The following is a 57,671-nucleotide window of genomic DNA, read 5'->3' on the forward strand; positions in this document are numbered from 1 at the left end:
CCACCACCGCTCAAAGGAGTCATACTGGTTGAGGTGGCAGCCTTAACACCGTCGAGGTTACGTATTATCTCGACATCAATCAGGTTCTGCTCATTAGCGACAATAGCGTCATCGAAATTATAGATGGTTAAATCAAACACTTCGGACTCTGCAATCCCAGACTCTCTTGCCATCAGGCCGACACGCTCGGTGATAATAAAACTGGCATTTGCCACAATCGCTACCGATAAAATGATTTGAATAAGCAGCAACAGAGGGCCGCTTTTATTACGCATCAACATGCTTAATATGGGTTTAATTTGAAACATAAATGAAGTCCTTTCTCATTCTGTAGTTTATTGACTCTTGAGGTAGACACTTGGGTTGGTGCTACATATTCGCCATGCAGGGTAGATCCCGGCAATAATGGCAGCGCTGACCGCAATCACGGGGGCAATAACCCACATACTTTGATCCAATTGGGCCAGCGATGCTTCAAGCTCAAACTTAGATGATAAGAAATACAAGTTGATCCATGCCCAGAGTAGCCCTAGTGCGCCGCCACAAAAGCCGATTAAGCCCACCTCGACTAAGTGCTGAGAGAAGATCTGTAAGCGACTGGCACCAATCGCACGCCTAACCCCCACCTCGGGTGCGCGCTTTAAGAATTTAGCCAATAACAAACCGAGCATGTTGACTAAACAAACGATCAAAAATAACGCGCTTAACCCCACCAACACCTTGTTATCTTCTGGGACCACTTTGTTAACGTTCAACCATTGGGCGACATCTTTAATCTCACCACGGGCATCTGGGTGCTTAAAGCGGCCAATCTGCTGTTGCTGCTCAACGTAACGTCCTAACCACTCTTGATATTCTTGCTGCTTGGCAGGCGTATCTAACTCAACCCAATATTGCAGCCAATGCATTTCAGAGTTAATTCTGTCTTGGTAGTTACGAATATCTTCATGACGCCAAGAGTTGTTATTCCCCCAGCTCGAAAACTCCTCGATGGGCGCCATTGAAAAAGGCACATAGATCTGCTCTGAGTCATTGAAAGCGCCGTTGTTTACATCGTAATACTTCGGACTTGGGTTCCACTCAGCAATAACCCCCACCACTTGATAAGGCTTACGGTTTAGCATTAAAGTTTTACCAACACTATTGCCGCCACCAAAGGCTTTTTGGTTGATACTTTCATTAATCACCACCTTGTAGCCACCTTCTGCATCTACCTGCTTATTCCAAGGGGTGCCATAGATAAATGGCACATCAAATAATGCGAAGAAATCACCAGTAGTAACCCTCACCCCCTCTAAAATAGGCGAGAAGTTCACATCTTCGGTCTGCACCGCAAGACCCGTTCGAAACATTGCCGCCTGTCTTACAGGCACATCACTCTGGCTCAAGTTAAATGCATCTTGATAGGTGATCTGCTCGTTAATCATGTCCCAGGTATCATTGTCTTGGCTCATCAGCTGCACAGAAAACAGTTGTGCTGAGCGTTCTCCGGCCGGATTCACCGACGCCATCTTATAGATATTCAAGATGGTGATGGTGATGCCTATGCCGATGGAGATGGCGAGGATCATCAACAAGGATAGAAACGGCGTCTTTTTGATGCTGCGCCAAGCTAAATCCAGATAATAAAAAAACATCATGCTCTCCTTATCAATCGATTAAGCAACTGAAGCTGTCTTGGCTACCGCCTCAGCTTTACCTTGACCGGTGCCTGCTTGATACATGGTGAAATCACACACATGACCATCGACAATCTGAATATTACGCTGAGCACGACGAGCCAACTCCGCATCGTGAGTTACCATGATAATCGTGGTGCCAGCCTTGTTAATATCTTCAAGTAGCTCCATCACTTGGCGCGCCATTAAACTATCGAGATTACCAGTCGGCTCATCGGCGAGTAAAAACCTTGGCTCACCCGCTAACGCTCTAGCTATCGCCACTCGCTGCTGCTGCCCACCTGAGAGCTGCGTGGGAAAATGCTTCATTCTCGAGGCGAGTCCCACCTGCTCTAGCGCACGTTCGACCCGGATTTTTCGCTCCTTAGCATTAAAACCGCGGTAACGCAGCGGGACCTCGACGTTCTCGGCCAAATTTAGATCAGAGATAAGATTGAAGCCTTGAAAGATAAAGCCAATCTTCTCGTTTCGAATCGCTGCACTCTTGTTGTCACTCAGATTTGAAATATTCACACCATCGAGAAAATAGTCACCATGGGTAAAACCTTCGAGTAAGCCAGCAATGTTCAAGAAGGTGGTTTTACCCGAACCAGAAGGCCCGGTAACTGCAACAAACTCGCCTTCCTTGACCTCTAAGTTAAAGTCTCGTAATGCATGAGTTTCCACTAAATCCGTTTTAAATACTTTGCTGATGTTGTTCATCGATAACATGGTCTATATCCCTTTAATTCTGTTTATCAATCTCACTAAAACTATCTGTTTGTTGTAATCGACAGCTTTCTATAATCGACAACCTTATGTATCAACTGTAGCGCCGCCTACTGGCTAATCGAACTCACGATGCACTCGAGTGCGCCGCCGATTAGCTCCCCAATGAGCCCACTCCCACTCAATGTAACGTCAGATATAGTACTAACGCCCGGCTGTGCACCAGTGCCAAACTCAATCAGGTTAAGCCCCAGAAACATCCAGTCTCCCGCCCTATTGGTAGAGACCTGCACCGCGACCACCAAAAGTATTAATACTGCTGCGGTGATGACTTGCTGCTTATTCATTTGCTTAACTCTGCGACTAACTTTGCTATTAACTCTGCTAATAGTTTTATTCATTGTCTGCTTCCTTACTCGGCTAGCGAACGATCACTTGCGCTGCTTTATTAAATGGCTCAATGCTCGAGGTCACCCAGATATCTCCTTCTTGGCCGCCTAGGATCACTTCGATATGGCTCATGCTGCGTGCACCTAACTGAATAGGGGTCTGCTCGGCAATATCGCCATGCATCACATACACCTCCTGTCCGCCACCGCTGTTAACAAAAGATCCACGCTTAACCATCAACACATCGGGCCTGTGCTCCAGTAATACTCGCGCCGCCAAACGCTGGTTTTGGCGTAGCTGCAGACGGTCATTTTGCTCAAATCGCACCCTTGCGCTCACTTCACGGTTACGCACCTCGGGAGAGATAGAAGACAGCTCGCCCATCACTTTCTCCGAGCCGAAGCTCAGCTCAACGACCATACCTATGCCTAACTCATCGGCATAAGACTCTGGCACTGCAAGCTCGGCCTCGAAGGCGCTGAGATCGACAACGGTCAAAATGGGTTGGCTCTGACCAATACGTGCTTTTTGCTCCGTAAGCCAATTACCAATAATACCTGCAACGGGCGCGATGATATTCAGTGCCGCCACTTGGCGTTCGAGCTCTTTGACCACCAGCGCCTGACGGTCAACTTCTAGGGAGGTGTTCTTAAGCTCGAAGGTTAAGGTGTCTTTCATTAGCAGTGCTTCTTGACCCGCATGGGCAAATAGCAATTTGGCCTTATGCAGATCATCTTTACTCTTTTCGAAATCAATTTTGCTAATTAGCTTTGACTCTATCAACTGGTCGCCACGGCGACTCTCTCGATCAGCCGCTTCTAAATCCACCTTGGCCATATCCAAAGTTTGTTGCGCCTTTAGCTGTTGACGACGAGCATCGAGACGAGCACGCTCCAGCGAGCTTTTCATCCCCTCAAGTACTGCTTGCTGCTGCTTTAAACTGTTGGTTAGCTTATGGCTTTCGATGGTGGCCACCACCTCACCCAGCTCAACCTTGTCACCGGGCTTAGCAATCAAGGTAACCGAGCCCTGTTCCGGGCTATATAAGACAGGCGCATTGGCAGCAACAATCTTGCCTGTGGTGGGGATATCGCGAATAAGAGTACCGCGCTCTAAGGTTGCGAAACGCAGTTCAGAGCGTTTAATTGAAGTGGCAATCGAGTCTCTGTCCATGCTCGACCAGACAAGTCCAGAAACAAGTAACGCCGCAAGGCCAAACATCAACGGACGTTTTATTTTGCTCGCCTTACTCTGCTGCTTTATCACATCTTGTGCGCTAGTGTCCTGAATCATCTGCTTTCCCTAAAGTGTCCGTTCTAAGCATTTATCGCTTTCGATAGGTCTATTAATACAAGCCCTATGCCAAAAACAATTAAACGCTAATAAACAGCAAGTTAATTCAACTCAGTTAACATTGACTATTAAAAGTGTCCGCGGACACCCGCTAAAAGTGTCCGATTAATTAACGATTATGTCCGATATGGGGAAAGTGTCCGATTTGAAAGAAGGTCCTAGGTTCTAGGAAGAGCAGGGACTAGGTGCTAGGAAAAGCTAAGAAAGAGCACAGGTGATGCTTTTTGCTTTTCCTAGTAGGGCGCGAAGCGTCCTAGAACCTAGCTCCTTCTTTTAACCTTTTAACAACGACATTTCACTTTCAGCACGATATTTAACGATCCTCTTTAACGATATTTCGTGGTTCAGGGATCTTGCTCCAACTTATTGTCGATCCCCACCTATTTAGCTCCCTTGGCACGTTAGCTGCTCTGTAAGGCGTAATTGGTAAAAACCAATCATTGATTAGCTTTAACAAAATAAAAAATAGGGAAAATGACATGAATAAGAAACTGTTGGCGCTTTTAATCCCGTCGATTTTAATAGCAGGTTCTGCGCAGGCCGTTGAGATCTACAATGATCAAACGAACAGCATAAACATGATGGGTTGGTTAGGCTTTGCTGCCATTAATGACACTCACGACACTGCCGTCGTCGATAACTTCTCTCGTGTAGGCTTTCGCTTCGATCGCCAAGAGAAGAACGGCTGGCGCAGCTTTGCTCATACCGAATGGGGCATTAACATGGTCACCAGCGATGACTCGCTAAGCTACAGCGGCGGTCAACTCGGTGCAGAGAAAAACTCTGACTTCTTATTCAACCGTTTAGGCTATGTGGGTTTAGCAAACGACAAATGGGGAAGCTTAACTTTTGGTAAGCAGTGGGGCGTATACTACGATGTGGCCTACACCACCGACGTACTTAACGTCTATACGGGCTACTCTGTTGGAGCCTACACCTTTGGTGATGGCGGCCTAACCGGTGCTGGTCGCGCAGACTCAGCCTTTGTATACCGTAACTCATTTGGCAACTTGAGCATTGCACTGCAGTATGCCGCTAAGCAAAATGGTGATGTAGCACTGTATGACAAAGATGGCATCGCACTCGACGACGGTTCACACGTTGAATTTGATACCAGTTATGGCGCTAGCTTAACCTACCACTTTACCGATAAATTCAAGGTACTTGCAGGCATTAACCGAGGTGACTTCACTGGTGAACTTGCAGGTGAGCGCGTTGACGATACTAACGAGATCATAGGTGTGGGCGCACAATATGGTTCTTTCTACCAGTATGCACCTAATCGCGAAGCCGATGGCTTCTATGTGGGTTTCAACGCTCATAAGAGTAAGCAAAATGAGCTAGTAGCGGGCGAGCTATATGACTCGACTGGCAGTGAGTTTTTGATTGCCTATCAGTATGAGAATGGCTTTGTACCTAGCTTCCTACTGTCTTACCAAGACTTAGATACCGATGCTTCGACAACGATTCAAGGTGACTGGACCCGCCAATTTGCGGTACTCGGTCTACATTACCGTTATAGCAACGACACAGTGATGTTTGCCGAAGCAAAAATCGATTTCAGCGACATGGACGATAAGAGCTTTGAAAACCTTCAGGACAATAGCTACGCTGTCGGTATTCGCTACTTCTTCTAGTTATAGCGGATTTGTTTTCACAAAGCAGTGAGAACTACCCCTTAGTTCGACTCAATCCAGGATAGATTGAGTCACTACTTTCTCGTTTAATTAGCTCCCTAGATATTCGAGAACCTCTTTAGAAAGTCATAAAAAAACACTTCCTCGGAAGTGTTTTTTTATTGCCTAATTAACTTTGCTGTTAACCCATCATCCCTGGAAGCTGCTTTAGCATAATCCGAGCTTCTTCATCTTGCTCTTGAGAGTGTTAGGGTTAATGTCCAATAGCTCTGCTGCGCCGCCCGGTCCATAGAGTTTTCCGCCGGTTATACGCATTGCATGGCTAATGTATTTACTTATCATGGTCTCGAGTGGCACTAATTTGTCACTGGCGTGGCTGGGATCAACGATAATGGTTTGTCCCGCTTTCGTGGTCACTTCCTCATCTGATTGCGCCTGCAACAAATCAAAGGTTAACGGTCCTCTGGGCTTTTGAATGATGGCTCGCTCAAGTACATTGATCAGCTCGCGCACGTTACCCGGCCAGCTGTAATTATTCAAAATACTCAATTGCTCTGGCATCACTCTAGGTAACTTTTCCAAGTTAAACTTTGCGGCCAACATTTCGATAAAGTGTTGCACTAACAGTGGAATGTCACTGCGACGCTGGCGTAGCGCCGGAATATCAATAGGAAAAACAGCTAATCGATACCAGAGATCTTCTCTAAAGGTTTTCTCATGTACCATGGCTTGTAGGTTTCTATGGGTCGCAGCAATAACCCGAATATCCAGGTCAACATTTTCATAGCCACCCACTCGGGTAATTGAACTGTTTTGCAGAACACGTAATAAGCGCACCTGCGCAGAGAGTGGCAGCTCGCCAATCTCATCTAAGAAGATGGTGCCGCCATTCGCCTGCTCAAAGTAACCAGCTTTACGGGTCTCGGCTCCAGTAAACGCTCCTTTCTCATAACCAAATAGCTCCGAGTCTATGAGTGTTTCAGGAATGGCGCCGCAGTTCACTTTAATAAAAGGCTTCCCTGCACGATTTGATTTTGCGTGAATCGCATTCGCAATGACTTCTTTGCCGCAGCCAGTTTCACCCTGCATTAATACACTGGTATTCAAAGCAGCAATCGCATCGACTTGCACCATTACCTTCTTCAAACCCCCTTCGGCTCCCACAACACCGTCAGGACAAAACATGGCTCGCTTAAGACTATCATTTTCTAGGCTCAATGCTTGGTTAGCTCTAAGCAAGTTACGACCACGTAAATTGAAGGCGGTGATCAGAGATAATGTGTCTTTGTGGGGTTCAATTAGGTCCGCATGCAAAGGTTTAAACTGTGCTTTCTTTTTGGAATAAAATCCGACCACACCGAGATGGGTATCGCTGCTAACCATGCGCAACAAAACAACCGAAGCGATTTCAGGGATCAATTGCGGCGCAACAAACCCCGTCACCTTATCCAGGCTAATATCATTAATAATACGGATCACTGGTCGGTCAGTTTCCTGCAACACAGCTTCCATTTCAGGCGAAATTTTCACCTGTCTATCCAGTGCTACCGCCTGTTGTTCATTAACATGAGACAAGAACTGAATATCACCGTGTTCGGGGCGATAGATATTGAGAAAAATACCATCGATAGGCAGGTACTGCTTAACAAATTCGTAGTAACTTTGTAGAGCGACTTCGAGTGACAAACTGCTGCATAGACAGTGAGTCGCCTGATAATAAAATTGTTCCTTCATTGATATCTCGGGTTAGCCACGAAGTTTCGTGATGGTAAATCATTGTATTTCGTGATTCTGTGTTCCTGTTCATAAATAACCAAAAATAGACAACAATTAAGAAAAACATATATCAAACCGTGGTCAACACCACACTCTAACCTTAGTGGTAAAATAAAATAATATGTTCACAAACATAAAATAAGAGAGCCATTTAAAACTTAACTGGAATATGTGAAGTAATCATAAAAGCGACAAAACATGTGAACCATTTAAAAATAAACACTGTTCTGTGAGCTATTCATGGATAGGATTAAATGTGTGATGAACTTATAACATTCACGTTAGTATGTGATGGTTTAAACATAAGATTAGAGCTAAAGCAATTCTGACTACCAGAACAGCATGCGCCATCCGCCCAATAACAATAAGCAACTGTTTACCCAATGGTTTACCCCAACAAAACTAGAACCACCCTATGTATAATCATTTACTAATTATAACCGTAATCGCCCCATAACTTAACGTCTACGGCTATTTACCGAGCAATAACAGCTAGAGAACTGACTCTGAATTAATCTATAAAAATAGGTGGGACACTATAGTGACAAAAACAATTCAATATATTCTACCACCTTCATATAAGTATTTTATTTATAGGTTCACTCCCCTCTACCACCAATCAAACTAATTAGCTAACATAGTCAATAATAACCACAATCACCCCTACTTATATTGAATGAAGAATTTTCGCTTTATAGTTAACGGCTCACCTTTAGTGAAGGTGATAAGTACCCAACACTATTTTAAATCCTAACAATAAGGCTACTTTATTATTGATATGTCGAGATGTTCACGAAATATCATGACCTCGTACCACGAGATTTCATGATTCCATGTTCTTGTTCATAAATCACTAGCAATCTCGCCATTATTAGCGAGTTGGCACAGTCGCTGCACTTTATCTGCATACATTGGGCTCCAATAGCCTGATAAACAAATTAAAATCGATATAGGGAAACAGATAGATGAACGAAAAAGAACTGGCGAGTCCTAGCAGACGCCAACTACTGAAAGGCGGTGCTGCGATGGCAGTTGCAGGCTTAGGTAGCACTGTTGCCTTGTCGGCAAACGCCGCTTGCGTCTCTATAGAAGAAGCCAAGTTTGACGAAGTTGTCGACGTTATCGTCGTTGGCAGTGGCTTTGCGGGTATGTCTGCAGCGCTACAGGCAAAAGAAGCTGGCGCAAGCGTTATGGTTATCGACAAGATGCCAGTCTTTGGAGGTAACTCTACTATCAACGGCGGCGCAATGGCGGTGGCAGGCTCACCTCTACAGAAGAAAGAAGGCATCGAAGATTCTGTCGACGTCATGGTTGCCGACATGCTGGAGTCAGGTCGCGGCATGAACGATGTCGAGATGCTAAAGCTTGTGTGTAATGGCACAGCCGAGTCTTGTGAATGGCTAATCGATCACGGTGTAGAGTGGAAACCTTTCGTACAACACTTCGGCGGCCACTCAATTCCACGCGTATTACAAACAGTACAGAGTTCGGGCGCAGGCATTATTCGTCCACTAATCAAAGCGGCTAAGAAGAGTGGCATCGAAATGCGCAATCAAGCCAAGCTCGAAGGCTTTATTAAAGATGAAAGCGGCCGTGTTATCGGTCTAGACGTGCGCCAAGGTTATTACTTCCCTAAAGACCGCACCGGAAAAATGGTTAAAATTGGTGCCCGTAAAGGCGTGATCATGGCAACGGGTGGTTTCGGTAACGATATTGAATACCGTCAAATGCAGCAACCTGAATATACCAGTGAGCTGGACTCGACCAACCACGCAGGAGCAACCTCTGAAGCACTTAAGCAGATGATGCTACTGGGTGCCAACCCAATTCACTTAGATCAGATCCAGCTTGGCCCATGGGCATCTCCCGATGAGAAAGGCTTCGGTACTGCATCGCAGTTCAACACGATTGCGACCTACCCTAGTGGCATCGTAGTTGACGTACGCACAGGCGAGCGCTTCTTTAATGAACTCGCCGACCGTAAGGCTCGTGCCGACGCCATCATGACTCGTCGCGACGAACAAGGTAAGCCAGTATACCCAATCGGCTTTACCAATGCCGAAGGCGCCAAAGATGCACAAACTCTAGCTTGGGGCCTTAAATACAATGTTATTAAGAAAGCCGACAACCTAGACGAACTAGCCAAAATCTACAACATGCCAGCCGAAGCGCTAAAAGCACAGGTTGCACGCTGGAACGAAGCCGTCACCAAGGGTGAAGACGGTGAGTTTGGTCGTCCAATGCAAAAAGCTATGTTGCTAGACAAAGGCCCTTGGTATGGCGTACGCATGTGGCCAAAAGTTCACTACTGCATGGGTGGCGTTAAGGTAAACACCGCCTCAGAAGTACTACACCTTGTCAGCAACAAACCAATCCCAGGTCTATACGCAGCGGGTGAAGCCACTGGTGGCATTCACGGTGCCAGTCGTTTAGGTGCCTGCGCGGTAGCTGAAGGAGTAGTAACTGGACGTAATGCTGGTCGTCATTGTTCACAGAGCCAGCCAGTGAAACTGAATCTCGCTTAGCTCAAATAAAAATCAAATTCGCTTAGCTAAGTGCCCTGCACTGAGCAGCAAAAAATTATGGAATTGATCAAGATGAAAACAACTAAAAATGCTGTATTAACATCACTCGCACTTGCATTAACTGCGACTCATGCCATGGCTGCAGACACTGTGGTACTCGACGGTAAACACTTTACCCAAGATCAAGCTTGGGCGATTGCCGATGGCGCTAAAGTAAAAATCGCACCGCAATCAGCGACAACCTTAGTCAAAGCCCATGAGTTATTAATGGAAGCCGCTCGTCTAGGCAAGCCAGTTTATGGACTAACAGTTGGTGTAGGTCTAAACAAAGATCATAAACTATTCGATGCTAACGGTGAGCTAAGCGCTGAAGTATTAAAGGCTTCTGAGTCGTTCAACTACAGCACGCTTCGCGCTCACAGCGCTGGTGTAGGTGAAGCCATGCCAGTGCGTTTAACTCGTGTTGCGCTAGCCGTACGCTTAAACACCATCTTGTCTGGTCACACAGGCGTACAGCCTTATGTTGCCGAGATTTACCAAGCTTACCTAAATAACGATATCTCACCAATTATCCCATCTAAGGGCACGGTAGGCGAAGCGGACATCCTACTGGCTTCTCATGTTGGCCTAGCCATGATTGGTGAATGGGATGTGATCTACAAAGGCAAGCGCATGAACAGCGCCGAAGCGATGAAAAAAGCGGGGATCAAGCCGCTAGCCCCTGTAGGTAAAGATGCGCTGTCGATTCTGTCCAACAACTCTGTTGGCGTGGCTTACGCGATGAAGGGTTACCGCGATGCTAAGCATTTACTAGAGGTCTCACCAACGGTATTTAGCCTAAGCCTTGAAGGCCTAAACGGTAACGTGTCGCCATTCTTGCCACAGACCAATGACATTCGCCCTTTCCCATACCTAAAAGAAGCGACAGCCGATGTGCGTAATACCCTATCTGGAAGCTACTTATGGGATGCCAATAGCGAACGTCCACTGCAAGATCCACTCAGCTACCGCACCACAGCCTATACGTTTGCTAGCGCCTACAAGGCACTAGCAGATCTTGGACAGATGATTGATATCCAGATCAACCATTCAGACGACAACCCAGGTGTGATATTAGGTGCGGGTAAAGACTACGGTAACAACTCTCAGGTCTCTAAGTATTTAGTTGAAGGCAAAGGCGGTGTGTTCCCAACTACCAACTTTGAACCACTCCCTGTCGCACTTGCCGTACAACAACTAAGCATCGCGCTGACTCACGTTTCACATAACAGTGCCATGCGTACTATCCACCTATCGGATGACCACTTTACTCGTCTACCGCGTTTCTTAAGCGCACCGGGTAACAATGGCCACGCATTCGGTGCAATCCAGAAGAGCTTCGTTGATATGCAGGTTCGTAATAAAGCCTTAGCAAACCCTGTTTCATTCGACGGTATCCAAATTGCTGGTAACATCGAAGACACCTTCACTAACTTGAAATTGGCGTCTGACAGACTTATCCAAATCGTTGATAACACAAACGTAATGTACGGCCTAGAGCTGATGCACTCGACTCAAGCTATCGACCTACGCAAACTTGCAGACAAGAACATCAAGCAAGGCGAAGCGACTAAAGCCATGTATGAAGCTTTCCGTAAGCAAGTGCCATTTGTTGAAGTTGACCGTCCATTCACACCAGACATTCAGGCTGCATACGAGTTTGTGACTAAGCTCTAGCTCATAAGTTAGGGGGGCGATACGAGTCCCCCACGCTCTACTGGCTGCGATAGGTACCACTCCCGCCTATTGCAGCAAATCGAGTCACAAGGCTAAGGAAAGCCTGAGTCACTCAAAGAGCAAGGCTTGATTAATAAGTGATGTTTTAACGAATACTGGGCTAATTAGCCCCAAAGAAAGAATAGGATTAACGATGTTAAGAGTACTAACAGCTATCTGTATGATGATGCTGATGTCAATTCCAGCAGCCAACGCGATGAAGCTTAAAGATTACCACCAAGAGATAATGACCGGTGACAACGGCAAAGTAGATTGTAGTTTTTGCCATGGCGAAGCCAAACGCAAAACCATCCCAGAAGCAAGTGTGTGTGAAAGCTGTCACGGCAGCGTGGAGGATGTTGCTGAGCTAACTAAACGCCCTGCTGACGCTGGCCACGACGTTGAACCCAATCCACATGACAGCCTACACTACGGCACAGACCTACCTTGTACTTACTGCCATATTGAGCACAAAGAGAGCAAGGTTTACTGTAACCAGTGCCACGAGTTCGAATACCCAGAAATGAAGCGATAAGTTATCACCGAATAAAGCTAAGACGGTAAAAGAGTCTACTAAACAAAGACGGATAAGAGCGGGTTAAAGCAAAGACGAACGGTCTTCGACCTCACGGAAAAGCTATAACCCTCCACTCTCTTCCGTCTCTGCTTTAAAACAAGGTCCTAGATCCTAGGGCGCTGCGCTTCGAGGACGGGCTTCGCCCTGCTAGGAAAAGCAAAAGCGTGACGGGCTAAAGCCCGACCTACAACAAACACTGCTTTTCTTGCTTTTCCTTGGACCTAGTACCTTTCTTTACCTTTCCGTAAGCGCAGCGTTCCGTAGTGACGCAGTCACGTTCCCTAGGCCGCAGGCCGTTCGGCTCTTACCGTCTTTGCTTTTTCCTAGAACCTTCTTTTAACCCTAGAACCTTCTTTTAAACCGCCTGCCAAAACACGGTAAATGAGGCAAATATTGCCACAAACCAAGACAGAGAACGCAGGCTGCCTCTATCCATTAAATACAGTAGCTGATAGGCAATGCGGGCTATCACATGTACGATTGCCGCAGTTTCTGCAACGGCGTTAACCTTACCGGTCGCAATCACCGCCAATACTGAAAGTCCAAAAATCAACAGTGATTCGAAGGCGTTTTGATGCGCCGCGACCGCTCGAGCGCCAAAGCCTGTGAGTTTCGACTGCTGCTCCCGCGGGTGATTGTTGTCATAGCCGCCTAATTTAGCCATAGCAGCCGCAACCGGGCCTTTAGCAGCATAAGGTAGCAACATGGCAATAAACAGGCAGATCAGTAGCGTAGTCATGTATTCGATTCCTTTCTTGTTATTATTTTTAACTGTTATGTTTTTATAACACTACAGGATAAGAAAAGCAGCTTTTAGGTTTTAGGAAAACAAAGACGGTTAGCGCTAAAACGAGAAAGAGGAGAAAGCCGGAAAAGCAATAAGCTTTTGTAGGTCGGCATTTATGCCGTCACCTGTTACGCAAGAGCAGATCCTAGGGCCGAGGCCCTAGGTAAAATAGCGACAAGCTAATACGAGATAAATAGGGAGTAAGGACTATTTGGGTACTGCTTTTTTCATCTGGGCGCCAATCAAAATAAAGCTTAACCCTTCAAAGATGAAAGAGACACCAATGAAGATCCCTAACAGAGAGAGTGAAAACTCCGGGTCTTTCATCAGGCTGAAAAAGTAAACCGCAATGGCGGTAGATAGGAGTCCACTCAATACAATCCATGGCCACCCATCTAGGTTTTTACGGCTGATAAAGCCAAAGAACATCCGAGTCACACCGTTAAACAGCATAATCATTATCATCATAACCGTAATGGTCAACAAGCCGACATAAGGCTCGGCTAAAATAAAAATACCGCCAATAAGATAGAACAGAGCACTAATGACGTACCAAGACTTGGCTCCCCATTTAGGAATACTCAAGGTGTGATAGACCTGCACCAGCCCAATCACTAGAAAGATCCCACCAATAATGGTGGTGATAGTCACTCCTACCGCAACCGGTAGGCTAATGGCTAAAATCCCGGCAAGGGTCACTACCACACCGACCATCACAAACCATTTCCAGCCTTTCGTTAGCATGTTATTTACTGGATTTTCCATAATGTAACCTCTAGCAATCAGGTGGTGAATCTAATCAGCAATTGAAGCTTGAGTGTTCGAGTCTAGTTGGAACCGCCCGCTCAATAACAAATGCGACGTGCATCTTGTAGATACAAGCTCAAGTATCGGTCATCAATGAAAATATGACTAGTTAGAGGGGCACTTTTCCTAAACTTAATCAAATCTCACTAATATACATAGCAGTTGAATCCCATTGTTAATGGAACATGCTTGGATGGCTGACTACACTCCTTTTACCACACATAATAATGACGACAAAAATGGAGTTAAGATGTCAGATGAAGAGCAAATAATCGCAACGCTAGAAGATTATGCGAAAGCATACTGCGCAAAGGATATTGATGCTTTAATGGCAGTGTTTGACGCAGATGACAGAATATCGGTAATTGGAACAGGTCAAGATGAGCTATGTGTCGGCAGGCAAGCTGTTAAGCAACTATTTCTTAGAAACTTCAATGATGCCACCGCCACACAATTTCAATGGGACTGGTCAACAGTCGCTATCTCCGGGAATCACGCTTTAATAGGCTTGACCTTAATCATTAAATTAACGGCAGAAGGCGAACTCACTTCGCTACCAATTCGGTGGACTGTTGCGCTCAAGAAAACTGATCGATGGGTGTGGATCCATAGGCATGCATCCACAGCATCTAACAGTCAAACGAAAGGAAAAGCTTACCCCAGCTCTATTAAAATGATTGGAAGCTAGGCTTCGCTTTCAGAAATACAGATTAAGCACTAGCTATATTTTCTTAACGCGCCTTATCTAACGCATCACATAGCGCCTCTACGCCAAGCAAGGCTCTAGGGGCCGCGCGGTGGAGTAGGTCGGCGTTAAGCTGATAAATATGCTTATTTTTAACCGCAGGGATCTCAGGCCACGCGCTCCAGTCTACACCTAAGATGTTGCCTTCATCTTGGCTCTGTAAGATCACTTCGGGCTGCTTAAGCACCACAGTTTCTAAGCTGACTTGTGGGTAATCGTTAGCCGCATCAGCAAAGACGTTATCACCGTGACACACTGAAATGATTTGCTGGATCCAGCTATCCTTGGCGACGGTCATAAGCGGGGTCGACCAGAGTTGATAGAAGACATTCACCCCTGACTTGGCAAGATTCTCGCTACGTAATTGCTTAAGTTGCTGACGGTAATCGGCAGCCACTTTTGCAGCCAGGACTTGATGCCCAGTTAGCTCTCCCAGAGACTCAAGCTCATCGGCCACCTCATCGAGCGTGTCAGGGTTACTATCGAACACCCGAAAACCTAGCGCTTTAATACGGGTAATGTCTTCGACTTTATTGCCACTGCCCCATACCACCACGAGATCGGGCTCTAGCTCCAGTATGCGCTCGACTTGCACCCCGTGATATCCGCCAATACGCGGAATGGCGAGAGCTGCCTCGGGGAAATCAGCATGATCTGTGGTCGCCACAATCGCCTCCCCCGCGCCAATGGCATACAGCATCTCAACCGAGTGTGGTGAAAGCGCGATAATACGTTTAGCGGGCGCAGCGATATCAGCATGCGCAAAAGCTGATGGTAAAGCACAAGCCGTCAGTAACATAAATAATCTGGTAACTCTGTTCATTAAAATCCTTGTAAGGTCGGTTAAATCTAAGACGGTAAAAGCTGAGACGGATCCGGATAAGACGGAAAAGACGGAAAAGCCGATAACAGCAAATACGAAAAACTGGTTAAGGAGTGAAACTTCCACCTCATCTGCGATATTTCACAGCACTCGACGTTGTGGCTAAGCCGTCAAATTTTTCCAGAAACAGCCAGCCCCTGAGCATACGACTCTTTCTAAGGGCCAGTTGATGGGGTAGGAAAACGAAGACAATGCAGTCATCATTGCAAACAGTCTGAAAGTAAATGGCGTCATGAAGAAGCGTAGTACAAGGCGCCCCACAGCGAACAACGAAGACATACCTTTAGGTAGGCGAGTTGTGAGCGAGGACGTAACGCAGTAATTCACTTCTGCAATAGTGTCGCTGGAAGCATAAGCTGACATAACCCTTATCCGACTTTCAACCACTTAGCTTAAAGATATAATCATATCCTGACATAAAATATAACCATAAGCTGACAAATTTAGATAAGCATTAGCAACCTACTAGATATAGTATGTACTTTTATTACGACAACAAATACAACTAGTGGCGCTGGTGTCAATTGCACAGACTGCTGTTCACAACTGATCACTTCTACTGGTGAGTAATGCTCAGTGTACTGGTCTAATTGACAATTTACAGGCAACAAAAAGCCCCAATGATATGGGACTAATTAAGAGGGGAAATCACTAGCTATTTAAGTCTGATTGTCATGTCTGTCCATATAAACCGTTGCTAAAACTTAACATTTATGATGGATGGCAGCTTATCATCTAGGGCTATGACCCCTTTATCGATGTTCTTCTGAAGCGATAACTAAAATTTAGTTGGAGCTGTGGAATTTACGCAATTAACTATGCCTGTCCATATATGTCTAGATGCTTATAGGTTGTATTTTTGGTGGCAAGGCTTTACTTAACCTGTTCAAATTTAACCATATCTTTTTCACCAATCAGCTCATAAAACTCATCTTCGCTATTTATATAGGTCTCTATCTCTTTTTTAGACAAAAAAATTACAGCTTTGATAGTATATTCCTTACCTAAGAATCGAAATGAATCTTTTATTGAATGGAATAATTCATAGTACCTAACTCGACTAAAGAAAAGGCCGTATATGTTTTTTCTATTTAAGCTTTCATAACTCGTAGTTACAGCTTTCCCCCATTCAGCCTTAAAATCAGCTTCATTAAGATCCAGAAGGATTGATACTACATCATCAATATCACCATCAGTTAGAGTAGCAAGGAATATATTTCTATCGTTTGCAATAGTAAAAACCAAGTGGGCATCAGAATGAGTTATTGGAAAAGCCAACGCTGTTTCCTTTAATGTACTAGCGTCCTCCCAAACTATAATATTATCAAAATCTATTAAGACGCATTTAGACAAGTGTGTAATAAGTTCTTCGCAAATTTTACTTTCAGTATTCATAGCATTATTTACTCATTATCTTCTACGACGAGAGATCCTTTTCGATTCTTTTTCCTTCTTGGGAAAATCATCAACATTCTTTTTACCTTTTTCTTGGTTGCAACTTCCAGTGCTACCTCCACAGCTGTCAGCAAAATTTTCCGAGCCATTAGCTAGGTCTTCAGCCTCACCTAGAGTAATCGTACCATCTAAAACTGAATCAACATGGTCACTAACAGAAGAAATATGGTCTACTTGACTAGCGATCTTATCACCACAGTAGTCACACATTCCATCTCTATTCTTCAAGTTATTTTTCTCGTCCAATAGCCATTTTCAGTAGTCGAAGCCGGGCTGGGCTTTGATTCCGGCTTCAAATGCATGCTTGACTGGCTGCACCTCACTCACTGTATCGGCCAGATCTACGATCGCTCGGTGACACGCCCTGCCCGTCACTATCACGTGCTGCATAGGCGGACGGTTCTTTAGTGCTTCAATCACGCGCTCCACCTCTAGATAATGGTAACTCACCATATAGGTCAGCTCATCGAGCATGACTAGATCGATCGTTTCATCTTTCAGTAGCTTCTCGGTGGCCTCCCAGGCCTTTACTGCGGCGGCAGTGTCCTTTTCACGATCTTGAGTTTCCCAGGTAAAGCCTGTGCCCATCACATGAAACTCGACCCCAGCACCTTCAAGTAAAGTACGCTCTCCACAGTCCCAGTTACCTTTAATAAACTGCACTACAGCTGCTTTCTTACCATGACCGACGGCGCGAACCACGGTACCAAAACCTGAGGTGGATTTACCTTTACCGTTACCGGTTAACACTAAAAGGATCCCTTTCTCTTCCTGAGCACGAGCGATCTTGGCATCGACGCCCTCTTTGATCCGCTGCTGACGAGCTTTATGACGCTCCGCTTTAATCGCATCCGTTGATTTTTCTTGTGTCATATTACGTCCCTATTTAATTCTACGTTTAGCTGCATCCCAGTACTGGCAAGGATTTCAGCAAATCAATTATGATGACCGCCTATAATAATTTAATTGTTTAGTTAGCGCCCAACTAACGTTCAGCTTTCGTTCGAATCTGTTATTTTTCATTCAAACGTGTTGTTTTTCACTCAGTTCTTTTACCCTGCTAGCTTGCCAGATCTGATTGAGTCGCTCGAGATCTAGATGCTGTTCTAACACATCGGCGAGTCGGTCTAGCTGCTGCTCACGTACTCGATTGACATCCACAGCCTCAGCTTGCTCCATTCCTGCCCACTTCAAAATAAGTTGGCACGCCTCGGGCGAATCAAACAAGCCGTGCAGATAGGTCCCCATGATCTGACTATCGCTAGAAAGCATCCCCTCGGCTTGTCCCGGTTGTTGCTCATTGCTAACTTGCTCGCCACTTTTTTCCCTAAGGTGTAATGGCTTCGCTAGTGGCATTAATGAGCGCGAGCGACCGCAGTGGATCTCATAACCCTGAACAGGTGCAGTTTCACCAAGCAGAGTTAAATGACCTTCGACTTGCTGTAGTATTTTGTTGGCGGTTAACTCTGTTACCAGCGGCAGTAAACCTAAGCCTTCGCTACAGCCTGCAATATCTTCGATCCCACTAGGATCGTCGATCGCCTGCCCTAGCATCTGGTAGCCACCACAGATCCCTAACACCTTACCGCCATAACGCAGGTGTTTGTCTATTGCCGTATCCCAGCCCTGTTCACGGATAAACTCAAGGTCGGCACGGACATTTTTACTGCCTGGAATGATGATTAAATCCGCTGGCGGTAGCGCTTGCTGGTCTTGGGCCTGACTTTTAGCAAGGGTCTGCAACGACACATAATTGAAGTCGATCTGCGGATTAAGCCTTAAAGGATCAAAGTCGGTGTGATTGCTTATACGTGGCAGCACCAACACCAAAACTTTCAGCTTAGTATCAGAAGATTTTTCAGGTGCTGCAATCAAGGCATCTTCGGCGTCTAGATGCAGGTCATGCAGATAAGGTAATACGCCAAGTACAGGTTTGTTAGTGTAGTTTTCTAGCCAATCTAAGCCATCTTGCAGCAGGCTTACGTCACCGCGAAAACGGTTAATCACAAAGCCTTTGACTCGCGCCTGTTCAGATTCACTAAGCAGCGCTAAGGTGCCAACTAGATGGGCAAACACACCTCCTTTATCGATATCGGCAATGATAATCACCGGACAGTCGACCTCTTCGGCGAAACCCATGTTGGCGATATCACCTTCGCGCAGGTTGATCTCGGCAGGACTGCCCGCCCCTTCCACCAGCAGCATGTCGTAATTGGAGGTTAATCTATGATAAGACTCTTTTACTGCCGCCATCGCCTTGACCCGATAACCTTCGGCATTCTTGCCAAAATAGTCTTCGGCTTCCATCTTCATCAAGGCCTTACCATGTACTATCACTTGTGATCCGGTATCTGAGCTCGGCTTTAATAAAATAGGGTTAAAGTCGATTTGCGGCTCGAGATGACAAGCCACTGCCTGCAAAGCTTGGGCGCGGCCTATCTCGCCGCCATCTATGGTTACCGCACTATTAAGCGCCATATTTTGCGGCTTGAAAGGGGCAACTTTAACGCCTTTTCTCACAAACAATCGGCATAGGCCCGCGACCAAGGTGCTCTTGCCCGCATCGGATGTGGTGCCCTGCACCATTAAGACTTTAGTTAGTGGATGGACTTTATTGTTATTCAATGTCGACATGTTCTGTTTCTTTAGCCTTTTAAACTCAGGGGTAAGCCTGCTGTCACTAAAGTGACTCTGTCTGCGATGGCCGCTATATCTTGATGCAACCAGCCTGCCTCATCGACGAAGCGGCGGTTTATCTCGCCCATTGGCACTATGCCGCAACCGACCTCGTTACTCACCAGAACAACTGTCCCTTTGAGCTCACTTAAGCTTTGCAAAAACTCGGCTTTAACCTGTTGCCAGCTGTCTTGTTTTTGTAATAGATGGTTAGTCAGCCACAGGGTTAAGCAATCCACTAAGATGATGCTGTTGTCAGTGTCGTGAGACTTTAATGCAGCCGTTAACGCTAGGGGGCATTCTATTGTATTCCATGGAATGGTATCCGACTGACGCTGAGTTTGATGGTGACGGATGCGCTCGTTCATTTCGGCGTCTAACGCTTGAGCCGTAGCCAGATAAAAACAACTAGCCTCAGAGCCATTATTGACTGTGACGTTAGCTAAGTACGCCTGTACTTGCGCCTCGGCGAAGCGGCTCTTGCCGCTACGAGCACCGCCTAAAACCAGATGGATCACCAGCTCACTCCTAATACAAGCAATAGCAGATAACAGGTCAGCTCAGAGCCTTGCTGGGCCGCGCCGAGCGTATCACCGGTATAACCGCCAATCTGCTTTGTAAACAGTCTGACAAAACCGTAGCGTACTATGGTAAGAGCAAGCGTTAACACTAAGGCTTGCATAACCCCCACTAACAACAGCGCCAATATGCCAGTTGCCAGCAAGATAGATAGCTCATTGATGCCCTGCTCTTGCGCAAGTGGCTTGCTCTTGCTGGTATCAGAGTCACTGACATAGGGCTCGGAGAAGATAAAGCTCGCAGCTACCACTCTACTCAAACAGTGGCCGACAATCAGTGCAAGGCTGACACTGCTTGGGTCAAACAGCGCAAGCTCTGTTAGTAGTTGCCACTTGAGTAGCAGTGCCAGCACCAAAGCCAGCGCACCATAACTGCCAAGGCGAGAGTCTTTCATGATGTTAAGCTTGGCTTCAACCGTCCAGCCGCCACCTAATCCATCGGCGGTATCGGCAAGGCCGTCTTCATGAAAGCCCCCCGTGACTAGCACGCTAGTGATCATCGCCAGCACAATGGCGATAGAGGGAGATACCCAATACAACATTAAGGTGTAAACCAGCGCACTAATGGCACCGACCAATAAGCCAACGAGACCAAAGTAGCGGCTCGCCTTATTCAGTTTATCTGCATCGACCTCAATCCATTTCGGCATAGGGATCCGCGTAAAGAACCCCATAGCGATAAAGAAAAGATTGAGCTGTTGTTGCCAAGCTTGCATGTAAAAATCCTTAAAAAATCGAATAGAGCTAGGACAAAAAATCCGAAAATAGCAGAGACGATTAGAAGCCGAGTAGAGCTAAGACGAACGGTCTTCGATCTACCGGAACAAGGATAACCTTCCACTCTTTTCCGTCTTTTCCAACTCTTTAGTTCTAACCTGCACCGTCTTGCCCCGTAGGTCGGTATTTATGCCGACAAATCCTTTATATAAAACCAAGATTGATGGGCTAAAGCCCAACCTACAGAAGAACAAATAGGCTTTGCTACCTCTTCTTGCATCGTTTCAGCTCGTACCGTCTCAGCTCGTACCGTCTCAGCTCGTACCGTCTTAGCTTGCACCGTCTCAGCCTATACCGTCTTTGTTTATTTCGGTCCTTAAATCTCTATCCCGACATCTTCGAAGCTGGCCATCTCGTTATAAAAATTTGCCGCAGCTTGGATTAGGGGTAACGCTAATGCAGCGCCAGTGCCTTCGCCGAGTTTCATGCCAAGCTTTAATAGTGGCCTAGCCTGCAGAAACTCCAGCATCAGAACATGGCCTTTCTCATCAGACTGGTGGGCGAAAATCATATAATCACGTACATTTGGATTAATCTTTACCGCCGCTAATGCTGCCGCGCTGGCAATAAAGCCATCGACAATCACAAGCATGTTACGCTCAGCTGCGGCTAGCATTGCGCCCGTCATCTGCACTATCTCAAAGCCGCCGACACAGGCAAGTACCTGCATAGGGTCATCAAGCTCGCTATGATGTACAAGCAGCGCTTGCTCAACGAGCATCTTCTTACGCTTATAGGTCGCCGCATCGATACCGGTGCCGCGGCCTACACAATCTTCCACCTTACAGCCTGTTAAGGCCGACATTATCGCGGCTGCCGACGACGTATTGCCAATCCCCATCTCGCCTAAGGCTATTAAGTTACAGCCGTTTTGATGATGCATCTCCACTCGCGTGGTCGCCATCTTAAAGCCTTGCTTCACCGCGCCGAGCGTCATGGCTGCACGCTTATGAATAGGGCCAGTGCCTGAGCCTAAACGTTGGTCGATCACCCCTTCTAAGTTTTCAATTGGCTTTAATATCCCGCAGTCGATCACTTCCAAGTCGAAGCCAACCTGACGGGTAAACACGTTAATGGCCGCACCACCATTGATAAAGTTAACCACCATCTGTGTGGTCACCTCACTCGGGGCTATGGATACCCCCGACTGTGCAATGCCATGGTCGGCTGCAAATACCATCATCTTTGGCTTGCTGATCTGTGGCTTATCTTTGCCCAGCACTTGGGCTATTTGCAGAGCCAACGGTTCTAGCTCACCCAGCGCGCCTAGGGGCTTAGTTTTAGTGTCTATTTTTTGCTGAATTTCATCATCAAATTCAGTATTTACAGCTTTAATATCAAACATCATTGTTTCCCCTCAACCACTCAATAAGGATGTTATAAATGTGGCTCGCTAAATACGTTTACCGCTGCGACTGCCTAAAATAAATAGAAAGAAAATACTGCCCATCACCGAGGTAATGATCCCCACAGGCAATTCTTGATAACTCAATAATGTTCGGGCTAATACATCGACCCAAACCATAAATAGCCCTCCCACCAGCGCCGTTAATAACAGGGGGTAGCGTCCCGGAAACAGTAAACGCACCGTATGGGGCACCATTAAGCCGATAAAGCCGATACCGCCACAATTTGCGACCAGTATCGCGGTGATAAGCGAGCACAGAAGCAACATATTGAGACGCAAGTGGCCGACATTAATCCCTAGGGTATGGGCGGTTTCATCGCCCGCACGCATGGCCACAATCTGGCGCTTATTAAGTAAGATGATTAGGGTAGATAAGATAACGCTTCCGGCTGGCAACCATAGGCCTTGCCAGCTGGCTTTGGCAAAACTGCCTAAGGTCCAAAACAGCACAGAGGCCGCAGCTTGTGGGCTAGAGAAATACAGCATCAGGCTTGCCATCGCGCCAAACATAAACGAGATAGCCACGCCGGAGAGCAACATACGTTCAACCTGGGTACTTAAGTTGCGGCCGCACAGGCTCAGCACCATCACCACCGACAAGCTAGCGCCAATAAAGGCTCCTACGGGCAGGCTTAACCAAAGCATACTTTGGCTAAATAGGGTTAACGCCACTACAGCGCCGAAAGAGGCGCCGGATGAGATCCCAAACAGATAAGGGTCTGCTAGCGGATTTCGAGTCACTGTTTGCAACACACTACCAGCAATCGAGAGCCCTGCTCCGGCGATAAAGGCCAGTAACACTCGCGGTAAACGCAGCTCCCAAATAATCCGCTCTCTAACCCCCAGTGACTCACCAAGATTCAGCAGCTTATAAGCCAGCACATTAAAAACATCAACGGCACTAACTGTTGCAGCGCCAAAACTTGTCGCCGCAAAAGGGGTAAGCAAAGTTATAAAGAGCAACAAGGAAAATACTAGGTACTCGATAGGACGCCGCTGACTCAATACTGCGCCGACTTGGCGAGCTGAAGGCTTACTCATCTAGCCCTCCTGCAATAGGATTTTCTATCGAATGTTGAGTGGAATCCGCAAGGCTCGCATCATAGCCATAAAAGTAACTGATCAGTGGGTTGCCATGTTGTGGGTGGGGCTTAATCTCACAGCACACATCAAACACCTCGGCGATACGCTTCTCTGTCAACACAGCTTTAGGGGAGCCTTTCGCCACGCTACGGCCATTGTTTAACAGCAATAACTCATCGCATAGGGCGCTGGCGAGATTAAGGTCGTGAATGGAAGTGATAACCGTGATTTTGAGGCTTCTCAGTAACTCTAAGGTTTGGATCTGATAGCGAATATCCAAATGGTTAGTCGGCTCATCGAGAATCAGCAGCTTAGGTCGCTGCACTATGGCGCGGGCGATAAGTGCACGCTGTTTCTCGCCGCCTGATAGGCTCTCGTAAGCTTGGTTCGCCTTATCTTGTAGGCCTACCTTAGCGAGGGCCTGAGCTATCACTTCTCGGTCGCCGCGGCTGGAGAAATCAAACGCGCCTTTATGAGGGGTTAACCCAAGAGCGATAAGCTGGGCAGTGGTCATTTCGAAATGATGCGGAGTATCTTGCAGAACGACCGCTATCTGCCTAGCAAAAGCCTTGGCCGACAAGGTATTAATCTCGTCACCAAATAGATGAATGCAGCCAGTTGTGGGTTGAATAAAACGGTATAGGCAACGCAATAGGCTAGACTTACCCGCGCCGTTAGGGCCAATAATGCCCAGCATCTTGCCTTCGGTTAGGCTAAATTCGATGGCCGATAAAATAGCTGTACCGTTGAGCTGCCAGCTTAGATCCTTCACCGATAGCACTATATTGCTATGACTGTTGCCGCTGACATGAGTATTGTCGTTAGCGTTAGCATCGCTGTTAGTTTCGGCCTTAGCTGCTAGTGTCCGTTCAGTCATTGAGGCTGACCGTCTCTAAACCTATCTTTAGGTTTCATTTTACTGTCTCCCCCGAGTCGCCCGCTCGAGTCAATGTGCATATGGCTACACTTGTAAATATCGATACATGTTGGCATGTTCGAACAACATTCAGTTAGGCAGGTATCTGACTTGAAAAATAGCCTAATGCTATCTTTCCTACAGTTGCGGGTACAGTCCGGACTCAGCTAACCATTGAAGTCAGCTTCCGGTTCCCTTTATGCCGTTAAGCACCTAACTTTTTATTATAAGCTGTTATCACAAGCATTAGCGCTATCAGCGCCAACAAGATAACGCCGCAGTTTAACACGCCTTTGAGCACTTGCGTGCTGAGCTTTTTTACTTATCTAGCAAGGATCCTAAGCGTAGCCTTGCTTCATTGATGCAATTACATTAGCTAGACCGCTCTGCATTTCTGACGGGCTAAAATAAGGGGCTAGGTTCTAGGACGCTACGCTGCGAGGACGGGCTGCGCCCTACTAGGAAAATCACAAGCTTGACGGGCTAAAGCCCGACCTACAACAGCCAATACTTTTCTTGCTCTCCTAAGCCCTGCTTTTCCTAGAAGCTAGGAGCTTTCTTTGCCTTTCCTAGGCCCTTGCTCGTACCGTAAGCGCAGCGTTCTGTGAGTGACGCAGTCACGTTCCCTAGGCCGCAGGCCGTTCGGCTTTGCTTTAATCGTCTTAGCTTTACCGTCTTTGCTTTGCCTAGAACCTGCTCTTTTCCTAGGACCTAGCACCTTCTTTAAAACCTGAGACCTTATTTACCCCAATGCAGAGTTAAAAACTGCTGTCCGTTTTCATCGTGCAGCACATCAATCTCCGCCTTGGCTGCATAGGGTAATTGAAGTGAGGTATAAAAGCCTGCCGCTTGCTTTACCCCTAGCGCTTTTGCCATCAAGTGACGCATCACGCCGCCGTGAGTCACCAGTAATATCTGTTTACCCTGATGTTGCTCAAACATAGCTTGCCAAGCGCGCTCAATACGCGCTTCAAAGTCCTGCATTGATTCGCCATTAGGCGGCGCTGCCAACCAAGGATTAGCCCAGTAAGCATCTAATGCTGCGGCATGAGATTGATAAAGCACATCAAATGTTTGCCCATCCCAATCGCCAAAGTTTAGCTCTTTAAAGGCGGCCTCTACCGCATAAGGGCTCCCCTGAGTCAATGCAAATTCTTCAGCGAGGTTAGCGCAGCGAATAAGTGGTGAGCTCAGCACCACATCAGGTGTAGAACCGGGGCTCTTTAGGCCGCAAAGCACGCTTTGCATCTGCCGCTTACCCTGCTCAGTTAAAGCGACATCGATCTGGCCGCGCAAAATATTGCCACCTTCGCATTCACCATGTCTAAGCAATATCACCCTTGTGGTTTGCATGATTACCATTTACCTCTATTATTTATCAGCCACTTACATAAAATTCATTGGCTTTTAATGCTGAAAAAGTATCATGCTTTAGCACTTGCACTTTTTATCACGCCTCACGTATTATGGACGTCTATACGTATAAATGTCCAAACAAAAAGTCTCACTATTAACGGAGACGCTTAAATGAAAATTACGGACATGATGTATCAAAAATAATATACAAGAATAATATACAAGAATAATCTTTTGCGAACTGGTAGGAATTATCTATGGCAACCTGTACCCCAACACATGCCTTGAGCGCGGTAGCACATACTCCAGACACTGCCGACAAGGTTTTAGCTGTCCTTACCCAAAAGCTTCAGGATGGGATCCTTATCCTAGACGGCGCTATGGGCACCATGATCCAAGACCGTAAGTTTGAAGAGCTGGATTTTCGGGGCCAGCAGTTCAAAGACTGGCATTGCGATGTAAAGGGCAACAACGACATGTTGGTGCTTACTCAGCCTGAAGCCATCAAGCAGATCCATAAAGACTACCTATTAGCTGGCTCAGACATCATCGAGACCAACACCTTTAATGCTACCCGTATCGCGATGGCTGACTACGACATGCAGGCGCATTCGGCTGAGATTAACCTTGTGGGTGCACGACTCGCCCGCGAAGCGGCTAACGAAGTTGAAGCTGAAACTGGCCGTCAGTGTTATGTCGCGGGTGTACTGGGACCAACCAACCGCACCTGCTCTATCAGTCCAGATGTGAACGACCCGGGTTTTCGTAACGTCAGCTTCGATGAGCTGGTTGAGGCCTATATAGAGTCAATCAACGCCCTAGTTGCTGGCGGCAGCGATATCATCATGGTGGAAACCATTTTTGATACCCTAAACGCCAAAGCCGCGCTGTTCGCAATTGAAACCGTATATGACACTCAAGGTTTCCGCCTGCCAATTATGATCTCTGGCACTATCACCGATGCCTCAGGCCGTACACTTACCGGACAGACAACCGAAGCCTTCTATAACTCACTGCGTCACGTTAAGCCGCTATCTATCGGTCTTAACTGTGCATTAGGGCCAAAAGAGCTGCGCCCTTATGTGGAAGAGCTGTCTAAAATTTCCGAATGCTATGTGTCGGCACACCCGAATGCGGGCCTACCCAATGAATTTGGTGGTTACGACGAAACGCCAGAGCAAATGGCGGAAATCATCGAAGAGTGGGCACAAGAAGGATTCTTAAACATTATTGGTGGCTGTTGTGGTACCACGCCTGATCATATTCGGGTCATTCGCGAAGCCGTGATCAAACATTCAGCACGTCCATTACCCGATATTCCAGTAGCTTGTCGCCTATCAGGGCTTGAACCTCTGACCATAGATGAGAACTCGCTATTTTTAAACGTCGGCGAACGTACCAACGTTACGGGGTCGGCGAAGTTTTTACGCCTAATCAAAACCGGCGAATATGAAGAAGCGTTATCAGTTGCTCGCGAGCAAGTGGAGAACGGCGCACAGATCATCGATATCAACATGGATGAAGGCATGCTCGACGGCGCCGAAACCATGCATAAATTCCTCAACCTAATCGCCTCAGAGCCCGATATCTCACGGGTACCTATCATGATCGACTCCTCTAAGTGGGAAGTGATTGAGGCTGGCCTTAAATGCATTCAAGGTAAAGGCATCGTTAACTCAATTTCGCTTAAAGAAGGCGAAGAGAAGTTTATCGAGCAAGCCAAACTCGTTAAACGCTACGGCGCCGCGGCAATTGTGATGGCGTTTGATGAAGTTGGCCAAGCCGATACCAAAGCGCGTAAAGTTGAGATCTGTACCCGCGCCTACAATGTGTTAGTCGATAAAGTCGGCTTTCCACCAGAAGACATTATCTTCGACCCCAACATCTTTGCTATTGCCACCGGTATCGAGGAGCACGACAACTATGCGGTTGACTTTATCGAAGCCACCGCAGAGATAAAACGTACCCTACCCCATGCAATGATCTCTGGCGGTGTATCTAACGTGTCATTCTCTTTCCGTGGAAACAACCCGGTACGAGAAGCGATTCACGCCGTGTTCCTGTACCACGCGATTCAAGCTGGCATGGACATGGGTATTGTTAACGCTGGGCAATTGGCGATTTATGATGACATCGACCCAGAGCTTAAGGAAAGAGTCGAAGCCATAGTCCAGAACTTGCCCTGCAAAGTAGCCGATACCAATAACACCGAACTGCTATTAGAAGTCGCAGAAAAGTTCCGCGGTGACGGCAGCCAAACCGCCAAAAAAGAAGATTTAGAGTGGCGCAGTAAACCTGTTAATGAGCGTTTAGCGCACGCGCTAGTGAAAGGCATTACCGAATTTATCGATGAGGATACCGAAGAAGCGCGGCAACAAGCCACACGCCCACTCGATGTGATTGAAGGTCCATTGATGGATGGCATGAACATAGTGGGTGACCTATTTGGCTCGGGTAAGATGTTCCTGCCTCAGGTGGTAAAATCAGCCCGCGTGATGAAAAAAGCCGTGGCCTACTTAAACCCCTATATTGAGCTTGAGAAAGTCGCTGGTCAGTCTAACGGTAAAATATTAATGGTTACCGTTAAGGGAGATGTACACGATATCGGTAAAAATATTGTCGGCGTGGTTTTAGCTTGTAACGGCTATGAAGTCATCGATTTGGGCGTAATGGTACCGGTTGAGAAAATCATCGAAGTCGCTATTGCAGAAAATGTCGATATTATCGGCATGTCAGGGCTTATCACCCCAAGCCTAGATGAGATGGTACATAACGTTAAGAGTTTCCATAAGGCTGGGTTAACCATCCCGTCGATTATTGGCGGTGCCACCTGCTCTAAAATTCATACCGCAGTCAAGATTGCCCCTCATTCACCTGAAGGTGCCATCTATATTGCCGATGCATCACGCGCCGTGCCCATGGTGTCGAAACTGATCAACGATGCAACCCGCCAAGCGACTATCGACCAAGCCTATGCAGAATACGATGTTATGCGCGAGAAACGTCTGTCACAGACTAAACGTAAGGTGATTACTTCGATTGCAGCCGCACGTGAAAACAGTTGCCAACACGACTGGCAAAACTACACGCCATTTGTGCCAAATCAGCTAGGGCGTCAGGTATTTGATGACTACCCACTTGAAGATTTAGTCGAGCGCATCGACTGGACCCCCTTCTTTAGAAGCTGGGAATTACATGGCCATTTCCCGCGAATTTTAGAAGATGAAGTCGTAGGTATTGAGGCGCGAAAACTGTTTAGCGATGGCAAAGCCATGCTGGATAAAATCATCAGTGAAAAATGGCTTACCGCCAAGGCTGTGATTGGCTTATTCCCAGCCAACACTGTTAACCATGACGATATAGAGCTTTACACTGATGAGACTCGTAGCGAGCTTGAACTCACGACTCATCACCTGCGGATGCAGATTGAGCGTGTCGGTAATGACAACTTCTGTTTAGCAGACTTTGTTGCGCCAAAAAATAGTGGTGTTGCCGATTACATGGGCGGCTTTGCGGTAACCGCTGGCCATGGCATTGACGAGCATGTGGCTCGCTTTGAAGCCGACCATGACGACTACAGCGCGATTATGCTCAAATGCTTAGCCGATCGTTTAGCCGAAGCCTTTGCCGAGCGTATGCATGAAAGGGTACGTAAAGAGTTTTGGGGATATGCATCTGATGAGGTACTCGATAACGAGGCGCTGATTCGGGAGAAGTACAAAGGCATACGTCCGGCACCGGGCTACCCCGCTTGCCCAGATCACACAGAGAAAGGGCTGCTTTGGGACTTACTCAAGCCTGATGAAACCATCGGCCTTAAGATCACCGAAAGCTACGCCATGTTCCCAACGGCAGCGGTTTCAGGTTGGTACTTTGCCCATCCTAAATCGCGGTACTTTGGTGTGACCAACATAGGTCGCGATCAAGTAGAAGATTATGCGACACGTAAAGGCATGAGCATCGAGGAGACCGAGCGCTGGCTAGCTCCAGTGCTAGACTACGATCCACAATAGTGCGCGAAAGCTGCTTGCTGCCCGGTTTCTGCAAATCTAAAGATGGACGATTCTAGGACGAGGCAGAGCTAATAAAAAAGCCACACTTTCAAAAAGTGTGGCTTTTTTGACTGGTTAAATTATTAAAATGATTTTTTCAAACCAAAGTAAAAGAATCGGCCACGGAATGAATATAAATTATCATCAGTCGATGTTCCGTTAGCCCTTAAGAATGGAGGCTCTTTATCAAACACATTTTGAATGCCTGCATGTAAATCGACACCAATAGCATCAACAAAATAGCCTACTTGCATATTATGGAATACTGTCGATGACATGATATCTGCTTCAAATTCTTCTGTAGCTTCACCGGCAAAGATTTCTGAATTGTAATTAGCATCCCAAGTCGCACGGTAGTTCCCCATTGTCCAATCAATTTGGATATTCGCCTTATACTCAGGAAGGCTACCAAATGCTGGATCATAAGTACCCGTAATATCTCTAAATGCTGAATCACTGGTATCTTGAACTTCAAACTCACTTAAATACGTACCATCGAAGTTAATGCTCCAATCACCAATATCCGTCTCGAAACGATAATTTGCATTCAAGTCGTAACCAGATAAGTTACGTGATGCAATATTATTCGCTGGCGAATAAATCGTTTGAATATATCCCGTACCATTGTTGCTACGTATAACATCACCAGCATAAGTTGGGTTGCCCGCTAAGTTTTGATCGATTACATAGCGAGAACTTGCAAACACCACGTTAGTTTGTTCGATAGCAAAATAATCAAGAGTTAATGAAAGGTTATCTATTGGCTCGATAACTAAGCCTAAGGTAGTGTTCTCAGCTTCTTCAGGCTTAAGGTCTGGGTTACCACCGCCAATAATGTCATTGCTTTGGATCGCATTTTGACTAAAGGCTGGGTCTAAACCAAGGGCGACACACTCAGGCTTGCTAGAACTAAAATTAGCTTCATTGCCAGGGTTACAAGGATCATACAGGTTGGTATTGATCGATGATGTTCGCCCTTGATACATTTGCGCCATGGTTGGAGCGCGGAAACCGGTACTGTAGCTTCCTCGCAACTTCAGCATATCAAGCGGCTGATAAATAACACCCACTTTTGGGTTTGTGGTACTTTCGTCAATATCACTGTAATCACTGTAACGTGCAGCGAGTTCAATATCTAAGTTATCAAGCACTGGAACCGCTAGCTCTAAATAAAACTCTGAGATTTCACGTACAGGGGATATAACAGGAGTGCTAGAGCCGCCCCAAGATACATCAAATGTTGCAGTACGTTGCGCTTGATCTACTTCTAAAGAAAGTTGATCTTCGCGATACTCAACACCTGACGAGAACATCAAGTCGCCAGCAGGCAAAGACACTATCGGTCCTGAGATATGAGCCTGAATAAACATCAAATCATTTTTATTGGTCGTTACTGGAGCGGTTGTATTGATAAAATCAAGCATTTCAGTCGTGATTGAACCCTCTGGGCCAAACACATTTAACGCGACACAACTTGGATCTGCCGCTGTTTCACATTCATCAGAAAGTGCACGCTCAATTTGCATAATAGATGGCTGTGCACCACCTCGCTGGACCAACTCCGCACTCTGGCTAGAGTAGCTAACCTCCCAGTCATACTCATCAAAGATGGCGCCTTTTAAGCCTAAGGTATATCGCTGAACAGTGTTATCTGTTTTATAAATGCGCGAGCCATACTCACTAAAGCGACGGCTCACGTTACCCGCTATGCCAAATGGGTTGTATTTTTGGTTTGCGCCCACGCCAAAGTTGTTTCCATCAGCATCTGGGTAACGTTTAAATGCATTCGGGGTATCAACATTATCTCCATACCAGCCTGTATCTGTACCTGGAGGCGCTTGGTTACCTTGCACAAAGCCATCATGAAAGGATAGCTCGGTAAAAAATAGCATATCATCAGTAAGCTCATAATCACCGCTGACAAAAACACTCGTGGTTTGATTATCATTGGCGCCAGACTGAGCGGCACGATAATTGTACCCCATGGTATCGTAATCGAACGGAGTCACTGCAGAGGGATTGTTGGCATCTAGGACTGTCCATGTCTCACTCGGATCAAGCCCAAAACCGGATAAACGCGCAAATGGTGTCGTCCCTGAACTGGTATCACCTCCCCCTAGATAGCTTTGATCAGTATCTTGGGTCATGTAACGGTCTTTCTCTTCCCAGCCTGAATTATTGCTCGTGGAAGCGGCAACCATAAGGCTACCTTTGTCGGTACTAAAGCCCATAAGTAAGCCAACTTCACGCTCTTGTGCATCACCTTCAGATGACACCCCATAGCGAGCGTTGACCTCAAAACCTTCATAATTTTGATAGGTAATAATATTTACTACGCCGGCAATGGCATCTGAACCATAAATTGCAGATGCACCATCTTTTAAGACCTCAATTTGAGAAACGGCCTCAAATGGAATAGATGAAAGATCAACCAAGCCATCTTCATTAGAACCCACCATACGGCGACCATTTAAAAGCACCAAGGTGTTAGTCGCTTCAATACCACGTAGCGTTGCTGTTTGAATATTGACAGCACCGGCGCTACTTTGGTTGTTAGATGTGGCTCCAGTTATTGCAGGCAAACGACGTAATGCTGCGCTGACATCGGTAACCCCTAGGTTATCTAGCTGCACTTTTGTTACTACGGTGATGGGCGAGCTAGATTCAAGCTCTGCACGTCCAATGCGTGAGCCTGTAACCATTATTTTTTCTATCTTCTCTTCTTCTGCCGCAAAAACTGATGTGGTAGTCACTGGAGCAAAAGATATCATCGCTACAGTAAGCGTCGATAGTGCGAATTTCTTGGTCATATTCATCTTCTTCCTTTAGATTTGTTTGCCACTTTATCGCCATAAAAATGTTGCAACCTTGTTAAGGTTGCACCAATGTATACTGTATACCATTGTGGGTTGCAACAATAATTAAGGAATAACTAATTCTTAAAGGAATTAATATTATTTATGCCGGACGGCTAAATAATTATGGGTGCGCGGATTGCGCACCTATTAGCAGATGATGAGTTGGCTATAAGCTTTAGGAAACTGAAATGTTACTCACGCAGGGTTTAACTATGGTCGAAGCTTTATCATTGGTTAATGAGAGAGCCTCATACTGATTAATATTCATTGCCAGTTGATGCAGCAAGCCTTCGGCTCCTTTTGCAGCTTCACTCTCATAAACCAAGGGAACCATAGTCAAATTATGAGACTTCGCCTGGGCATCGATAAACTGTAACTGAGACCAAAATAGATTTGAAATCAGATGAAACAAGCAACTCCCGACTCCTAGATGCCGCCACTGGGGTACCACATAGGCAAACAATAAATAACAGCAGCCACCGATTTGGCGATCATCACAGCTGTTTCCATCTGCATACCAAGAGTCGAGCAAGCCAACGTTAAAGGTCACGAACGCCACAGGCGTTCGTTTGTCCTCTTCAGAAAAAGCGACCAAGCGATAGTGCCTCTGATGCCTGCTTTCCGATAGCTGACTTACAGGGCTCAGAGTGTTGAAAATTTGCTGAATAGCGGCATTATCATCAGCACTCTTGCTACAGAAATATTGCTGCAGAGCGGTGGTATTTTCAGGCTTTGAGTCGTCATAAATACTGATATTAGGAACAAGAGTAGACTCATCGAGTCTGATAGAGGGCGGAGACTGCAGGAGCAAATCTTTTTCAGCTAATGTTTGAATGAAGCCATCTTGTAATTGGAAGTGACTAAAATCATCAAGCAGGTGAAGTAAGGGAAAGAGCTCCGCCTTACTTTTATGAAGTGCCATATACCGCTCCACTCAATAAACCCATTATCTGCCTCAAAACCAAATTATCAGACTTCAGTGCAGACAACATTCTGCATTAACTATAGGTGCTACTTATGTACCTGTAAAACCCCTTAAAACCAGAACCTATGCGGGTTCGACTAAAGTCAGCATCAAGCCATTGTAAATAAAGGCAAGCATCAACTAAGTAAGAACCCTGCTTATGCAGTCGCTTGGTTAGATCTAAAAGTAAAGAATCCAGCTTATAAAGAAGGGGAGGAGAGCTGAAAACAAAAGCCCCGCTCATGATGTCTATCATAAACAGGGCTTTAAATTTTAGAATTGGCTAATAATTCTGATGGCTAATTACGCCTTTTTAGCAACATGTGCAGCAATAGCATCCATTAGGTCAGGTGATAAACAATCGTACGGCTCTAGGCCTAATTCCAGTAAGCGCTCACGTATGGCAGGCATGTCTTGAGGATTCGTTCCCGTTTCAATAATTGAAGATACAAAAGCGGCAAACTCTGCTGGCGCCCAACCTGATTGCTTACTTAGCTCTGTGTGAACAAAGTCTAAACCAAAGAATGGATGAGCTTCATTATGGATACGGCCATACATGTGTACACCACAATCTTTACAGGCATAACGATTAATTGCTGCCTGAGCATCAACCACGACGAGCTTATTTTCATTTGCAGTAACTTTCACATTCTCACGAGAAATAACTGCAACTTGAGAGAATACGGCACCTTTAGGTTTCCAACACTTTGAGCAACCACAAACATGGTTATGTGCAGTTTGGCTGCTTAACTTTACAATCACTGGCTTTTTCTTACAGTGACAAGTTAACGAACCACCTGTAAACCCAGGTAATTCAGGGAATCTATTGTTATCAACAGATGGATGAATTAACACCTTAGTCGTCTTTTTTGTCTGGAAAAAACTTAATATTTTAGAAATCATAATCAACATACATATAGTGAAAAACTTAAATCGTTGAACTATTGGCTTCTAAATTAACATTTAGAAACTCAATTATGATGCAGCATAAGTATGTCACTCATGGGCAAGGCAATTATCAACGGGCTTGGGATGAGTGCAAGTATATGCAGGTTTACAGAAATGATAAGGCGGCAGCAAGGTAAAAGATTATTACTAAATCGACAACAATGTTATTAAATCTCGCTAATTCCAACGGTCAAAAGTTCCGTTGTAGTGTATTGCCGCCAATGATGCTCTGAACATTGGCGACTTTGTTATAACGTTTATTTATTTTCTAAAATATGAGTCATCAGATATTTGGCATCTTTCCATACCCCGCCGAGAGTTGCTGAACCACGGGTATATAACCAAGGTAGACCAATAAAATAGAGCCCATCTATGTCTTTACTAACGCCGCGATAATTGCTCGGGTAGTTCATTTCATCGAAAGAGATATCATCAATCCAAAAGAAGTTAGGTTTAAAACCTGTCGCCCAGATAATATTCTTGATGCTGCTAATACTGCCTTTTTGAAACTTAATACTGGTTGCATCGGCTGACAAGGTTCTGCCCATATGGATCACATTTTCTTTTGCCAGCAGTGACTTCACATCCGTGCCAATAACGGGCTGTACGCCCTTGCTCAGCCATTTGCCTATTTTACTAAAACGGTTAACCGATAAAAACCCTATCTTAGTAAACCACCACCATAGGGTTTTACCTAAAAATGACTGCGGAATAGCGGTGATTTTATCGGTACCAGAAAAGTGAACTTTACGTCCAGTATCGGCAATCTCAGATAAAATTTGCACCCCAGAATCACCTGCACCAACCACTAAGCAGTCCCCCTCTTGCAGCTGTGCTGGGCTTTTATAATTCTCACTGTGTAACTGGGTAATATCTTCAGCAATATCGACATGACAAGGCGGCGTATAAGGTGTATGAAACGGGCCGGTGGCGACAATGAGCTGTTTGGCTCGATAGCTGGCCGTGTTGCTGCTTATCTCAAAAATACCATCAACTTTCTTGACTGAGATAATTTTTTGATTGAATTCAATGGGAATCGAAAACTTCGCCGCATAACTTTTTAGATAGTCGGCCACTTCATACTTATTCGGGTAATAGCCTTTCGGGAACGGAAACGGCATTCCAGGGAGATGGTTATATTCGGTAGGGGTAAACAGTTTAAGTGAATCCCAACGCTTTAACCAAGGCGCACCAATGTGCTCGTTGGCATCTAAGATTAAGTAATCTTTATTATGTTTTGACAAGTTATAGGCCATAGACAAGCCAGACTGACCGGCGCCTATAATGATAAATTCTTTCATGATTTCCAACTGCATATAGTTTTTATTATGCGCAGCATTCTAACAGAAGATGAGCAGCGAACCTGTCTAATGCAGGAAACTCTCAACCACCTGACTGTAAAGCTAGGCTTTCGGTAAGAAGAAATAAGCATAATCGTGATAGAAGCAAGCAATGCCAACAATGCGCACAAGCGCCATACTCGCATACAGTTGCATATTCTCACTACAACCATGTTTCAGGCCAATTGCCAATAAACCGTATACACTTATATCTATGGATAAGACCGTGAAAGTGGGGAAAGCCTGTGAGTCTGGAAGTTAAGCTCAAGATGACAAGGCGACTATGGTGGCTATTCCTATTTTTATCGGTAACGCTATTCTCCTTACCGTCAAGCAGTCAGAACCTACCTGACGCCGCTTTTTTAAAAAGTGAAATAACCCGACTGAATAGTGAATCGCCAAAAAATGAAACCTTAATCAACCAATATGAAACTTTGCTGTCTCGAATTAATGGCTATGAAAAACAAACTGCCACGCGAGAAAAGTATCTAAACATTGTTAGCCAGTTTCCGGTACAACGAGAGCGATTACTCAAAAAGATAGATGATGTTGAGCAGTTAGATATCTTTAATATTCGCCGTAAAGATAAGTACAGTGACCTTTCTCAATCTATCGCGACACTGCAAGCTGCGCTAATAGAGTGGCGTTCTACATATCAAACCAATAGCGATCAAAATAAGCGACTGATTAATGAGAAAACAACATTACCCCAGTCTCTCGCACAAACGGATAAAGAAATCGAGCAAGCCTCTATCATTAAAAGTGATACTGCCAGTCAGTTAGATCAGTGGCTTGAATCAACCCACTTAACCTCGCTAAAACTTCAACGACAAGTGACCTCTGCTCAGTTACAGAGCTTAGATGAACGCACTGAATTACTGATTTAGAGCAGCAATTACTGAACCAAAAAATTCAATTAGCCTCGCCAATTTTGATTGAATTACAAGATAAATTAACCCGAGTCGAGCAGGCCTCAGTTAAAACACTCATTGAACAAGCGAGGCAGGTTAGCGAGGAGGCGCTAGGAGATACGGAGGAGCAACACCAAGTAGAGCTAGTCAAAGCTTACACTTTAGAACTAGAAGAGGTACTGGATAAGATAGATAAAACGCGAATTATGTATCAAAAAGTTGAGTCTGAGCAACGCAGTTTAGCGGATGACCAACGCTTGATAAAAGATAACTTAGCTTGGTTACGCGATAGCACGGTTTTTGGTGCTTCCATCCGAGCACAGTTACAAAGGTTACCCTCCAAAATAGACACGCAATATATTCCCGATGAAATTGCCAAAGCCCACATTCGAAAATACGAAATAGGCCAATTAAAAGATGATGCTGAGCAACCAAGTGCAACTTCTAGAGATAAAAAAAACGAAGAAGGTCCAGACAAGTTAGCCTCGTTATTAAATAAATTATTAGACCAATTAACGAAAGATTATGACAAGCTAATTTCAGCACTGAGTCAGCTAAAGTTGGTCAAGGATCAATATGCTCAAACAGTGGAGAAGGCACGTAGTTTTTTAAAGCAGCAACAGCTATGGACACGCAGTAACGTGCCCATATGGCAACACCTAACTGACTTCAATACTGTGACCTGGTTCGGCTCCAAGACACCAATTAAAAATATGTTAGATGAGCTCCCACAAGGACTGTCTGTATCGCTGTTAACTGTATTTGCTTTGTACACGATTCTTTTTATCTATAGCACTAGTCGGCTGAATCAATATGCCGCTCAGCGTAAGGATGAGCTTCAAAAAGTATTTGGTCACCCGCTGAAAGATCGATTTCATAATACTGTTTTGTTATTTTTAATCGCCATTATACGCGCGCTTATTCTGCCTATTTGGTATGTAATAACCGCTTGGGGACTGTATTGGTTTTGGCCAGTTACGACCTCAAATGAGCTCAGTACACTGATCTTTGCCAGCGCATCTGGCGTGTTTGTCGTCGAACTCATCCACGCCTTAAGCTATAAACAAGGTGTTCTCGCACTCCATCTAAACTGGCCAGAGCAAATTTGCTCATACCTACATAAAGGAAGTCAACGGATACTCTGGCCATTTGTCATTTTGCTACTAAGTATTTTTGCTGCAGAACTGGTTTCAGGGATCCATGAAGCGGAAATATCTCGCGTATTATTCCTATTACTAATGGGAGTAATGATGGCTGTCTTTATTTCACTGCTGAAAGAAAAACATCTCCCCTCAACTTTACCGTCCCCACTTAATAGAGGCTTCTCCCTCTATCTATTTCGTTTCATCGTTATCGGTTCGTTTATTACTATTATCGTTATGGCCGTTATGGGGCTCTATATTGCTTCATGGATCTTACTTATCTATCAACAGTTAACCATTTACGTAGTGTTAGCAGTGCTGTTTACCTATCAAATGGGAGAACGCTGGCTAAAGATAGAGCATCGGCAGCTCAGCTATCAGCGGCTGCTAGCGCGGCGTGAAGAGCTCATTGCTCAACAACAAGAGCAAGCAGATGAGTCACCCGAAATTACTGAATTAAGGGAAACTATTCCTGATGTAGAAGAGCGCAGTTTAGCGAGTGAACAAGTTAGTGAACAGTCACTAACACTGTTGCGTGGCTTGTCCTTAATTGGCTTAGTGGCTGCAGTGTTAACCTTATGGTCAAGCGCCTTAGAAATGACCAGTTGGTTAGATGCCATTGTGGTGTGGCAAGTAAATGAAATGACTCAAACCGGCGTAACCCTGGTGGATGTGACTCTGCAATCATTGATTTATGCAGTGGTCACATTAATCGTAACCTTTGTTGGTGTACGAAACTTACCAGGTATTTTGGAACTGTTAATCCTGCGTCGTCTCGACTTAGCGCCTGGCGCCGGCTATGCGGTTACCACTCTATTGCGCTATGTAATTTTAATGGCAGGCTTAATGGGTGCGTTTTCCATATTAGGCTTTCAATGGTCTAAACTGCAATGGCTAGTTGCCGCATTCGGTGTAGGCTTAGGATTTGGCTTACAAGAAATTTTCGCCAACTTTATTTCCGGTTTAATTTTACTGTTTGAACGACCTATCCGTATTGGGGACATTGTTACGATTAATGATTTATCGGGAACGGTGAGCAAAATTCAAACACGCGCCACCACCATTATTGATTGGGACAACAAAGAAATCGTGGTGCCCAATAAAACCTTTATTACAGAAAAGCTCATTAACTGGTCGCTAACTAGCCCTATTACCAGAATCGTGATCCCTATTGGTGTCGCTTATGGTTCTGATATTGATAAGGTGGAGAGCTTACTGTATCAAATCGCGGATGAGCACCCACTCGTACTACCTGATCCGCAACCTTCTGTGGTGTTCTTATCTTTTGGAGCTAGCAGTCTCGACTTTGAATTAAGAGCCCATATCACTGCGATTGAACTACGCCTATCAACGGTTCATATCATCAACAAAAATATTAATCGCTTGTTTCGAGAACACGAGATTGAAATTGCCTTTCCGCAAATGGATGTGCATGTTCGTGATTTGCCGCCAAAAGATACATGAGTTTAATGTTTAGTGATGAGCTATTAATTGGCGATATCGATTCTGCAGGGAGAAAGACTTAAACAAAAATAAGCCTGCTACTTGCTGGTGATTTTACAATCTCCTATCACTAAAAGCAGCGGAGATCTCACTTTCGAGTCAATAGCGCTGCTATAGTGAGTTCAGATCAAAAATAAACTATTCAGTACGGCATTTTAGTTCAGCATTTCAAGGAGCAAGTATGTTAAATGAAAATCATGCGCTTATTTTCGACTTTCCTGAGTTTAAACAAGATATTGTTTACCTGAATTATACCGACCAAGAGTTCGACAAGTTATCCAAGCAATACCATCTCCTCGATTACGATATTCGTCAGCTAGAAATTGCCGGCAGCCCTACTGACGACGAACACATGCATCAACTCAAACTGCAGCGCGCCAACCTAAAAGATCTCTTGTTCCAAAAACTCAAAGCCCATCACGACGAATCTAAATCACAAACTGCTAATTCATAAGCCTCAAAATCGATAAGCACTTAAAACACTATTATTAAAACTAGCCAAAATAACAAGTTACTTTGTCTTTTGGCTATGTGCCTCTAACCATATAAACCATCGCCTAGCTTAATCTCGTCGTTAAATGAAGACCCGTTTTCAGTTATTTGTTATAGAATCTTTCACTACTGGGTAAATGAATGCTAATATTTACCGTTAACACTTCGTATAATCTCAATGATATGGTTTGAGAGTTTCTACCAAGAGCCCTAAACTCTTGATTATGAAGACTTTACTTTATGTAATGCTAATTTAACAAGTTTAGTGCTTTGTTGCTGTGCAACATGTGAGCGCTGATGGACTTAGATGGGTATAACCACTTAATAAAGGAGAGCTTCATGAATTATCTACAGCTACCCAAAATCGATCTTCACTGCCACTTAGACGGAAGTGTTCGTCCGCAAACCGTTATCGACCTTGCTAAACTTCAAGACGTTACTATCCCAAGTTTTAACGTCGATGACATTAAAGCTTTAATGGTGGCTCCCGCATCTTGCCCGAATCTCGATGAATACCTAACCCGCTTTGCACTGCCAGTTTCTGTGATGCAAACAGAAGCGGCGCTTGAGCGTATCTCGTTCGAGCTTTTTGAAGATGCGGCTAAAGAGAATGTGAAGTACCTAGAGGTACGTTTTGGCCCGCAACTTCATCAAAAAATGAGTCTGAACTTCGAGCAGATTATTGGCAGTGTCGTTAAAGGTATGCGCAGAGCTGAAGCACAGTACGACATCAAAGGTAACTACATATTATCGATCATTAAGGTACTACCAAAAGATGATATCAATGATGTTATCGATGCCGGTGCTAAGTTCCTCAACAACGGTGTGGTCGCTTTTGACTTAGCCGCTAGCGAAGAGCCAGGCTTCTGCCACGAGTACATTCCTTACGCCAAGTATGCTCTAGAAAAAGGCTATAGAATCACCATTCACGCTGGTGAGCAAGGTGTCGGCCAAAATGTGTATGATGCTATCTCACTTTTAGGCGCCGAGCGCATCGGTCATGGCATTCATATCAATAGCCACCAACAAGCTTACGAATTAGTTAAAACAGAAGCCGTAGCACTCGAAACCTGCCCTAGCAGTAACGTGCAAACTAAAGCGGTTGAAAGCATAGAGAGTCACCCATTTGGAGACTTCTACCGCGATGGTTTGTTGGTCACCATTAACACTGATAACCGTACCGTGTCAGACACGACAATGACCAAAGAGCTACAGCTTGCAGCTGAGAAGTTTAACTTAACTGAAGCAGACTATTTTGCCATCTATAAGATGAGTGTCGACAATGCGTTTACATCCGACGAAGTGAAACTGTCTCTATTAAAATTTATCGATTAACCTTTATCGGTTTCTTATCTCAGGACGGGACAGACAAACTAAAAAAGCCTATTGGTTCAATCAATAGGCTTTTGTGTCTGTACCAATCTAATTAAAACACCTCGTACAACACGGCTCTGAAGTTGGACGGCTCGTGAGTATAAATAGTAATTTTGTCTGCTGCGCCATCGCCATCTTTGTCCTGAGTCTCTGACTCTATATTGCCAAAACTATTGTAGGTATAAGTGTAAGTCTGTTCAGGCACGCCATTATTATCGAATATCATACTCTACAGTTAGCTTGTTGCCATCGGAATCCTAGAACAGGCTAGAACGTCCTCTAAATCCGTCCCAATCTGAATTAATAATGAATTAGAACTGAAGCGAAGACAGTAATCGCTAAGGCACACTCACCTTGGTGCAAAATTAGAGCTTTTATTTTAATTTTGTGAACTAGGCACCTATGTTTCGGCGCACACTTGTACACATAATGAGGAACTAGCCAGATATCAGTAATATTGACTATTGGAGTTCGTAATGCAGAACCTTGATTGCCCACAGTGCAGCCACAAAATCGACCTTAATTCAGTTTCTTGCCCCCAATGTCATGCTGCACAAGGGTTTGAATCCCTTGCCGGAGTCGATCCTGATATGCGCATCAAAAACCAGAAGCTCGCGATATGGTTTAGCTTCCTACTAGGTGGATTGGGGCTACATAAGTTCTATTTAGGTCAACACCTAAAGGGCAGCCTGTACCTAGCATTTAGCTGGACACTGGTACCTATGGTTGTTGGCTGGGTCGATGCCATCCGCACCTTGAAGATGACGCCATTTAACTTTGAACAGCGTTACTGCAAACGAGTGTCACAGGGATTTTAAGCCGCTATTCTTATTGAGCGCTTAAACCACTAAACATAAAAAAGACAGCTTGCGCTGTCTTTTTGTTTTTACGGCCATAATTAAAACCTATTTGGCACGAGGTCTTACATAAGACTACTGCTCTAGGTCGAAACTCAGACGCATATAATTAGTTTCATAATCGAGCGCGCTTGTGCCTCTCTCATCCATACGGTTTCTTTCTACTAGCAATTTACGCCATTCGCTTAATGGCTTTTCAGAGCCATAACCTCTAACACCTATCTGTAATCTAGCGTAATAAAGAGAATCAAACCTTGCATCCAAAGCGGCTGGCAATTTGAGATCTGGCATACTGCCTGATGCGCCGCCCCAAATAGTCCATTCGGCGTCACCATTATCAAGATCCCCCGATAAAGTCATGTGAGTCAACGCTACATTGCTCACCCCCCTGAAATCATAATCGTAGGGCGCTTTACCTGTGGATATTTCGCTGAATAATGCGTAAACCGCATCAGAATAACCGTTAGCTGGATCCCACAGCATAATCGGAGAGGTCTTTCCCTCGGAGTTGACTCGGTGTCGTGCAGAGCTATAACTATCAGCTGCCACATTACCTACGTATTCTTGACCCATTCTTGCAGGCCAAACATAACTACTATCGGTTAATGTTGGATAGACAAAAACTAAATCGTCTTGGCTAAAATTGGTCCAGCCTTCAAATGAACGGGCATATAAGATCCGTGCGTCATATGGATTAACATAATCAACTGCAACACCTTCATGAGTGAAGTCACTCATGCTCAATGTATATTCTGTTTTATCGGCCAAATCAATACTGCCAGCTAGGCTGCTCTGACCATCAGCAGCCACTAACTGCACATCTATTGGGCCAGCACCATCACACCACTCCACTGAGAGCGAGCTCGTAAATGGCGTTAACTCATGACTGGTGCCTCCTAGATAAAGCATGCTATCAGGCGCATCAGTAATAAGTGACTGCACAGGAAACTCAACATACTTACAATCACAACCTGCTTGATCGTTATCATCCCAAAAATGTGTAATACCTTGATCGCCTGCTTCAACGGCAACATTAGAGATAACAGTAAGAGTAGGCAGGTCTTTGTAATAAGACTGATTATTTGCAGTTAGTGTGAGGTGTTTAGCGTTACTCGGCCAATCAGCTGTGAGCGCGCCATCACCATCAGTAACGTACTCAGCAATAATATCACCGGCATTGTTGTGCACAAATACATCGACTCCAGATTTAGGTTTTTCAATTCCACACCAATTACTTACAACAGTATTTAAAGTGATTTTCGGTACATTTCCGCTAGACGAACCTCCATTATCGCTAGAGCCGGAGTCATCTCCGCCTCCACCACAAGCCGTTATAGCCAGCGCAGAGATTGCCGTTAGAGTCCATTTTTTTACAGTCATATCTTCTTCCTGAATATGTTTGGATTTATTGAAGTTAAATTTTGAACCTATTCTTTATCACTGCATTCTGACAACAACGGTTTTGCCTATATAGTCGTGAAGTGCACGGCGTTTTTTGTTAGATAGCATGGTAATAAACTCTGAAATTGCCCAGATGAATGCCAATATGCCAAATGCAACCATGATATTAATTAGTGAATCTGAAATGTTGCCATTTAGCCCTACGGTCACTCCGATATAGATCAATAAACTTAACCAGAATGCATTAATGGCGAAGTTAATCGACTCTCTTATGAACGCTTGTTTAAGTCCAATTCTCGTCTCGTCATCATGATTTAGGACCTTAACTTTTAAGCACATTTTCCCAAGAGTCTGACCGAAAAAACCATGCATTAAGATGATATAGATACAGAGTTGCATGCCGTGAATGGCTTGTTGAAAGTGGTTCTGCTGGTCGTACTCAACACCCAATAAGTAGCATTGACCGATAAGTAACGCACTGAACAAGATACCATCAAGCGTAGCCGCCCAGAAACGCGGCCAAAAAGTCGAGTATTTACTATCTTGCTCACGACTCTCACATTCCTGTTTATCCTCTTTTAGATAACGAGGGTCATTTATGAGTCCAATAATCGCAGCATAACGCTCTGGGTACTGTTGTTTATTTATATGTTGCTCTACATCCAGTAGCTCATCATAACTATACGAAGCATAGTCGGGCATTTTATCCATAAAATCGCGTTCTTCCTTTGAAACATTACAATAAGAGGGGAGATTCAATACAAGCAGGCCGCTTATCCATCAATGCGGTTTAGACTTGGTTCATCTTCCTGATGCAAGTTTTGATTACCTGAAAACCTAGGCAGTACAGCACTTTCTGAGCAATTTGCTTTTTATTTGGCCAACGAGAATATCTTTTTTCTCCGTATTCTGTCTACCGAAGAGCGTAATTTCATTAATATTTTTCTATAAAGACAGGTAATTAAGCACTTACTAATTTTAATTAAAACTCAAGCATTGAATCGAGACACACTCGAATGAGCGTTGTTTTTACAGAAAAACTCTACGGGCAATTATCCGCCTTAGTAAGGCGTTGACCGTTATCATTCTATCCTATTGTTCATAAAGGTAATGTTTAAAAAACTAACGTTACGTTTTTTTCGTTCTAAGACACCAACTTTAAAGCTGCGTACTAGCCCAAAAGCCACAAGAACCAGCAGCGATTACCATGCTAGTCTGTCATCAGACTAAGGTAAATAATGCCGAAAATCAGCCATTTCCCAGCACTTAAGGTGCTGTAGTTATCGGGCCCACAATTATCTCAAGTTGATTTAAACAATAACCCAAAACTTACAGACCTTTGGGCAACAGGAAACCCACTGACATAGCTGGGCGTCAGTACATATTTATTCACATACCGCTACTATACAAAAACCTAAACAACTCAGAAAACATCATAAAAACACAGTTAAAACCTGTTACCAAAGCGTTACAAAATACAGTCAATGATTAATAGTTAATCATCTAAATCATTTTGAATCGAATTTTTACGCATTTTTGATGCATAAGTATTGATTTTGATTTTTATCAGTTTATAGTCAATGCCAGTTGAGTATTTTGATTAAGAGAATTGATAATGAAGAAGTCAGTATTGGTTGTAGCAAGCTTAGGGTTAACAGGCGCTTTAATGTTAACTGGCTGCGGTAAGAGTGATGATGTACTTGTTGTAGGCACCAATGCTTCATTCCCGCCATTTGAATATGTAGGCGGTGCTAGCGGCGATGAGATAATGGGCTTCGATATCGATTTAGCTAAGCAAATAGCAAAAGATGCCGGTAAAACCCTCAAAGTTGAAAACATGAATTTTGACTCGCTGATTGTTGCGCTCAATGCAGGCAAGGTCGACTTTATCGCCTCGGGCATGACTATTACCCCAGAGCGTCAGGCAAGCGTCGATTTCTCAGAGCCTTACTATGAAGCCACTCAGATGGTGTTAGTCAATAAAGATAACAACAGCATCAATAGTCTAGACGACCTTAAGGGTAAGCATATCGCGGTACAGCTAGGCTCAACCGGCGACATCATGGCCAAGAGCTACAGCCAACAGGTTACCGCCTTCAACTCAGGCTTCGAAGCCGTGATGGAGCTAAAAAATGCCAAGGTTGATTTGGTGTTGTTTGACAGCGAACCTGCCATCAGCTTTTTAGAGAAGAATCCACAGCTAAAAATGGTTGAGCTGGATTTTTCACCTGAGTTTTATGGCTTTGCAGTGGCTAAGGACAAAGTTGAACTGCTAAACAGCATCAACAGCAGCTTAAGCATCATGAAGCAAAACGGTGGCTATGACGCCCTCGTTAACAAGCATATGAAGTGAGCAGGCAATGATAGATGCAATTAACGCTTCACTGTTTACCCCCATAGGCGAAGATGGCTTAATCGGAATTTACCTTATTCTTAACGGCCTTAAAGTCACCTTGATTGTGACCTTCTTCGCCATGATTATCGGTTCGATTCTCGGTGTGGCGACCACCTTGATGAAGATGTCATCTAAGTGGTATCTACGCTGGCCAGCGAATATTTATGTCAGCATCATTCGCGGTACGCCAGTGGTTGTGCAGTTAGTGATCCTTTACTTCATCGTGCTGGCGGCATTGGATGTCGATAAGATCACCGCTGCAGTTATCGCCTTTGGCCTTAATAGCGGCGCCTATATCTCAGAGATCATTCGTGCGGGCATTCAGGCCGTCGATAAAGGTCAAATGGAGGCTGCTCGTTCATTAGGCTTGTCTCACGGCCAAACAATGAAAGAGGTCATTCTGCCTCAGGCGATTAAAAATATTCTGCCATCGCTGGGTAACGAGTTTATTGTGTTACTTAAAGAAACAGCCGTGATTGGCTTTATCGGTGGCGTGGACTTAATGCGGGCTGGTGAAATCATCCGTAGCCGTACCTTTGAAGACAGTGTGCCATTATTTACCTGTGCGCTGATCTACCTATTACTGACCTATATCTTCACCTTTATGCTGTCTAGATTTGAAACGAGGTTAAAGCAAAGTGATTAAGATTAATAATTTACATAAGAGCTTTGGCGATAACCAAGTGCTAAAGGGAATAAGCGAGCAGATTAACCATGGCGAAGTTGTCAGTGTGATCGGCCCATCGGGTAGCGGTAAGAGTACCTTCCTACGTTGTATCAATTTACTCGAGCAGCCAACTGAAGGCGAAATCATCATAGATGGTCAATCAATTAGCGCTGCTGGCGCCTGTGTCGATAAGCTAAGACAAAAAGTGGGTATGGTGTTTCAAAACTTTAACCTGTTTCCTCACAAGACGGTTAAGCAGAACATCACCCTTGCGCCTGTAAAACTAAAACTGATGACACAAGTACAAGCCGACATTGAAGCCGAGTCCCTACTTGAGCTGGTTGGCCTAAAAGATAAGGCCGATGCTTATCCATCGAGCTTATCGGGTGGCCAAAAACAGCGGGTCGCCATCGCCAGAGCCTTAGCGATGAAACCAGAGCTAATGCTGTTCGATGAGCCAACCTCGGCGCTGGATCCAGAGATGGTGGGTGACGTACTCGATGTGATGAAATCCTTGGCTCAAAAAGGCATGACCATGGTGATTGTCACCCACGAGATGGGCTTTGCACGGGATGTGTCTGACAGAGTTATCTTTATGGACGGCGGTGTGATTGTTGAAAACAGCGAGCCCGAGGCGCTATTTAGCAATCCCAAAGAGGCCAGAACTCAAGCGTTTTTGAGTAAGGTATTAAGGTAAGCCATAGGCAATGCCAAACTCAGAGTCGACACAAGTTAACAAATATACCGTGGAGGTAATCGACCTTAATATCGCGATCACCTCCACTTTAATCCAATATCACTAGCCAAAGTAAGCAGCCACTTCTAGCCCAGGTTGCTTTCTGGGCTATTATCCCTTGTTGATAAAATACTATTGATAAAGCTTCGTGTCTTTAGTGGCACAACCGCCGCATAGGGAAAGACAAGATATAACTCAGTTTTCCAAGTAAAATCTTTTAATAGGCTAACTAATCGCGCCGACTCAATATCTTTAGCCGTCACAAAGTCTAGGGTGGTGGTCACCCCAAATCCTTTACAAGCATATTGCGCCAACATGGATTCACTCATTGAAGATAATGCAGGAGTTATCGGCACATTAAATTGCTCACCATTTTGTTTAAACGACCAATTGAGGCCTGTGAGGCAATGGCTATAGTGCAGACACTTGTGCTGAGTTAACTCATTAGGATGAAGCGGCGTACCCGCTACTTTTAAGTATTCCGGAGACGCCACAACATAGGTGTCAATATCGCGGACTTTTCTACATAGATAACTGCTGTCTTCAAGCTTGCCGATACGAAAGGCAATATCGACCCCTTCTTTAACTAAATCACCAAGATTATCGTCAAATACAATATCCAGCATTAAACCTGGATAGGTTAAATGCATAAATTCAAGGCTTTTAGCGATACCATCATCGTGCTTTAAAATGCTTGGCATCTTAATGACTAAACGCCCACTGACAACCCGCTTCTTTTCATCAATGAAGTCTTTAACTTGCAAGACTTCGTTAAAAATCGACTGGCACTTTGAATAGAGAAACTCTCCCTCTTCGGTTAATTCCAGTGCGCGCGTGGTACGGATAATCAACTGACTCTGTAAACTCGTTTCCAGTTGCTTGATATGTTTACTGATCACAGAATGAGTTAAGCACAACTCATCGGCTGCAGCTGCAAACGAGCCATGACGAGCAACCGCATAAAAGCTACTTAGCAAATTTAGATTAAAACTCGGCTTCATCTTTTTCTCTTCTGTGCCAGTCAGTCATTTTACATTCTAACTCCGTTACTTAGGCATTCATGCTTTATTGGAAAGAATATTGTTCAATATGTGAAATTGTTAAAACATGCCGCTCAATCAATGATGAATAAACACTATTAAGTTGGATCTTCATCATGACAACAATAACGACAAAACCTCAAATTGATTGTGAAATCGCAGATATCAGTCTCGCCCCATTAGGCAGAAAACGTATTGACTGGGCTCGCGCCCATATGCCGATTATGCGTAATATTATTGAACGCTTTGAAAAAGAGCAGCCATTCAAAGGCCTAACTATCGGGATTTGTTTACATGTAGAGGCAAAAACAGGAGTTTGGCTTGAGGCCTTAACCAAAGGTGGGGCAAGGGTGGCAATAACCGGCTCACCAGGCACAACGCAAGATGAAACCGTCGCAGCCATTGTTGAAGATTACGGTGTGCATGTTTACAGCCAACGCAATGAAAGCTTTGAAGATCATCTGCGGTATTGCCAAAAAGTGCTCGACCACCAGCCAAATATTATCTCTGATAATGGCGCAGATCTACATGAATTGTTGTTTACCCTGCCACAAAACCAACACCTGATAGATCAGTTATTAGGAGCCACAGAGGAGACAACCACAGGGGCTAACCGCCTACGTGAAGACTTTAAATCAGATAAATTTGCCACCTTAATCATTAATGATACCCAAGCAAAACGCATTATTGAAAACCGCTATGGGGTGGGCTCATCGGTCGTTGACGGCTTAATGCGTGCCACTAACGTGATGCTGCATGGCAAAAAAGTGGTGGTTATTGGCTATGGATATTGCGGCAGCGGCACAGCACAGAGACTTAGAGGCATGGGGGCCCATGTGACGGTGGTTGAGCCTAATCCATTAACCAGATTAGAAGCGCACATGGAAGGCTTTTATACCGCATCAATAGAAGATGCACTGCCTAATGCCGACATGGTGATCACCATTACCGGCCGCGACAATGTACTCGACAAGCAACACTTTGAGCTGATGGCTAACAATGTGATTATTGCTAATGCAGGCCACTTTCAGCGAGAAATTAATCTACCAGCATTGGCGGAAATGGCCGAGTCTGTTGAGGCTATCCGCCCTCAAGTCAAAGGTTATAAGCTAAACGATAAGACGCTATTTGTATTGTCTGACGCAAATTTAGTCAACTTGGCAGCCGGAGATGGTAACCCTATTGAGATCATGGATCTCGGCTTAGCACTACAATCGTTAAGCCTTGAGCGTATTGCTCTAGGCGTTAAGTCGTTATCCCCTATTCCTCAGCCCGTGCCCTATGATATTGAATTAGATGTTGCAGCACTCGCCTGCCAGCACTGGATTAATCACTAAGCATTATACTTAGCAGGAAGCGCGTGTCTTCCTGCTTTGACCATAAAAACCTTTGCCGTATTCAAACCGTATTACCTGCGCTGAACTATAATTATAGGTAACATCATTGAACTTTTATGAGGTAATACCATGTCTATTTCAGCCCGATTAAATGAGTATCTGAATGACAATAATGTCGACTACGAACTGGTTCCTCATCCTCACAGTTTTAGCTCATTAAGCTCAGCCATTGCGGCTAACATTTCCCCCGCGCAACTCGCAAAGGCGGTGATTTTAGAAGATCATGAGGGACGCAGAATGATGGCAGTTCTCCCGGCCAACCATAAGATCAGCCTACGCAATCTAGGCGATAAGCTTAATCGCGATCTACGCTTGATTGAAGAAAAAGAGGTCTATGACATGTTTAGCGACTGCCACAAAGGTGCCATCCCATCACTAGGAGAGGTCTACAACTTAGAAGCCGTTTATGACGATCTGTTAGTCGAAGCCAAAGAGATCTACATAGAGGCTGGCGACCACAACACCTTAGTGCATCTGAGCCGCGAAGACTTTGTTAAGCTGATTAAGGATGCCAAGCATTTGCATTTCAGCCACCAGAGCATTCATTAGCATGAATTGCGACCGTGTAATGTAATGACTTGAGTTGGGGAGCCCCCTGTCCAACCTTGCAATATTTACCATAGCTCGCCCTAAAGATTAATAAACTATGCAATGCCTAATCAATAGAAGGCTAATTAATATCGATCTTTATTTTCAATAACTTAACCACAATCTTAAACTTGCTGAATAAGCCATACAAGTGCATTATCAATGCGTAAATAATGCACAGACAAAATAGATATAAAATACTAACTAGCAAGGAAAGCACCATGCATATCCTATTTAGGGCGAGTTCTATATTGTTTACTACTGGGTGGCTGTTGTTATCGATAAACCTGCACGCTACCTCAACAACTTCTATTGCTACCAGTACTACTCCTAATACTGCTCCTAGTACAGTTTTAGTAACCATTGAACTCAATAAATATCTAGGTGGCACTCAGGGCAAACTCAATAATAAGCCAGCGCTCAATTTCAAGTTTACTGACACCAATGGTAGCGCTAACAATACTTGTAGCATTATCACCACTGATAACTACCTTAGGCACTCTAAAAACCGCTTAGAGAATATCAACCTCAGTGAATCTAATTTCTACTTTGATTGTCAGTGGGACGGCACTTACTATTTTCTATCTAATCGGGTCAAAACCTACGCAGAGGTCATTATTAAGCAGCCCGATAGTCAATTTCCGATGTCGATGCATATAGAAGCTAAACTCGTTAGCCTTACGGGTGAACAAGCAAATATCGTTAGTGGTGACATTTCACTAAGAAGACAAGCCAAATAGGTTTAACCCTCTAATTAAGTACTGGGTTAATAAGCGCTAAATTAATAAGTAAAATCATTCACAAGCTGACGTCTGCTTTATTTGTGTAAAGTGACAAAAATCAGCCACAAAAGCCGCTTAAAATGTGACTCTGTTACCAATAACAGCTCAAGCCAATCTACTTTAGCAAGCCGCTATGCAATATTAGCGCGCCGCCGCACTTAGCATTCCAAAATAAATTATATAAACCTATTGGGAGTCTCATTATCGACTGATGATGGGGTAAGCGCAGTAAGCATTTTAAGACATTTATTTATTACTATTATTTCAAGTGTATATATCAATGAAAGACGAAATGAGTAACCAGCTATTGATCTCGGGTCACCCCGATCTCAGCCGCTCCGTTGCTAACAGCCAAATCCTTAAGCAACTACAAAATTGTAGTCAGATTAAGATCCATAGACTCGATGAGATATATCCAAATTATCGAATAGATGTCCAAGCAGAGCAGGCGTTACTGACTCAAGCCGATATTATCGTGCTGCAGTTTCCCCTCTACTGGTCTACCTACCCAGCTTTAATGAAGCTATGGTTCGATGAAGTCTTTACCTATAACTTCGCCTTCGGCCCTGAAGGAGACAAGCTCAAAAATAAGAAGGTGATCCTCTCTATTACCTGTGGTGCGACTGAAAACTCTTATCAACTAGGTGAGTTCAATTTCCTCCCCTTAGAGCAATATTTACAAGCCGCAGTGCACCCTATCAAGGCTGCACAGATGGAGATTGTCGATACAGTCATCACATTCGAAATGAACTCGACTCCATGTGAAGGTGGCGATCAAAGCACCGTCATGCAGTTAGCCCAACAGCATGTTGAGCGTTTAATCCATTTAATTAATCAACTGAATGAATCAGCTTAATTAGTCAATTTTATAATAGGTCTTTCCATCATGTTTCAATCCATATTAGGTATCGCAGCCCTACTTATCGTAGGCTACCTTTTTTGTAATGCTAAAAAACAAGTTAACTGGCGTACAGTCGGTGGCGCACTAATCATCCAGCTGACTATCGCAGGCTTTGTTCTAGCTTCCAGCTTTGGTGAAAGCGTATTACTGGCCGTTTCTAACGGCGTGGCCAATGTACTGGGCTTTGCCGCCAAAGGTATTAGCTTTGTGTTCGGTAATCTAGTGACCTTCCAAGTTGAGAACTTAGGCTTTATCTTCGCGTTCCAAGTATTGCCAGCAATCATTTTCACCGCCTCATTAGTCAGCTTACTGCACTACATGGGCATCATGGGCTTTGTAGTAAAAGTGCTTGGTGGCGGACTGCAAAAAATGATCGGCTCGTCTAAAGCTGAATCAATGAACGCGATTGCCAACACAGTTTGCGGCGGAACTGAAGCACCACTATTTGTTAAGCCTTGGCACCCACACCTGACTAAATCTGAAATTTTTGCCATAATGGTCGGTGGTTTAGCATCAATCGCAGGCTCTGTATTAGCCGGTCTTGCAGGTATGGGCGTTGAAATTAAATATTTGGTTATGGCATGTTTTATGAGTGCCCCAGCAAGTTTATTATTCGCAAAATTGATTATCCCTGAAACAGAGCAGCCGGTTAATGATGTACCTGCACTGCCTGATGATGAAAAGCCATCTAACTTTATCGATGCTATCGCTAAAGGCGCTATCGCCGGTATGCAAATCGCAGCGGTTGTGGGTGCGCTTTTAATAGCCTGTATCGGCCTAATCGCGATGTTAAACAGCATGATCGGCTGGGCGGGTGGCTTATTTGGCTTTGAGAATGTAACTCTAGAGCTATTAATGGGCTATGCGTTTGCGCCAATCGCTTGGTTAATCGGTGTGCCTTGGGTTGAAGCGATTGTTGCAGGTAGTTTTATTGCGCAAAAACTAGTACTAAATGAATTTGTGGCTTTTGCAGGTTTTGCACCTTACATCTCAGGTGAAACCGTGGTTGCTGCAACTGGTGAAGTGATGTCACCAAAGTCTGTGGCTATCATCACCGTTGCGCTATGTGGCTTTGCTAATATCGGCTCTGTGTCTATGGTGGTTGCTGCGATAAGCACCATGATCCCTAAGCAGGCTAGCTATATTGCTTCTGTTGGCATGAAGGTACTTTTAGCTGCAACACTGGCTAACCTATTATCGGCAACCGTTGTTGGTCTATTTATGTCTTTCTAAGATAGCCGATATCAAATCGTAACCCATCAATGCTTAGTCCAGATTAATCTCTGGTACTAAGCATTTTTTTAGTCTTAACTCTCACCTCTACAACCCCCCTTCAATACCTCTCAGCACTTTATCCAGAGCAACGAACTTTTAGATAAAACTCTCTTAATCTTTGTAAGTTTTTAAAGCTGCTTGTTTGTTAAATGTTGTTAACTGATAGTTATTTAAGCTGTTGATTAGCTGATTAATTATTAGTTATACGCACGATGTGAACCTTAAGCTAGGATGCACGTCAAATACGTAAAGACGTATCCTTACATTTAGGAATTTGAACATGACTCCACAAGAACAAGAACTGATTCAAAACGTAGCTGATAAATTAAAAGCTAGCCCTAACAAGCCAAAAGATGCGGAAGCGGAAAGCTTAATCAGCCAAGAAATCGCTTCTCAAGAAGATATCGTTTACAAGCTAACTCAAGCAGTACTTGTACAAGAGATGGCACTAAAAGAGCTTAAGTCAAAGAGTGATTTTTTACAGACTCAAGTTGAGCACTTCAGAAAAGAATCTGAGCGTGGTGCATTAAGCCGCATGATGGGCGGTGCTAACCCAGCGCCAGTTCAGCCACAACCTGTACGTCAACCAAGTGCATTTGGTAGCTTTATGCAAACTGCTGCGGGTGTTGCAGCAGGTATGGTTGCCGGTAACCTTATCAGCAACGCACTATTTGGCGACGAAGCGCCAGCAACTGCAGAAGCTGCACCTGAAGTAGCTCCTGAAGCGGCTGAAACTGAAGCACCAACAGAGACAGCTGCTGCAGATACTGCAGTGCCAGAAGATGCAGGTTCAAGCTTCTTAGACGATAACTCAGGTTTCGCTTCTGAATACAGCAGCGAAGATACCTTTGCTAACACTGGTTTTGGCGGTGATGAAAGCTTTGGTGGCTTCGATGACGGCGGTTTCGGTGGTGACTTCGGTGGCGACGACGAAGAGTTTTAATCTAGACTCAAGCCTTCGATAGCAAATCAGTGGTAGCCAAATGCCCTTTTCAATTTGGCCGCCACTGAATACTCTTCACTAACTTCCTTTAACTAAATGCTTTTAACTAAGCCCCTTTAACTAAGTTTTAGCTCATCCTCGGCTAAGCTCTAAGCTCCGCTCGACGATGTGCCAAACACTCGCACCACTCAGCCTAACTCATCAAGCTCAAGCCCACTTTTACTAGCAAATCCCCAATTGTAACTATCTGCTACAGCCTGTTGATATTGATATCCTTTATTCAATGTTCATGGCTATACTGGCTCGCCTGCATTTTGCAGCGCTACAACTAATAAAAATAATCAAACAAATTGCTCCTAAGGAGAACCACTCGTGAAGAAAGCCGGGATCCTGCTATTGTGTCTGCTAATGCCGATGGCGACAGCATTTGCAGAACAAACCAAACCGCTTTCGGTTGATGTGCTGTGGCAACTCAACCGTATAGGCAGTCCAATTATTTCACCGCAGGGCGACAAAATTATCGCTCCTGTTACCCAATATGATGTACCTGAAGATAAAGGCTCGACTCAACTTTGGTTATTTGATAAAGACGGCGATAGCCAGCAAGCACTAACAGCCAAAGGTATGCGCGCTAGCGAAGCCACCTTCTCACCAGATGGAAAAACGCTGGCGTTTATCAGCAAACGCGATGAAGATGAAGCAGGCCAGGTTTACCTGCTACCGATGAACGGTCCAGGTGAAGCGCAAAAGCTTACTGATGTGCCAGGTGGCGTATACGGCATGAAGTGGGTCGGTAAACATATCTACTTTATTAGCCGCATATTCCCGGGTAAGAACTGGGACGAGATGGCTAAGCAGTTAAAAGCCGACAAAGACACTAAAGTCTCTGCTCACCAATGGACCGAACTGCCTTATTCAAGCTTTGACCACTGGATTGATGAAGACCGTGAGGCCCATGTATTCCGTATCCCAGCTACAGGCGGCGAGATTGAAGCCATCACTCAGCCGCTGAGCCAGCAGTTACCACGCTCATCACAAAGCGCCTCAAGCTATGATATTGCGCCAAATGAACAGTGGATTGCCTTTACCGCCAATGGCTGGGACGCGGCAATGAAAACCCGCGAAGTTGATCCTAAGATTGATATCTTGTTAGCTAAAATTGGCAGCGGCAAAGCAGAAAACTTAACTCCTGATAACGAAGCGCCAAATAGCAGCCCGCAGTTTAGCCCTAATGGTAAAACCTTGGCCTTTACTCAGCAGCTTATTCACGGTTTCTATGCCGATACAACACGCCTAGTATTGATGGATATGAAAAAGCGTCAACCAAAGGTGATTAACGACTCTTGGGATCGCTCTGTATCACGCTTTGGTTGGACCAAAGACAGCAAAGGTTTCTACGCCGCAATTGATGATGCTGCCACCAGCCGCATTTATCATATTAATGCTAAAAACGGTAAGGTAAAAGCCATTAGCAAAGACACTAACTTTGGTAAGCCAGTGATGGCTAAAGACGGCACTATCGTGGCGACTAATGACAGCTTCTTATACCCTGCACGCCTTGTGACCATTAACCCACGTAACGGTAAAACCACCCGTCTAGATAGCTTTAACGACGATATCCTTGCTGATGTTGATATGGGCACTTATGAGTCGGTAACCTACAAGGGCTATAACGATCAAGACATTCAGATGTGGGTCCACTACCCACCAGGATTTGATCGCAGCAAGAAGTATCCGCTGATGATGCTAATCCACGGTGGCCCACACAATGCAATCTCTGATGGTTTCCACTACCGCTGGAACGCGCAGACATTCGCTTCTTGGGGTTACGTCACTGCATGGCCAAACTTCCATGGTTCGAGCGGCTTTGGCCAAGAGTTTGCAGACAGCATCAACCCAGACTGGAAGAACAAGTCATTAGAAGACGTGCTTAAGGCGGCTGATTGGTTTGAGCAAAAAGAGTGGATTGACAGTGAGCGTATGGTGGCTGGCGGCGCGAGCTATGGCGGCTACTTATCCTCAATTATTTTAGGTCAAGAACATCCATTTAATGCACTACTGATCCACGCTGCTGTGTATAACATGTACTCGCAAATGTCAGCTGACTTTGCCGTGCATAGCACGCGTTTTGGTCATTACTGGGAGAAACCAGAGATCTACAAGTCGATCTCTCCACACTACTTTGCTGAGAACTTTAACACCCCAACTTTGGTGATCCACGGTCAGTTAGATTACCGCGTCCCCGTCGGCCAAGGTTTTGAGCTATTCCGTACTCTGCAGAGCCGTGGTGTTGAGTCTAAAATGATCTACTTCCCAGACGAGAATCACTGGATCATGAAGCCAAACAACTCTATCTATTGGTACAACCAAGTAGAAGATTGGATGACCCGCTTTGCCGAGCCAGGCGGACGTTAATCAAGCTTAGTTAAAGTCATTAAACTGCTTAAACTAAAAAGGCTGCCAATTGGCAGCCTTTGTTATTACAGCTAACACCTAAGCCAATTTAGGACTCATACCCCAGCTATTCTCTTCTGTTTTACTGTCGAGCACGCAGAAAACGAATATCGTAATCACACCAATGATTGGTACCAGAAGAATAAGCAACCACCAACCACTCTTATTAATATCGTGTAGTCGGCGTACCGTCAGCGCAAGCCCTGGAATAAATACCGCTAGTGCATATAACCCACTAAATAGCCCCATTCCCGTCTCTAGGTTTATGGTGCCAAACATACCGTCAATAAAGGTCAGTACTATGCTAAAGATGATATTGAACAGCGCAAACATCCAATACTCTTTACGTCTTGAGCGGCCACTAAAATCGAAATACTTTTTTAGGGCGAGGAGATACCAATTCATACTTACTTCCTTTTAAGTTCCTTTTAAATTTCTTCAAACAAGTCCAGCCAAACAATGGAGGAGCAGTTAAAGCTTATATAGCGACAAGAGTTTATATCTTCAAGATGAGTACACAAACGCTGAGTTTGAGACACATCATCCTGATGTGAGCCGCACTAAAACCAGAGAGATTTCAGTACGTCATCCTTGTTGCGGAGCTTACCTTACTAATCCAAGCAATCAATGTCCAATCGTTGATAAAAAACAAGCCACTTACCTGAAGGTCACTTTTCAATCGCAGCAAACATCTACTGGATAATTATCAAACAACTTATTTAGCCAAAACCAAGCTCCATCACAAATCGACACTTTACTGAACCTAGTAACAATCTAAAC

At 44.8% G+C, this 57,671-nt stretch carries 49 protein-coding genes and 2 riboswitches (1 of these 51 cut by a window edge); of the genes, 21 read left to right on the forward strand and 28 right to left on the reverse strand.

The annotated features are described in order from the left end of the window. The 5 genes from SPEA_RS17715 to SPEA_RS17735 form a co-directional block, all read right to left on the reverse strand. Window positions 1-308: the beginning of an FtsX-like permease family protein gene (locus SPEA_RS17715; protein ID WP_012156575.1), read on the reverse strand. 904 nt of this gene lie to the left of the window's left edge; 308 of the gene's 1,212 nt are visible here — the first part of the coding sequence; it begins with the start codon at window positions 306-308; the stop codon falls past the left edge of the window. A 27-nt stretch (window positions 309-335) separates the two neighbouring features. Further along, window positions 336-1,637 carry an ABC transporter permease gene (locus SPEA_RS17720; protein ID WP_012156576.1) on the reverse strand — a complete coding sequence of 434 codons (1,302 nt, stop codon included), beginning with the start codon at window positions 1,635-1,637 and terminating at the stop codon, window positions 336-338. 21 nt (window positions 1,638-1,658) lie between these two features. After that, window positions 1,659-2,390 (reverse strand): ABC transporter ATP-binding protein, encoded by a 732-nt coding sequence (locus tag SPEA_RS17725; RefSeq protein WP_012156577.1) that lies wholly within the window; start codon window positions 2,388-2,390, stop codon window positions 1,659-1,661. Between the two features lie 107 nt (window positions 2,391-2,497). Further along, window positions 2,498-2,788, reverse strand: a complete 291-nt coding sequence (locus tag SPEA_RS17730; RefSeq protein WP_041411064.1) for a hypothetical protein — start codon at window positions 2,786-2,788, stop codon at window positions 2,498-2,500. Window positions 2,789-2,807: 19 nt separating this feature from the next. Then, a complete protein-coding gene (locus SPEA_RS17735; RefSeq protein ID WP_012156578.1) occupies window positions 2,808-4,070 on the reverse strand; it encodes an efflux RND transporter periplasmic adaptor subunit in 1,263 nt (420 codons plus the stop codon). A 539-nt stretch (window positions 4,071-4,609) separates the two neighbouring features. Between SPEA_RS17735 and SPEA_RS17740 the strand changes: the two genes are divergently transcribed. After that, window positions 4,610-5,767, forward strand: coding sequence for a porin (locus SPEA_RS17740; protein ID WP_012156579.1), 1,158 nt, complete (start codon window positions 4,610-4,612; stop codon window positions 5,765-5,767). 207 nt (window positions 5,768-5,974) lie between these two features. On the opposite strand, the gene SPEA_RS17745 is transcribed toward SPEA_RS17740, so the two are convergent. Continuing rightward, window positions 5,975-7,501 (reverse strand): sigma-54 interaction domain-containing protein, encoded by a 1,527-nt coding sequence (locus SPEA_RS17745; protein ID WP_012156580.1) that lies wholly within the window; start codon window positions 7,499-7,501, stop codon window positions 5,975-5,977. Between the two features lie 1,007 nt (window positions 7,502-8,508). Here SPEA_RS17745 and SPEA_RS17750 point away from each other — a divergent pair. The 3 genes from SPEA_RS17750 (at window position 8,509) to SPEA_RS17760 (ending at window position 12,358) form a co-directional block, all read left to right on the forward strand. Continuing rightward, on the forward strand, window positions 8,509-10,068 hold the full coding sequence (locus SPEA_RS17750; protein WP_012156581.1) for a flavocytochrome c: 1,560 nt from the start codon (window positions 8,509-8,511) through the stop codon (window positions 10,066-10,068). A gap of 72 nt (window positions 10,069-10,140) precedes the next feature. Beyond that, window positions 10,141-11,784 carry an HAL/PAL/TAL family ammonia-lyase gene (locus SPEA_RS17755; RefSeq protein ID WP_041411066.1) on the forward strand — a complete coding sequence of 548 codons (1,644 nt, stop codon included), beginning with the start codon at window positions 10,141-10,143 and terminating at the stop codon, window positions 11,782-11,784. Window positions 11,785-11,977: 193 nt separating this feature from the next. Then, window positions 11,978-12,358 carry a cytochrome c3 family protein gene (locus SPEA_RS17760; protein ID WP_012156583.1) on the forward strand — a complete coding sequence of 127 codons (381 nt, stop codon included), beginning with the start codon at window positions 11,978-11,980 and terminating at the stop codon, window positions 12,356-12,358. Between the two features lie 397 nt (window positions 12,359-12,755). On the opposite strand, the gene SPEA_RS17765 is transcribed toward SPEA_RS17760, so the two are convergent. Both SPEA_RS17765 and SPEA_RS17770 read right to left on the reverse strand, forming a co-directional pair. Further along, window positions 12,756-13,139, reverse strand: coding sequence for an MAPEG family protein (locus SPEA_RS17765; protein WP_012156584.1), 384 nt, complete (start codon window positions 13,137-13,139; stop codon window positions 12,756-12,758). A 255-nt stretch (window positions 13,140-13,394) separates the two neighbouring features. Continuing rightward, on the reverse strand, window positions 13,395-13,952 hold the full coding sequence (locus tag SPEA_RS17770) for an HdeD family acid-resistance protein (protein ID WP_012156585.1): 558 nt from the start codon (window positions 13,950-13,952) through the stop codon (window positions 13,395-13,397). A gap of 235 nt (window positions 13,953-14,187) precedes the next feature. On the opposite strand from SPEA_RS17770, the gene SPEA_RS17775 reads away from it, so the two are divergent. Beyond that, window positions 14,188-14,682, forward strand: a complete 495-nt coding sequence (locus tag SPEA_RS17775; protein ID WP_223296524.1) for a nuclear transport factor 2 family protein — start codon at window positions 14,188-14,190, stop codon at window positions 14,680-14,682. A gap of 43 nt (window positions 14,683-14,725) precedes the next feature. On the opposite strand, the gene SPEA_RS17780 is transcribed toward SPEA_RS17775, so the two are convergent. The 11 genes from SPEA_RS17780 to SPEA_RS17830 form a co-directional block, all read right to left on the reverse strand. Further along, the gene (locus SPEA_RS17780; protein ID WP_049768016.1) at window positions 14,726-15,538 is read right to left on the reverse strand and encodes a cobalamin-binding protein; all 813 of its coding nucleotides are present in this window, start codon (window positions 15,536-15,538) and stop codon (window positions 14,726-14,728) included. Between the two features lie 957 nt (window positions 15,539-16,495). Then, the gene (locus SPEA_RS17785; RefSeq protein WP_012156588.1) at window positions 16,496-17,017 is read right to left on the reverse strand and encodes a hypothetical protein; all 522 of its coding nucleotides are present in this window, start codon (window positions 17,015-17,017) and stop codon (window positions 16,496-16,498) included. 15 nt (window positions 17,018-17,032) lie between these two features. After that, a complete protein-coding gene (locus SPEA_RS17790; protein ID WP_150102249.1) occupies window positions 17,033-17,305 on the reverse strand; it encodes a hypothetical protein in 273 nt (90 codons plus the stop codon). Window positions 17,306-17,332: 27 nt separating this feature from the next. Continuing rightward, window positions 17,333-17,950: a cob(I)yrinic acid a,c-diamide adenosyltransferase gene (cobO, locus tag SPEA_RS17795; protein WP_012156589.1), complete on the reverse strand. Its 618-nt coding sequence runs from the start codon at window positions 17,948-17,950 to the stop codon at window positions 17,333-17,335. A 150-nt stretch (window positions 17,951-18,100) separates the two neighbouring features. Further along, the gene (locus tag SPEA_RS17800) at window positions 18,101-19,711 is read right to left on the reverse strand and encodes a cobyric acid synthase (protein WP_012156590.1); all 1,611 of its coding nucleotides are present in this window, start codon (window positions 19,709-19,711) and stop codon (window positions 18,101-18,103) included. 11 nt (window positions 19,712-19,722) lie between these two features. After that, on the reverse strand, window positions 19,723-20,271 hold the full coding sequence (gene cobU, locus SPEA_RS17805; RefSeq protein WP_012156591.1) for a bifunctional adenosylcobinamide kinase/adenosylcobinamide-phosphate guanylyltransferase: 549 nt from the start codon (window positions 20,269-20,271) through the stop codon (window positions 19,723-19,725). Next, window positions 20,268-21,047, reverse strand: a complete 780-nt coding sequence (locus SPEA_RS17810; protein ID WP_012156592.1) for an adenosylcobinamide-GDP ribazoletransferase — start codon at window positions 21,045-21,047, stop codon at window positions 20,268-20,270. The genes cobU and SPEA_RS17810 overlap by 4 nt, the downstream gene beginning before the upstream one ends. A 377-nt stretch (window positions 21,048-21,424) precedes the next feature. After that, a complete protein-coding gene (gene cobT / locus SPEA_RS17815) occupies window positions 21,425-22,453 on the reverse strand; it encodes a nicotinate-nucleotide--dimethylbenzimidazole phosphoribosyltransferase (RefSeq protein ID WP_083766716.1) in 1,029 nt (342 codons plus the stop codon). 48 nt (window positions 22,454-22,501) lie between these two features. Next, on the reverse strand, window positions 22,502-23,557 hold the full coding sequence (locus SPEA_RS17820; RefSeq protein ID WP_012156594.1) for a FecCD family ABC transporter permease: 1,056 nt from the start codon (window positions 23,555-23,557) through the stop codon (window positions 22,502-22,504). Beyond that, window positions 23,550-24,476: an ABC transporter ATP-binding protein gene (locus SPEA_RS17825; protein WP_012156595.1), complete on the reverse strand. Its 927-nt coding sequence runs from the start codon at window positions 24,474-24,476 to the stop codon at window positions 23,550-23,552. Before SPEA_RS17825 ends, SPEA_RS17820 begins: the two co-directional genes overlap by 8 nt. 119 nt (window positions 24,477-24,595) lie before the next feature. Continuing rightward, window positions 24,596-24,747: riboswitch (cobalamin riboswitch) on the reverse strand. A gap of 506 nt (window positions 24,748-25,253) precedes the next feature. After that, on the reverse strand, window positions 25,254-25,877 hold the full coding sequence (locus SPEA_RS17830; RefSeq protein ID WP_223296525.1) for a histidine phosphatase family protein: 624 nt from the start codon (window positions 25,875-25,877) through the stop codon (window positions 25,254-25,256). Between the two features lie 251 nt (window positions 25,878-26,128). On the opposite strand from SPEA_RS17830, the gene metH reads away from it, so the two are divergent. Next, window positions 26,129-29,884 carry a methionine synthase gene (gene metH / locus SPEA_RS17835; RefSeq protein ID WP_049767984.1) on the forward strand — a complete coding sequence of 1,252 codons (3,756 nt, stop codon included), beginning with the start codon at window positions 26,129-26,131 and terminating at the stop codon, window positions 29,882-29,884. A 122-nt stretch (window positions 29,885-30,006) separates the two neighbouring features. Here metH and SPEA_RS17840 read toward each other — a convergent pair whose 3' ends face one another. The 4 genes from SPEA_RS17840 to SPEA_RS17855 form a co-directional block, all read right to left on the reverse strand. Beyond that, entirely contained in the window at window positions 30,007-32,733 is a 2,727-nt protein-coding gene (locus SPEA_RS17840) for a TonB-dependent receptor (protein WP_190272080.1), read from the reverse strand. Window positions 32,734-32,956: 223 nt separating this feature from the next. After that, window positions 32,957-33,703: a hypothetical protein gene (locus SPEA_RS17845; protein ID WP_012156599.1), complete on the reverse strand. Its 747-nt coding sequence runs from the start codon at window positions 33,701-33,703 to the stop codon at window positions 32,957-32,959. Between the two features lie 345 nt (window positions 33,704-34,048). Then, a complete protein-coding gene (gene gfa / locus SPEA_RS17850; protein WP_041411617.1) occupies window positions 34,049-34,648 on the reverse strand; it encodes an S-(hydroxymethyl)glutathione synthase in 600 nt (199 codons plus the stop codon). Window positions 34,649-34,950: 302 nt separating this feature from the next. After that, window positions 34,951-35,994: a flavin-containing monooxygenase gene (locus tag SPEA_RS17855; protein WP_041411069.1), complete on the reverse strand. Its 1,044-nt coding sequence runs from the start codon at window positions 35,992-35,994 to the stop codon at window positions 34,951-34,953. Window positions 35,995-36,278: 284 nt separating this feature from the next. Here SPEA_RS17855 and SPEA_RS23415 point away from each other — a divergent pair, with 284 nt between their 5' ends. The 4 genes from SPEA_RS23415 (at window position 36,279) to add (ending at window position 41,416) form a co-directional block, all read left to right on the forward strand. Continuing rightward, the gene (locus SPEA_RS23415; RefSeq protein WP_012156602.1) at window positions 36,279-36,920 is read left to right on the forward strand and encodes a hypothetical protein; all 642 of its coding nucleotides are present in this window, start codon (window positions 36,279-36,281) and stop codon (window positions 36,918-36,920) included. 44 nt (window positions 36,921-36,964) lie between these two features. Then, window positions 36,965-39,550, forward strand: a complete 2,586-nt coding sequence (locus SPEA_RS17860) for a mechanosensitive ion channel domain-containing protein (RefSeq protein WP_012156603.1) — start codon at window positions 36,965-36,967, stop codon at window positions 39,548-39,550. A 220-nt stretch (window positions 39,551-39,770) separates the two neighbouring features. Next, window positions 39,771-40,043, forward strand: coding sequence for an HP1242/YdcH family protein (locus SPEA_RS17865; RefSeq protein ID WP_012156604.1), 273 nt, complete (start codon window positions 39,771-39,773; stop codon window positions 40,041-40,043). Window positions 40,044-40,226: 183 nt separating this feature from the next. After that, window positions 40,227-40,326: riboswitch (purine riboswitch) on the forward strand. 94 nt (window positions 40,327-40,420) lie between these two features. Then, window positions 40,421-41,416: an adenosine deaminase gene (gene add / locus SPEA_RS17870; protein WP_012156605.1), complete on the forward strand. Its 996-nt coding sequence runs from the start codon at window positions 40,421-40,423 to the stop codon at window positions 41,414-41,416. Between the two features lie 91 nt (window positions 41,417-41,507). Here the strand turns inward: add and SPEA_RS23295 are convergent, their stop codons facing one another. Then, the gene (locus tag SPEA_RS23295) at window positions 41,508-41,681 is read right to left on the reverse strand and encodes a hypothetical protein (protein ID WP_190272081.1); all 174 of its coding nucleotides are present in this window, start codon (window positions 41,679-41,681) and stop codon (window positions 41,508-41,510) included. 250 nt (window positions 41,682-41,931) lie between these two features. Here SPEA_RS23295 and SPEA_RS17875 point away from each other — a divergent pair, with 250 nt between their 5' ends. After that, window positions 41,932-42,273: a TM2 domain-containing protein gene (locus SPEA_RS17875; protein WP_012156606.1), complete on the forward strand. Its 342-nt coding sequence runs from the start codon at window positions 41,932-41,934 to the stop codon at window positions 42,271-42,273. Between the two features lie 114 nt (window positions 42,274-42,387). Here SPEA_RS17875 and SPEA_RS17880 read toward each other — a convergent pair whose 3' ends face one another. Beyond that, window positions 42,388-43,692, reverse strand: a complete 1,305-nt coding sequence (locus SPEA_RS17880) for a hypothetical protein (protein ID WP_012156607.1) — start codon at window positions 43,690-43,692, stop codon at window positions 42,388-42,390. A 57-nt stretch (window positions 43,693-43,749) separates the two neighbouring features. Then, window positions 43,750-44,424, reverse strand: coding sequence for an RDD family protein (locus tag SPEA_RS17885; protein WP_012156608.1), 675 nt, complete (start codon window positions 44,422-44,424; stop codon window positions 43,750-43,752). Between the two features lie 904 nt (window positions 44,425-45,328). On the opposite strand from SPEA_RS17885, the gene SPEA_RS17890 reads away from it, so the two are divergent. Genes SPEA_RS17890 through SPEA_RS17900 form a run of 3 tightly spaced genes read left to right on the forward strand, consistent with a single transcriptional unit; the run spans window position 45,329 to window position 47,472 of the window. After that, complete coding sequence (locus SPEA_RS17890; protein WP_012156609.1) at window positions 45,329-46,066, forward strand: basic amino acid ABC transporter substrate-binding protein; 738 nt, start codon at window positions 45,329-45,331, stop codon at window positions 46,064-46,066. A 7-nt stretch (window positions 46,067-46,073) separates the two neighbouring features. Next, entirely contained in the window at window positions 46,074-46,754 is a 681-nt protein-coding gene (locus SPEA_RS17895) for an amino acid ABC transporter permease (protein WP_012156610.1), read from the forward strand. Next, entirely contained in the window at window positions 46,747-47,472 is a 726-nt protein-coding gene (locus SPEA_RS17900) for an amino acid ABC transporter ATP-binding protein (protein WP_012156611.1), read from the forward strand. The genes SPEA_RS17895 and SPEA_RS17900 overlap by 8 nt, the downstream gene beginning before the upstream one ends. 125 nt (window positions 47,473-47,597) lie before the next feature. Here the strand turns inward: SPEA_RS17900 and SPEA_RS17905 are convergent, their stop codons facing one another. After that, entirely contained in the window at window positions 47,598-48,512 is a 915-nt protein-coding gene (locus tag SPEA_RS17905) for a LysR family transcriptional regulator (protein WP_012156612.1), read from the reverse strand. Window positions 48,513-48,667: 155 nt separating this feature from the next. Between SPEA_RS17905 and SPEA_RS17910 the strand changes: the two genes are divergently transcribed. From SPEA_RS17910 to SPEA_RS17940, 7 genes are all read left to right on the forward strand, one after another. Beyond that, window positions 48,668-49,888, forward strand: a complete 1,221-nt coding sequence (locus SPEA_RS17910) for an adenosylhomocysteinase (RefSeq protein WP_012156613.1) — start codon at window positions 48,668-48,670, stop codon at window positions 49,886-49,888. A 129-nt stretch (window positions 49,889-50,017) separates the two neighbouring features. Continuing rightward, window positions 50,018-50,497: an aminoacyl-tRNA deacylase gene (locus SPEA_RS17915; protein ID WP_012156614.1), complete on the forward strand. Its 480-nt coding sequence runs from the start codon at window positions 50,018-50,020 to the stop codon at window positions 50,495-50,497. A gap of 260 nt (window positions 50,498-50,757) precedes the next feature. Beyond that, window positions 50,758-51,276: a hypothetical protein gene (locus tag SPEA_RS17920; protein WP_012156615.1), complete on the forward strand. Its 519-nt coding sequence runs from the start codon at window positions 50,758-50,760 to the stop codon at window positions 51,274-51,276. A 334-nt stretch (window positions 51,277-51,610) separates the two neighbouring features. After that, complete coding sequence (locus tag SPEA_RS17925; protein WP_223296526.1) at window positions 51,611-52,174, forward strand: NAD(P)H-dependent oxidoreductase; 564 nt, start codon at window positions 51,611-51,613, stop codon at window positions 52,172-52,174. 30 nt (window positions 52,175-52,204) lie between these two features. Next, the gene (locus tag SPEA_RS17930) at window positions 52,205-53,452 is read left to right on the forward strand and encodes a NupC/NupG family nucleoside CNT transporter (protein ID WP_012156617.1); all 1,248 of its coding nucleotides are present in this window, start codon (window positions 52,205-52,207) and stop codon (window positions 53,450-53,452) included. Between the two features lie 322 nt (window positions 53,453-53,774). Then, window positions 53,775-54,437 carry a DUF2076 domain-containing protein gene (locus SPEA_RS17935; protein WP_012156618.1) on the forward strand — a complete coding sequence of 221 codons (663 nt, stop codon included), beginning with the start codon at window positions 53,775-53,777 and terminating at the stop codon, window positions 54,435-54,437. Window positions 54,438-54,809: 372 nt separating this feature from the next. Next, window positions 54,810-56,852 (forward strand): S9 family peptidase, encoded by a 2,043-nt coding sequence (locus SPEA_RS17940; RefSeq protein ID WP_012156619.1) that lies wholly within the window; start codon window positions 54,810-54,812, stop codon window positions 56,850-56,852. A 78-nt stretch (window positions 56,853-56,930) separates the two neighbouring features. Here SPEA_RS17940 and SPEA_RS17945 read toward each other — a convergent pair whose 3' ends face one another. Further along, a complete protein-coding gene (locus tag SPEA_RS17945) occupies window positions 56,931-57,296 on the reverse strand; it encodes a DUF805 domain-containing protein (RefSeq protein WP_012156620.1) in 366 nt (121 codons plus the stop codon). Window positions 57,297-57,671: the final 375 nt, after the last annotated feature.

Source organism: Shewanella pealeana ATCC 700345 (genome assembly GCF_000018285.1).
GTDB lineage: Bacteria > Pseudomonadota > Gammaproteobacteria > Enterobacterales > Shewanellaceae > Shewanella > Shewanella pealeana.

What these genes read in the sequence shown, in the direction of transcription:
- SPEA_RS17925 (WP_223296526.1), top strand. Translation starts at nt 51,611, where the DNA reads ATGAGTAACCAGCTATTGATCTCGGGTCACCCCGATCTCAGCCGCTCC.
- SPEA_RS17810 (WP_012156592.1), bottom strand. Translation starts at nt 21,047, where the DNA reads ATGCAAGCTTGGCAACAACAGCTCAATCTTTTCTTTATCGCTATGGGG.
- cobT (WP_083766716.1), bottom strand. Translation starts at nt 22,453, where the DNA reads ATGTTTGATATTAAAGCTGTAAATACTGAATTTGATGATGAAATTCAG.
- SPEA_RS17740 (WP_012156579.1), top strand. Translation starts at nt 4,610, where the DNA reads ATGAATAAGAAACTGTTGGCGCTTTTAATCCCGTCGATTTTAATAGCA.
- SPEA_RS17820 (WP_012156594.1), bottom strand. Translation starts at nt 23,557, where the DNA reads ATGAGTAAGCCTTCAGCTCGCCAAGTCGGCGCAGTATTGAGTCAGCGG.
- SPEA_RS17895 (WP_012156610.1), top strand. Translation starts at nt 46,074, where the DNA reads ATGATAGATGCAATTAACGCTTCACTGTTTACCCCCATAGGCGAAGAT.
- SPEA_RS17765 (WP_012156584.1), bottom strand. Translation starts at nt 13,139, where the DNA reads ATGACTACGCTACTGATCTGCCTGTTTATTGCCATGTTGCTACCTTAT.
- SPEA_RS17825 (WP_012156595.1), bottom strand. Translation starts at nt 24,476, where the DNA reads ATGACTGAACGGACACTAGCAGCTAAGGCCGAAACTAACAGCGATGCT.
- SPEA_RS17935 (WP_012156618.1), top strand. Translation starts at nt 53,775, where the DNA reads ATGACTCCACAAGAACAAGAACTGATTCAAAACGTAGCTGATAAATTA.
- SPEA_RS17920 (WP_012156615.1), top strand. Translation starts at nt 50,758, where the DNA reads ATGCATATCCTATTTAGGGCGAGTTCTATATTGTTTACTACTGGGTGG.
- SPEA_RS17945 (WP_012156620.1), bottom strand. Translation starts at nt 57,296, where the DNA reads ATGAATTGGTATCTCCTCGCCCTAAAAAAGTATTTCGATTTTAGTGGC.
- SPEA_RS17855 (WP_041411069.1), bottom strand. Translation starts at nt 35,994, where the DNA reads ATGAAAGAATTTATCATTATAGGCGCCGGTCAGTCTGGCTTGTCTATG.
- cobO (WP_012156589.1), bottom strand. Translation starts at nt 17,950, where the DNA reads ATGACACAAGAAAAATCAACGGATGCGATTAAAGCGGAGCGTCATAAA.
- SPEA_RS17930 (WP_012156617.1), top strand. Translation starts at nt 52,205, where the DNA reads ATGTTTCAATCCATATTAGGTATCGCAGCCCTACTTATCGTAGGCTAC.
- SPEA_RS17720 (WP_012156576.1), bottom strand. Translation starts at nt 1,637, where the DNA reads ATGTTTTTTTATTATCTGGATTTAGCTTGGCGCAGCATCAAAAAGACG.
- SPEA_RS17880 (WP_012156607.1), bottom strand. Translation starts at nt 43,692, where the DNA reads ATGACTGTAAAAAAATGGACTCTAACGGCAATCTCTGCGCTGGCTATA.
- SPEA_RS17745 (WP_012156580.1), bottom strand. Translation starts at nt 7,501, where the DNA reads ATGAAGGAACAATTTTATTATCAGGCGACTCACTGTCTATGCAGCAGT.
- SPEA_RS17800 (WP_012156590.1), bottom strand. Translation starts at nt 19,711, where the DNA reads ATGTCGACATTGAATAACAATAAAGTCCATCCACTAACTAAAGTCTTA.
- SPEA_RS17830 (WP_223296525.1), bottom strand. Translation starts at nt 25,877, where the DNA reads ATGGTAATCATGCAAACCACAAGGGTGATATTGCTTAGACATGGTGAA.
- SPEA_RS17890 (WP_012156609.1), top strand. Translation starts at nt 45,329, where the DNA reads ATGAAGAAGTCAGTATTGGTTGTAGCAAGCTTAGGGTTAACAGGCGCT.
- SPEA_RS17915 (WP_012156614.1), top strand. Translation starts at nt 50,018, where the DNA reads ATGTCTATTTCAGCCCGATTAAATGAGTATCTGAATGACAATAATGTC.
- SPEA_RS17865 (WP_012156604.1), top strand. Translation starts at nt 39,771, where the DNA reads ATGTTAAATGAAAATCATGCGCTTATTTTCGACTTTCCTGAGTTTAAA.
- SPEA_RS17775 (WP_223296524.1), top strand. Translation starts at nt 14,188, where the DNA reads ATGGCTGACTACACTCCTTTTACCACACATAATAATGACGACAAAAAT.
- SPEA_RS17750 (WP_012156581.1), top strand. Translation starts at nt 8,509, where the DNA reads ATGAACGAAAAAGAACTGGCGAGTCCTAGCAGACGCCAACTACTGAAA.
- SPEA_RS17885 (WP_012156608.1), bottom strand. Translation starts at nt 44,424, where the DNA reads ATGGATAAAATGCCCGACTATGCTTCGTATAGTTATGATGAGCTACTG.
- SPEA_RS23295 (WP_190272081.1), bottom strand. Translation starts at nt 41,681, where the DNA reads ATGATATTCGATAATAATGGCGTGCCTGAACAGACTTACACTTATACC.
- gfa (WP_041411617.1), bottom strand. Translation starts at nt 34,648, where the DNA reads ATGATTTCTAAAATATTAAGTTTTTTCCAGACAAAAAAGACGACTAAG.
- SPEA_RS17875 (WP_012156606.1), top strand. Translation starts at nt 41,932, where the DNA reads ATGCAGAACCTTGATTGCCCACAGTGCAGCCACAAAATCGACCTTAAT.
- SPEA_RS17725 (WP_012156577.1), bottom strand. Translation starts at nt 2,390, where the DNA reads ATGTTATCGATGAACAACATCAGCAAAGTATTTAAAACGGATTTAGTG.
- SPEA_RS17785 (WP_012156588.1), bottom strand. Translation starts at nt 17,017, where the DNA reads ATGAATACTGAAAGTAAAATTTGCGAAGAACTTATTACACACTTGTCT.
- add (WP_012156605.1), top strand. Translation starts at nt 40,421, where the DNA reads ATGAATTATCTACAGCTACCCAAAATCGATCTTCACTGCCACTTAGAC.
- SPEA_RS17770 (WP_012156585.1), bottom strand. Translation starts at nt 13,952, where the DNA reads ATGGAAAATCCAGTAAATAACATGCTAACGAAAGGCTGGAAATGGTTT.
- SPEA_RS17780 (WP_049768016.1), bottom strand. Translation starts at nt 15,538, where the DNA reads ATGTTACTGACGGCTTGTGCTTTACCATCAGCTTTTGCGCATGCTGAT.
- SPEA_RS17910 (WP_012156613.1), top strand. Translation starts at nt 48,668, where the DNA reads ATGACAACAATAACGACAAAACCTCAAATTGATTGTGAAATCGCAGAT.
- SPEA_RS17735 (WP_012156578.1), bottom strand. Translation starts at nt 4,070, where the DNA reads ATGATTCAGGACACTAGCGCACAAGATGTGATAAAGCAGCAGAGTAAG.
- SPEA_RS17840 (WP_190272080.1), bottom strand. Translation starts at nt 32,733, where the DNA reads ATGACCAAGAAATTCGCACTATCGACGCTTACTGTAGCGATGATATCT.
- SPEA_RS17845 (WP_012156599.1), bottom strand. Translation starts at nt 33,703, where the DNA reads ATGGCACTTCATAAAAGTAAGGCGGAGCTCTTTCCCTTACTTCACCTG.
- metH (WP_049767984.1), top strand. Translation starts at nt 26,129, where the DNA reads ATGGCAACCTGTACCCCAACACATGCCTTGAGCGCGGTAGCACATACT.
- SPEA_RS17760 (WP_012156583.1), top strand. Translation starts at nt 11,978, where the DNA reads ATGTTAAGAGTACTAACAGCTATCTGTATGATGATGCTGATGTCAATT.
- SPEA_RS17905 (WP_012156612.1), bottom strand. Translation starts at nt 48,512, where the DNA reads ATGAAGCCGAGTTTTAATCTAAATTTGCTAAGTAGCTTTTATGCGGTT.
- SPEA_RS17755 (WP_041411066.1), top strand. Translation starts at nt 10,141, where the DNA reads ATGAAAACAACTAAAAATGCTGTATTAACATCACTCGCACTTGCATTA.
- SPEA_RS17730 (WP_041411064.1), bottom strand. Translation starts at nt 2,788, where the DNA reads ATGAATAAAACTATTAGCAGAGTTAATAGCAAAGTTAGTCGCAGAGTT.